The sequence below is a fragment of the Pseudomaricurvus sp. ABR4_320 genome, assembly GCF_056159445.1.
In genome coordinates, this window is record NZ_JBSWVF010000002.1 from 634,188 (window position 1) to 691,858 (window position 57,671).

At 52.6% G+C, this 57,671-nt stretch carries 46 protein-coding genes (2 of these 46 cut by a window edge); 23 read left to right on the plus strand and 23 right to left on the minus strand.

Annotated features, from left to right (window positions below; genetic code table 11):
* From ACXAFR_RS05940 to ACXAFR_RS05965, 6 genes are all read left to right on the plus strand, one after another.
* On the plus strand, nt 1–84 hold the end of the coding sequence (locus ACXAFR_RS05940) for a PepSY-associated TM helix domain-containing protein (protein ID WP_475173657.1). The gene continues 1,701 nt to the left of window position 1, outside the view; only the last 84 of its 1,785 coding nucleotides appear in the window; its start codon lies off the left edge, out of view; its stop codon occupies nt 82–84.
* The gene (locus tag ACXAFR_RS05945) at nt 81–410 is read left to right on the plus strand and encodes a DUF3325 domain-containing protein (RefSeq protein ID WP_475173659.1); all 330 of its coding nucleotides are present in this window, start codon (nt 81–83) and stop codon (nt 408–410) included. Before ACXAFR_RS05940 ends, ACXAFR_RS05945 begins: the two co-directional genes overlap by 4 nt.
* 431 nt (nt 411–841) lie before the next feature.
* Nucleotides 842–2,038 (plus strand): efflux RND transporter periplasmic adaptor subunit, encoded by a 1,197-nt coding sequence (locus ACXAFR_RS05950; RefSeq protein ID WP_475173664.1) that lies wholly within the window; start codon nt 842–844, stop codon nt 2,036–2,038.
* A gap of 13 nt (nt 2,039–2,051) precedes the next feature.
* Nucleotides 2,052–4,028: a MacB family efflux pump subunit gene (locus ACXAFR_RS05955; RefSeq protein ID WP_475173666.1), complete on the plus strand. Its 1,977-nt coding sequence runs from the start codon at nt 2,052–2,054 to the stop codon at nt 4,026–4,028.
* Between the two features lie 2 nt (nt 4,029–4,030).
* Entirely contained in the window at nt 4,031–5,425 is a 1,395-nt protein-coding gene (locus ACXAFR_RS05960) for an efflux transporter outer membrane subunit (protein WP_475173672.1), read from the plus strand.
* A gap of 74 nt (nt 5,426–5,499) precedes the next feature.
* Nucleotides 5,500–7,296: a hypothetical protein gene (locus ACXAFR_RS05965; RefSeq protein ID WP_475173676.1), complete on the plus strand. Its 1,797-nt coding sequence runs from the start codon at nt 5,500–5,502 to the stop codon at nt 7,294–7,296.
* A 91-nt stretch (nt 7,297–7,387) separates the two neighbouring features.
* On the opposite strand, the gene ACXAFR_RS05970 is transcribed toward ACXAFR_RS05965, so the two are convergent.
* Nucleotides 7,388–7,561 carry a hypothetical protein gene (locus ACXAFR_RS05970; RefSeq protein ID WP_475173679.1) on the minus strand — a complete coding sequence of 58 codons (174 nt, stop codon included), beginning with the start codon at nt 7,559–7,561 and terminating at the stop codon, nt 7,388–7,390.
* A 36-nt stretch (nt 7,562–7,597) separates the two neighbouring features.
* On the opposite strand from ACXAFR_RS05970, the gene ACXAFR_RS05975 reads away from it, so the two are divergent.
* Complete coding sequence (locus ACXAFR_RS05975; RefSeq protein WP_475173683.1) at nt 7,598–10,387, plus strand: TonB-dependent receptor; 2,790 nt, start codon at nt 7,598–7,600, stop codon at nt 10,385–10,387.
* A 17-nt stretch (nt 10,388–10,404) separates the two neighbouring features.
* Here ACXAFR_RS05975 and ACXAFR_RS05980 read toward each other — a convergent pair whose 3' ends face one another.
* From ACXAFR_RS05980 to ACXAFR_RS05995, 4 genes are read right to left on the minus strand one after another with little or no spacing between them, the layout of a single operon-like run.
* A complete protein-coding gene (locus ACXAFR_RS05980) occupies nt 10,405–11,127 on the minus strand; it encodes a DUF2894 domain-containing protein (RefSeq protein WP_475173688.1) in 723 nt (240 codons plus the stop codon).
* Nucleotides 11,124–11,810: an OmpA family protein gene (locus ACXAFR_RS05985; protein WP_475173694.1), complete on the minus strand. Its 687-nt coding sequence runs from the start codon at nt 11,808–11,810 to the stop codon at nt 11,124–11,126. The genes ACXAFR_RS05980 and ACXAFR_RS05985 overlap by 4 nt, the downstream gene beginning before the upstream one ends.
* Before the next feature lie 11 nt (nt 11,811–11,821).
* Complete coding sequence (locus tag ACXAFR_RS05990) at nt 11,822–14,284, minus strand: hypothetical protein (RefSeq protein ID WP_475173699.1); 2,463 nt, start codon at nt 14,282–14,284, stop codon at nt 11,822–11,824.
* A 3-nt stretch (nt 14,285–14,287) separates the two neighbouring features.
* Complete coding sequence (locus ACXAFR_RS05995; protein ID WP_475173704.1) at nt 14,288–15,091, minus strand: DUF3348 family protein; 804 nt, start codon at nt 15,089–15,091, stop codon at nt 14,288–14,290.
* A gap of 411 nt (nt 15,092–15,502) precedes the next feature.
* Here ACXAFR_RS05995 and ACXAFR_RS06000 point away from each other — a divergent pair, with 411 nt between their 5' ends.
* Entirely contained in the window at nt 15,503–16,174 is a 672-nt protein-coding gene (locus ACXAFR_RS06000; RefSeq protein WP_475173708.1) for a 2OG-Fe(II) oxygenase, read from the plus strand.
* A gap of 3 nt (nt 16,175–16,177) precedes the next feature.
* Here the strand turns inward: ACXAFR_RS06000 and ACXAFR_RS06005 are convergent, their stop codons facing one another.
* The 3 genes from ACXAFR_RS06005 to ACXAFR_RS06015 all read right to left on the minus strand — a co-directional run bounded on the left by ACXAFR_RS06005 (nt 16,178) and on the right by ACXAFR_RS06015 (nt 20,490).
* Complete coding sequence (locus ACXAFR_RS06005; RefSeq protein ID WP_475173710.1) at nt 16,178–17,905, minus strand: SulP family inorganic anion transporter; 1,728 nt, start codon at nt 17,903–17,905, stop codon at nt 16,178–16,180.
* A gap of 13 nt (nt 17,906–17,918) precedes the next feature.
* Nucleotides 17,919–19,532, minus strand: a complete 1,614-nt coding sequence (locus ACXAFR_RS06010; RefSeq protein WP_475173712.1) for a bifunctional protein tyrosine phosphatase family protein/NAD(P)/FAD-dependent oxidoreductase — start codon at nt 19,530–19,532, stop codon at nt 17,919–17,921.
* 76 nt (nt 19,533–19,608) lie between these two features.
* The gene (locus tag ACXAFR_RS06015; protein ID WP_475173717.1) at nt 19,609–20,490 is read right to left on the minus strand and encodes an MBL fold metallo-hydrolase; all 882 of its coding nucleotides are present in this window, start codon (nt 20,488–20,490) and stop codon (nt 19,609–19,611) included.
* Between the two features lie 247 nt (nt 20,491–20,737).
* On the opposite strand from ACXAFR_RS06015, the gene ACXAFR_RS06020 reads away from it, so the two are divergent.
* From ACXAFR_RS06020 to ACXAFR_RS06040, 5 genes are all read left to right on the plus strand, one after another.
* Entirely contained in the window at nt 20,738–22,120 is a 1,383-nt protein-coding gene (locus ACXAFR_RS06020) for a sigma-54 interaction domain-containing protein (protein ID WP_475173720.1), read from the plus strand.
* Between the two features lie 201 nt (nt 22,121–22,321).
* Nucleotides 22,322–23,785: a catalase gene (locus ACXAFR_RS06025; RefSeq protein WP_475173722.1), complete on the plus strand. Its 1,464-nt coding sequence runs from the start codon at nt 22,322–22,324 to the stop codon at nt 23,783–23,785.
* A 317-nt stretch (nt 23,786–24,102) separates the two neighbouring features.
* Entirely contained in the window at nt 24,103–24,582 is a 480-nt protein-coding gene (locus ACXAFR_RS06030) for a TspO/MBR family protein (RefSeq protein ID WP_475173725.1), read from the plus strand.
* A 69-nt stretch (nt 24,583–24,651) separates the two neighbouring features.
* On the plus strand, nt 24,652–24,924 hold the full coding sequence (locus tag ACXAFR_RS06035) for a hypothetical protein (protein ID WP_475173727.1): 273 nt from the start codon (nt 24,652–24,654) through the stop codon (nt 24,922–24,924).
* A 384-nt stretch (nt 24,925–25,308) separates the two neighbouring features.
* Nucleotides 25,309–26,475 (plus strand): AI-2E family transporter, encoded by a 1,167-nt coding sequence (locus ACXAFR_RS06040; RefSeq protein WP_475173729.1) that lies wholly within the window; start codon nt 25,309–25,311, stop codon nt 26,473–26,475.
* A gap of 26 nt (nt 26,476–26,501) precedes the next feature.
* Here the strand turns inward: ACXAFR_RS06040 and ACXAFR_RS06045 are convergent, their stop codons facing one another.
* Together ACXAFR_RS06045 and ACXAFR_RS06050 are read right to left on the minus strand one after the other, a co-directional pair.
* Complete coding sequence (locus tag ACXAFR_RS06045) at nt 26,502–28,184, minus strand: FMN-binding glutamate synthase family protein (protein WP_475173731.1); 1,683 nt, start codon at nt 28,182–28,184, stop codon at nt 26,502–26,504.
* Nucleotides 28,185–28,481: 297 nt separating this feature from the next.
* Nucleotides 28,482–29,045 (minus strand): superoxide dismutase family protein, encoded by a 564-nt coding sequence (locus ACXAFR_RS06050; protein WP_475173733.1) that lies wholly within the window; start codon nt 29,043–29,045, stop codon nt 28,482–28,484.
* A gap of 360 nt (nt 29,046–29,405) precedes the next feature.
* Between ACXAFR_RS06050 and ACXAFR_RS06055 the strand changes: the two genes are divergently transcribed.
* The gene (locus ACXAFR_RS06055) at nt 29,406–29,825 is read left to right on the plus strand and encodes a DUF6210 family protein (protein ID WP_475173736.1); all 420 of its coding nucleotides are present in this window, start codon (nt 29,406–29,408) and stop codon (nt 29,823–29,825) included.
* Between the two features lie 63 nt (nt 29,826–29,888).
* Here the strand turns inward: ACXAFR_RS06055 and ACXAFR_RS06060 are convergent, their stop codons facing one another.
* From ACXAFR_RS06060 to ACXAFR_RS06070, 3 genes are all read right to left on the minus strand, one after another.
* Nucleotides 29,889–30,926 (minus strand): lipid A deacylase LpxR family protein, encoded by a 1,038-nt coding sequence (locus ACXAFR_RS06060; RefSeq protein ID WP_475173738.1) that lies wholly within the window; start codon nt 30,924–30,926, stop codon nt 29,889–29,891.
* 70 nt (nt 30,927–30,996) lie between these two features.
* The gene (locus ACXAFR_RS06065; RefSeq protein WP_475173740.1) at nt 30,997–32,058 is read right to left on the minus strand and encodes a zinc-binding metallopeptidase family protein; all 1,062 of its coding nucleotides are present in this window, start codon (nt 32,056–32,058) and stop codon (nt 30,997–30,999) included.
* Nucleotides 32,059–32,106: 48 nt separating this feature from the next.
* A complete protein-coding gene (locus tag ACXAFR_RS06070; protein WP_475173741.1) occupies nt 32,107–33,615 on the minus strand; it encodes a succinylglutamate desuccinylase/aspartoacylase family protein in 1,509 nt (502 codons plus the stop codon).
* Between the two features lie 261 nt (nt 33,616–33,876).
* Between ACXAFR_RS06070 and ACXAFR_RS06075 the strand changes: the two genes are divergently transcribed.
* The 3 genes from ACXAFR_RS06075 (at nt 33,877) to ACXAFR_RS06085 (ending at nt 36,629) form a co-directional block, all read left to right on the plus strand.
* Nucleotides 33,877–34,434 (plus strand): ATP-dependent zinc protease family protein, encoded by a 558-nt coding sequence (locus tag ACXAFR_RS06075; RefSeq protein WP_475173743.1) that lies wholly within the window; start codon nt 33,877–33,879, stop codon nt 34,432–34,434.
* A gap of 69 nt (nt 34,435–34,503) precedes the next feature.
* Nucleotides 34,504–35,262 (plus strand): SDR family NAD(P)-dependent oxidoreductase, encoded by a 759-nt coding sequence (locus tag ACXAFR_RS06080; protein WP_475173745.1) that lies wholly within the window; start codon nt 34,504–34,506, stop codon nt 35,260–35,262.
* Nucleotides 35,263–35,294: 32 nt separating this feature from the next.
* Nucleotides 35,295–36,629, plus strand: coding sequence for a DASH family cryptochrome (locus tag ACXAFR_RS06085; protein WP_475173748.1), 1,335 nt, complete (start codon nt 35,295–35,297; stop codon nt 36,627–36,629).
* A 1-nt stretch (nt 36,630) separates the two neighbouring features.
* On the opposite strand, the gene ACXAFR_RS06090 is transcribed toward ACXAFR_RS06085, so the two are convergent.
* A complete protein-coding gene (locus ACXAFR_RS06090) occupies nt 36,631–38,991 on the minus strand; it encodes a bifunctional diguanylate cyclase/phosphodiesterase (RefSeq protein ID WP_475173751.1) in 2,361 nt (786 codons plus the stop codon).
* Nucleotides 38,992–39,467: 476 nt separating this feature from the next.
* Between ACXAFR_RS06090 and ACXAFR_RS06095 the strand changes: the two genes are divergently transcribed.
* The 4 genes from ACXAFR_RS06095 (at nt 39,468) to ACXAFR_RS06110 (ending at nt 44,457) form a co-directional block, all read left to right on the plus strand.
* Entirely contained in the window at nt 39,468–39,869 is a 402-nt protein-coding gene (locus ACXAFR_RS06095) for an MAPEG family protein (RefSeq protein WP_475173754.1), read from the plus strand.
* A gap of 78 nt (nt 39,870–39,947) precedes the next feature.
* Complete coding sequence (locus ACXAFR_RS06100) at nt 39,948–42,746, plus strand: AAA family ATPase (protein ID WP_475173757.1); 2,799 nt, start codon at nt 39,948–39,950, stop codon at nt 42,744–42,746.
* A complete protein-coding gene (locus ACXAFR_RS06105; protein ID WP_475173762.1) occupies nt 42,739–43,542 on the plus strand; it encodes a mechanosensitive ion channel family protein in 804 nt (267 codons plus the stop codon). Before ACXAFR_RS06100 ends, ACXAFR_RS06105 begins: the two co-directional genes overlap by 8 nt.
* A 408-nt stretch (nt 43,543–43,950) precedes the next feature.
* Complete coding sequence (locus tag ACXAFR_RS06110) at nt 43,951–44,457, plus strand: hypothetical protein (RefSeq protein WP_475173765.1); 507 nt, start codon at nt 43,951–43,953, stop codon at nt 44,455–44,457.
* Between the two features lie 7 nt (nt 44,458–44,464).
* On the opposite strand, the gene ACXAFR_RS06115 is transcribed toward ACXAFR_RS06110, so the two are convergent.
* Genes ACXAFR_RS06115 through ACXAFR_RS06125 form a run of 3 tightly spaced genes read right to left on the minus strand, consistent with a single transcriptional unit; the run spans nt 44,465 to nt 48,289 of the window.
* The gene (locus ACXAFR_RS06115) at nt 44,465–45,088 is read right to left on the minus strand and encodes a chemotaxis protein CheB (protein WP_475173768.1); all 624 of its coding nucleotides are present in this window, start codon (nt 45,086–45,088) and stop codon (nt 44,465–44,467) included.
* A gap of 28 nt (nt 45,089–45,116) precedes the next feature.
* A complete protein-coding gene (pdeM, locus tag ACXAFR_RS06120; protein ID WP_475173770.1) occupies nt 45,117–45,815 on the minus strand; it encodes a ligase-associated DNA damage response endonuclease PdeM in 699 nt (232 codons plus the stop codon).
* A complete protein-coding gene (locus ACXAFR_RS06125) occupies nt 45,815–48,289 on the minus strand; it encodes a ligase-associated DNA damage response DEXH box helicase (protein ID WP_475173773.1) in 2,475 nt (824 codons plus the stop codon). Before ACXAFR_RS06125 ends, pdeM begins: the two co-directional genes overlap by 1 nt.
* Nucleotides 48,290–48,599: 310 nt before the next feature.
* Between ACXAFR_RS06125 and ACXAFR_RS06130 the strand changes: the two genes are divergently transcribed.
* The gene (locus ACXAFR_RS06130) at nt 48,600–49,655 is read left to right on the plus strand and encodes a hypothetical protein (RefSeq protein ID WP_475173775.1); all 1,056 of its coding nucleotides are present in this window, start codon (nt 48,600–48,602) and stop codon (nt 49,653–49,655) included.
* A gap of 19 nt (nt 49,656–49,674) precedes the next feature.
* On the opposite strand, the gene ACXAFR_RS06135 is transcribed toward ACXAFR_RS06130, so the two are convergent.
* The 6 genes from ACXAFR_RS06135 to ACXAFR_RS06160 all read right to left on the minus strand — a co-directional run bounded on the left by ACXAFR_RS06135 (nt 49,675) and on the right by ACXAFR_RS06160 (nt 57,384).
* Nucleotides 49,675–51,300 (minus strand): ATP-dependent DNA ligase, encoded by a 1,626-nt coding sequence (locus tag ACXAFR_RS06135; protein ID WP_475173778.1) that lies wholly within the window; start codon nt 51,298–51,300, stop codon nt 49,675–49,677.
* Nucleotides 51,297–52,346, minus strand: coding sequence for a ligase-associated DNA damage response exonuclease (locus tag ACXAFR_RS06140; RefSeq protein ID WP_475173780.1), 1,050 nt, complete (start codon nt 52,344–52,346; stop codon nt 51,297–51,299). The genes ACXAFR_RS06135 and ACXAFR_RS06140 overlap by 4 nt, the downstream gene beginning before the upstream one ends.
* Nucleotides 52,347–52,415: 69 nt before the next feature.
* Complete coding sequence (locus ACXAFR_RS06145) at nt 52,416–53,450, minus strand: methyltransferase domain-containing protein (RefSeq protein WP_475173782.1); 1,035 nt, start codon at nt 53,448–53,450, stop codon at nt 52,416–52,418.
* A gap of 39 nt (nt 53,451–53,489) precedes the next feature.
* Entirely contained in the window at nt 53,490–54,467 is a 978-nt protein-coding gene (arsS, locus tag ACXAFR_RS06150; protein WP_475173784.1) for an arsenosugar biosynthesis radical SAM (seleno)protein ArsS, read from the minus strand.
* A gap of 277 nt (nt 54,468–54,744) precedes the next feature.
* A complete protein-coding gene (pfkA, locus tag ACXAFR_RS06155; RefSeq protein WP_475173787.1) occupies nt 54,745–55,731 on the minus strand; it encodes a 6-phosphofructokinase in 987 nt (328 codons plus the stop codon).
* A 138-nt stretch (nt 55,732–55,869) separates the two neighbouring features.
* Nucleotides 55,870–57,384: a DUF3612 domain-containing protein gene (locus ACXAFR_RS06160; protein ID WP_475173790.1), complete on the minus strand. Its 1,515-nt coding sequence runs from the start codon at nt 57,382–57,384 to the stop codon at nt 55,870–55,872.
* A 146-nt stretch (nt 57,385–57,530) separates the two neighbouring features.
* On the opposite strand from ACXAFR_RS06160, the gene ACXAFR_RS06165 reads away from it, so the two are divergent.
* Nucleotides 57,531–57,671 carry the 5' end (the start) of an aldolase/citrate lyase/malate synthase family protein gene (locus ACXAFR_RS06165; RefSeq protein ID WP_475173792.1) on the plus strand. The gene runs 450 nt beyond the window's last position, so the window shows 141 of its 591 coding nt (coding positions 1–141); its start codon is at nt 57,531–57,533; its stop codon lies off the right edge, out of view.

A 57,671-nucleotide genomic window follows, 5' to 3' on the forward strand; every position in this document is an offset into this window, starting at 1 on the left:
TACTTGCAGCGTCGCATGCCCGTCAACCGCAAAGCGCCGGTAAAAGCGGCGTCGGGTTCAGCTGGATTGGCGAGGGAAGCATGATTCTATTGTCTTTTGTACTCAGTTTTTTCGCATTTGCACACTTGGCGATGGTGACAAAAAGGCACTCTTCGGATTGTTTGGGGCGGGCATCATCAATCGCTCAAAGGCGTCTTTTGCATGCTATCGCTTGGCCTTTAATGTGGTTATCAACCTTGCCATGCACTCAGTTATGGGGCATGGAGATCGGACTAACCGTTTGGTTTGGCGTCATTACCATTAGCAGCCTTTTTGTCGCCGCCTGGGTCAGTCTTTCGGTCGCCAGTTTTCGTCGGTTTTGGCAGGCCGTCTGTCCTGGAGGTTGGCTCTTGCGATTCGTCTCAGCGTAATTCTTTTACGTTAGCTATCTATAAAATGCGGCATTTATGCCGCATTTTTTATGGGTGTCATTCTTGAAAATCAATCAATATTATCGTGAATAACTCTGGCCAAAAGATGTCGTTGCCGAAAACTGTCGACAAAAAAATACACTTTACGTCGCGTGGATACGAACTGTTACAAATTGGTAGATTTTCTACGGAACTCTTTGCGCGCAACTCTGGTTCAATAGCATCTTACTCATCAGTTGGAATCAATGAATACTTTGTGTGGCAAACCGTATTCAGCAGTAGTGCTGCATAGAACCTACAGGCATGGTTTTACGGCATGTGTGCTAAACAGAGTTTTCATCAGAACTGACTCGATAGTCATTAAGTGTCAGCCGTGATCGCTTCGTCGAACGCCGCTGATAAGAGTTTATGTTAGAGAGCGGGATAGCCTCATGGAGACGCGAAGTTTTTTCCTACGCAGACGGTCTTGGGTCATTGGCTTCGGTTGCGTCATTGTTTTATTTTTACTTGTTGGCTTCTATCGTTTTGATCTTGGTCAGAAAACGCCAGAGCGCTTGTTGGAGCCCGTTGTTCGTGGCGACATTGAAAATTACATCAGCGCTACGGGAACCTTAGAGCCAAAACGTTATGTGGAAGTTGGCGCTCAAATTTCCGGGCAGATTAAAAAGATCCATGTCGAAGAGGGGCAGCAAGTAAGCGCTGGGGACTTGTTGGTTGAAATTGACGCAACGGTATTTGAAACCCAGGTACAAAACTCCGAGGCGAGTCTCGAGGGTAAGCGGGCTGATCTGGAACAACTGGAAGCGGAATTAGAACTTGCCGAATTGCGCGCAAAGCGTAACGTCAATTTGCACGCGCGCAATGCCGTCAGCGCGGATACGCTGTTAGAAAGTCAGGCAAACGTTAAAATTCTCAAGGCTCAGATCAACGGTATGGAAGCGCAGATTCGGGCAGATTCTGCTTCTCTCGCCGGCGATAAGGCCACCTTGGGGTACGCAAAAATCTATGCACCCATTGGCGGCACTGTCGTCAGCTTATCCGTTCGCGAAGGGCAAACACTTAACGATAAGCAATCGGCGCCGCTGTTGATGGAGATTGCCGATCTCAATACGCTCACTCTGCGCGCCAACGTCTCTGAAGCCGATGTGACGCGTCTGCACAAATCGATGGAGGTTTATTTTAAAACCTTTGGCGGTGGTGAGCGACGCTGGTATTCCACCGTTCGTCAGGTACTGCCAACGCCATCAGTGGTCAATGATGTTGTTCTCTATCAGGCGTTGATCGATGTTGAGAATACCGATGGTCAATTGATGGATGCCATGACAACCCAGGTTTATTTCGTGCTTGGAAGTGCTCACGATGCTCTGACCATTCCCCTGGGAGCGGTACAAGGCCGCGGGCGGCGTTCGCAAGTCGCACGAGAAACTGTCTCTGGTATTGAGATGGTGCCTGTGCAACTGGGGGTTCGCAACAGAACCCATGTTGAAGTGGTGTCTGGCCTCAGTGAGGGTGATGAAGTAGTGGTTGGTGAGCGAATTGCGGCAGCCTCTGGTGATCGACAGGAAGCCGCTAAAACGCTTGGGGGGCCACCGGGACCGCCGGGTGGTGGCCCAGGTCGCCGTTTTTGACGGGGGCTAAATCATGAGTGGAAGACTGGATGTAAAGGATATTCCGCTGTTGCAGCTGGAAAACGTCTGCCGTTATTTTTACAACGGCTACAACGAAGTTCGTGCGCTGCACGAGGTTTCTTTAACCATTCGTCAAGGCGAGTTTGTCGCCATCATGGGGCAGTCTGGGTCTGGCAAATCAACCCTGATGAACATTCTCGGATGTCTGGATAAGCCGACAGCGGGTCACTATCGAGTGGCGGGGCACGATGTCAGTGGATTGAATAAAGATCAGCTTTCGGCATTGCGGCTGCAGACGTTTGGTTTTGTTTTTCAGCGCTATCAATTGCTGGCGAATCATACCGCGCGTGAAAACGTACTGATGCCGGCGATCTATCGCGGCTTAACCGTGGCACAGCGCGAGCAGCGAGCGGATGATTTGTTGGATCAACTGGGTATGGCTGATCGTGCGCATCATCGGCCAGCAGAGTTATCCGGTGGTCAGCAACAGAGGGTTTCCATTGCGCGGGCGTTGATCAACGGCGCTGAAGTGATTCTTGCGGATGAGCCGACGGGTGCGCTCGACTCGGCCAGCGGTGAGCAGGTGTTGACGTTGCTTCAGGAGTTACACCGCAACAATGGTGCGACCATTATCCTGATTACCCACGACGCCAAAGTCGCAGCTCACGCTGACAGGGTGGTGACCATGCGTGACGGCGAAATTACCGACGACAGTGCGCAAGCGCGTCAGCCCGTCGATGCCGCTGTTGCTGATGTAAAGGGGAGTCCCTCGTCTGTTTCGCCTTTGGCCACCTTTCCCCGAATTGGGCTCGCGGTGTCATTGATGTTGGCGCTCGCAGCCCTGCGAGCGAATTTGTTTCGAACCCTATTAACATTGCTCGGTATTATTATTGGGGTTGCCTCCGTCGTGACCATGATGGCTATCGGCGATGGCGGTAAACAACAGGTGTTGGATCGTATTTCCTCCATGGGAACAAACCTGCTACAGGTGCAAACCGGGGGGCGTAATATTCGATCGTCCGGTGATATTGCGACTTTAAACATGGAGGATGCCGAAGAGATCGAAACCTTGCCAGGTATTACGGGAGTGGCACCCGAGCGAGAGTCGCGGTCAACCTTACGCAGTGGCGCCTATGACTACAGTGGCCGGGTTCGCGGGGTAACGCCAGCCTACTTCCCGATTAAGAATTGGACTCTGGCGCTGGGTGTACTCATTAACGAGGAAGACATCGACACCTATGCATCGGTGATGGTATTGGGATCAACGGTCGCTCAGGAGCTTTTTCCCCATACGCCCAATCCGATTGGTCGAGAAGTATTGATGAACAGCACGCCTTATCAGGTCATCGGTGTGCTGAAAGCTAAAGGTGCGGACGCCGGTGGTCGGGATATGGACGATGAAGTTTTCGTTCCCATGAGTACGGCGCAACTGAAATTCTTCGGCAGTCGCTATTTGTCGAGCATAACCATCCAGGTCGGCGACACAGGACAGTTGGATACGGTGGAGGCTGCTGTAACAGAGCTGCTGAACGAACGGCATGGCCAGGTGGATTTCCGTGTCCGCAATACCGCCTCTCTGGTTGAGGCGGTTACCGAAACCCAGGATACGTTGACGTGGTTGTTGGCCGCGGTGGCTGCCATTTCCCTACTGGTGGGCGGTATCGGTGTGATGAACATCATGTTGGTGAATGTCTCGGAGCGGCGGAGAGAGATTGGATTGCGTATTGCGACCGGTGCCAAGCCCGGCGATATTTTGCGGCAGTTTAATATCGAGGCGCTCTTGGTCTGTCTGTTAGGCGGCGTTATTGGTGTTGGATTGGGGGTGGTTGTGTCGCTCATTCTTGGCGCCTTTAATATCGCTGTTTCGTTAACGCTATTCCCATCGTTGCTGGCGTTCGGAACGTCACTTGTCGTGGGTTGGATCTTCGGATATACCCCGGCGCGCAAAGCGTCCCAATTGAACCCGATTACGGCGCTGGCGGAGGAATAGACGTGCCAATTTTGAAAAATGTAGACAAGGATTTAGGGCGGTTAGGTCTCTGTATGTGGCCGTTGCTCGCCGCACTGTCAGGCTGTGCCTATCAACCGAGTATTGAAAACCCAGAGGTCACCTTGGCAGGCTATCCGGCAACGGGTGACGCGGCTGTTGAACAGGTGGATGCGCCTACCGAGGAGTGGTGGCGACGTTACGAATCCGATGAATTAAACCGGTTATTCGATGAATTAAACGCGCGCAGTCTGGATCTCGCAGCGGCCAGGGAGCAGGTTCGCCAAGCAAAGGCTCTGTTGGGGCAGCAGCGGGCGGACAACTGGCCAACACTTGATGGTTCCCTGTCCCAGCGTAGCAGCCATGATTTCGACACCTCAGATACAGATGATGGCAGCTCGCTGTCATTCAGTGCAGGCTATGAAGTTGATCTTTGGGGGAGTCGCAGTGCCGCCAATTACAATGCGCAAATGCAAGTGGTGGCCGCGCAACAGGAGCTGCAAAGTCTGCGTTTGCAACTCCAGGCGGGATTGGCTCAAGGCTATTTTACCGTGCTGGCGCTGCAGGAAAGAATGGATATCGCTGAGCAGAATTTAAAGGCGAGTAAAGACCTGCTGGATTTGATTCAATTGCAGTTTGAACAGGGCAGTGCCTCGGGCATTGAGTTGTTTCAACAAAAGAACACTTATCTGTCCAATCAGACATCGCTCTTGGCGATTCAGCGCTCTCTCGTAACAGCAAAGCGAGCGCTGGCCGTTATTCTGGGACGCGATAGCCTTCAATTAGCGGATGTATCCATGGGCTTTTCCGATCTGACTCTCCCGCACGTGAGTCTTGTACAGCCGGCGGCATTATTGGAGTTTCGGCCGGACATCCTGCTGGCAGAAACCACTCTGAGAGTCACAGAAGCCTCTCTCTATCAAGAAAAAAAGAAACGTTGGCCAACGCTCAATCTCAGTGCTGGTTTGAGCGTGGACGATGTTCTTAACGGTGGCAGTGACTGGGTCGGCAGTCTGGTTGGATCCCTGGCAGCGCCCATTTTTGATGGGGGGCGAATACGTAATGAAATTGCCGCCGCCGACAGTGATCTGTCGATTGCTCAATTAAATTATCGTCAGGTGGTAATGATTGCCATGCAGGATACCTTAGAAACGCTCTCTGAGCTTTCTTATCAGGTTGATCTTTTGGGTGCCAGAGAGCGGGAACTGGATAACAGCTACCAACTTTACGAGCTGGCGCGATTGCGTTACGAATCTGGCGATACGGACTTTATCAATCTTCTGGATGCTCAGCGCAGCTGGTTTAGTGCGCGCGATAATATGCTGCAGGCCAGAACCTCGCAATTATCTTCAACAGTCGATGTCTTTCGAGCCATGGGTGTGGCGCCGGATGTGGAGTAGCTGGCGACCTTAAATCAGAAACCCGCTGACATTTTCCGTTAAAATAACCCCCTATTTGTCTGTCTGGGGGTGGCATGATCTTTATCGGGTCAAATTTTCTGCGGGTATCGTGTTTTATTTTTCTGACCCTATCTGCAGCGACGCAGGCTGTTGAGGCGTCTTGGGAAGAGGATTTCGGCGAATTACCCACGGACGAGCAGGGCTGGACGCTGTTGGCGCCGGAGGAGAATTCACGGATTATCTACGTCTCAGAATCCACGGGCAACGACCGTCATGGCAAAGCCTATGCGAGAAGTGACGATGACATTGGCGAGAATGTCTTTCAGCCAGTAGGGGAGATTCACGCGTTTAAAACCATTGCTGCCGCCTTGGCGCAGGCTCGTGATGGTTATCCAGATTGGATTCTTCTACGCAAGGGCGATGTCTGGCGTCATCCTGGCGTCATTAAGCCACGCCGGGGGCAATCGGCTCAAGCGAGGTCGATCATCGCCAGCTATGGGCATGGACAACAGCGACCTCAGATCTTTTCCGATCTCAACAGCAGTGGACTGTCGTTCAATAAAGGTTCCGGCAATTTTTCAGTGGTGAGTGGTATCTCATTTTATGCTTATAAAAGAGATCCAAACAGCAAAGCGTTTATTGGTTTTGGTAAGACAAAGGGTAAGCCTGGGTTATCTGGATGGGCCGAAGCGGGCGACTCAGAAAATCACGATATACTGATCGAAGATTGCCAGTTTTTGTTTTACAACTCCGGTGCGGTTATTCAAGGCAAACAGCGGGGAACCACCTACGACGTTGTTCTGCGGCGTAATCAGTTTCGCAACGCCTATAGTGAAGATAACCATTCACAGGGGCTATTTTCTCGTTATGCTTCTTTGAAACTGGAAGAAAACTGGTTTGATCACAATGGCTGGTATCAGCAGAGTCGCGGTCATGGTCAGTCTAAAGAGGCGGGGCAGGCGACCATATTTAATCACAACACCTACATGGCTGATGTCAATCATGTGGTCCTGCGCGGAAATCTTTTTACGCGGGCGTCGAGCATCGGCAGTAAATTTACGGCGAACCCCCGCACGGGAACCAACACCATAGAAACCTCTCATCTGTTGCTCGAAGATAATCTTTATTTTCAAGGTGAAGTTGGTGTGTCCATTGGGGGGAACAAAGATTTCAATGATGGTCCTCGCTTTGAGAATATTCGTGTTCTCAATAATGTCTTTTTACAGTTGGGAGAGGCTCGTCCAACAAATCGGGATCTTGCCATCGGTATGGATATTATCGACTGGCGCGGTGGCCGTTTCAGCGGTAACTTGATGGAGGCGCTGGGTGATCAATCACAAGTGAAGAATGTCTACGCCCTTAAAGTGTCGGGATATGTGTCACAGACGAGTGTTTTAAACAATCATTTCAGATCCATAGGTGGTGGACGAAGCGGGAAGTACTTGGTTCGTGTCGAGTTGGAGGGCGACCAAAGTCAGGTGAATTTTTCATCGAACTGGTTGGAATTTGATGAATCCGAATCAGGGGTGTTATCGACCCCTCGTCTGAACGGGCTGACCATGAAAGGCAATTATGCCGCCAGCGGTGCCCGGACTTCTCGTTGGTTTCAGCTGGGAGAAGACGCCATTTCCCTGTCACAGTGGCAGGATAAGTTGGCCGGTTCGGTACAGCAAATTCCGTCACGAAAGGCCCCTCACGCAAGGTCACTGGAAGGTTACTTTGACGGGGAAGGCTTCACTAAGTCCTCTGTAAGTTGGTTGGCGTTATTGTCTCAGCAGTCCAAAGGCCGTTGGGATTCCCGCCTGACCGCCAGTGAAATCAATGCATATATACGCCAGGACGCTTGCGTCGAACACGGTTCTTGCCCGTAAGGGGCTGCGCCCTCAGACCCTATCTCTTTTTAAATGGCAGGCTGCTGTTTCAATAGCAGCCTGCTGATATGTTATTAAAGCGTTCGTTAGGTCACGGGTTGCCACCGGTGGCAGATTGGCGTAGAGTGATTTCGCCTGTAATGAGGTCGGCTAAAATAATAAAGCTGTTTACATCTGCACCGCGCAGAATGTACAGACGGGATTGTACCAGCGGTGTGGGAGGCGTTCGCTTATTGCGCGCGCTTGCGGTGATATCGTAAGTCACGCAATAAACTTCACTGTCCAGATGGATCCGGAATCGATGTATATCCTACCTTTCAAACCGACGCCCTTCGGCGCGACCCTATTCAGGGCGACACCACTCGTTTTTGCTATTGCCGCCATTAATGCGGGCACCATATCGCCAGCGTTTGCTCAGTCTGACGGCGAAGCGCCCGAGCAACCGCCTGAGCAACCACCCTACATGGAAGAGATTGAGGTTCGCGCTTCTGGCTATGTCGATAGCCTCACCAAGTCTCTTATGCTCAAACAATCGTCGGCTGGCTCCGTTGATACCATTCTCGCGGAAGACATTGCTGATTTTCCAGATCAGAACCTTGCAGAAGCTTTGCAGCGACTCCCCGGTGTGACGATTACTCGAGAGGCTGGAGAGGGGCGGGAAATTACCGTCCGCGGGTTGAATTCGACGTTTACACGCGTGCAGCTTAATGGCATGCAGGCACAGTCTCTGTCGGCTGGTACTGGGGGCGTCCGTACCAGTCGCGGCTTTGATTTTAATGTCTTCGCATCTGAATTGTTCAATCAACTGAGCGTGTATAAAACCACGTCTGCTGAGCTGGAGGAGGGATCGCTGGGCGCCACGGTGGAGTTACGTACGGCGAAACCCTTCGATTACAGTGAGAATGTCGTCGCCCTGAATGTGCAGGAAACCTACAACGACGCTTCTGAGGAATACAAACCGCGCCTGTCCGGATTGGCCAGTTGGCAAAATGATTCCGGCACGCTTGGGGCGCTGTTTTCCGCAAGCTTATCCCAGCGTGTCATCAATAATACTGGCGGTGAATCCGGCCGTTGGAGTAACGATGGTGACTGGGGGGAATGCTCGGCCTGCTCAACTGACGATGAGTTTAGTCGCGTTAACGATGCCTGGTATCCACGTTTTCCTCGTTACTCAGATAAGACTCACGAACAGGATCGCATGGGGTATACCGCCTCGCTGCAGTGGATGCCGGCGGATTCAACCGAGATCAGCGTCGACGCTCTGTACGCCAATATCGATGCCACACGTTATGAACCCTATATGGAAGCAATCTCCCTGGCGTTTACTGGGCCTACAGGTTTGCCAGAGCAAAATATTGCCGCATATGAGCTCGATAACTACGGTACGATGACGGCGGCAACGGTTGAAGATGTCGACGTGCGTTCTGAATATTTCGTCGCCGATTGGGAGTCCGACTTTATGCAGATAAGTCTGGATGTGACCCATGATTTCACAGATAAGCTGACGGGAAAATTACTCGTGGGTCGATCTGAATCGGAGTTGGATAATCGCGAAGTAACGATTATTTATGAGCACTTTGGTGCGAACGATACGCGCAAGCTGGCCAATTATCCGGATGCTGACTCAACGCTCTATTACGATTTTGGCAACAAGTATCATCCATCCCTCGCGTACAGTTTTGATACGACCAATCCGGCGAATTGGGAGATGTCTGAATACCGGGATAGGATTTGGGATGCATCTTCGACCAGTGACAACGCCCGCGTTGATTTGGAATATCGCTGGACGGAAGACCTGGTGTTGAAAGGCGGCGCAAGTTACAAAGAATACGGTTATGAAATTTTCGGAGCGCGTGCTGATGCCAGCTTTGAAGCGGTCGACGGTAACGATGGTGCGGTGGACGGTAATGCCTGTGGCATCAGCTATGCGGTAACCGCAGCGGATGGCTCGGTGACCAGTAACGGCGGGCAGGAGTTTTTTCTACCAAGTGGCGATCGTATCAGTGATTTTGTTAACAGCGGCTGTTGGCCCTATGCGCCCCGAGCCAGCGATAACCGTGAAGTCACTGAGGAAAGCACCGGGTATTTCGTGCAGTTGGATTTTGCCACACCCATCGCCGGTAGAATTTTGCGCGGTAATCTCGGTGTACGCTATGTCGAAACCGATCTCACTTCTACCGGTATTGTGAATGATGAAGATGAAGTGACGGTCACCAATAATTATGACGATACCTTACCTTCCATCAATCTCGCCTATGAAATTACCGATGAATTGGTGTTGCGCAGCAGCTGGGCGAAAGTCATGTCGAGACCGGATTTAACCACACTCAGCCCCGGTGGTGCTGTGGCGATTTACGGTGTGCCATATATCAATTATGGGAATCCATTTATAGAGCCTTTTCGCGCCGATGCGCTGGATCTCTCGTTGGAATGGTATTTCGATGAAGGTGCACTGGTTTCCATTGCATACTTTGAAAAGGATATTAAATCCTTCCCGACATCTGACACGATCACGATAAATTGGCAGGATACCGGACTGCCGGATTCTCTTTTGGGCGCCCAGCGAGACGACCTGATGAATCAGGATTTTGAAGTTCGTACGACCGTCAATGGTGAAGGAGGAACGCTCGATGGTGTGGAGTTTCAGTACCAGCAACCGCTAACGTTTTTGCCGGGACCGGATTGGGTCAGGAATTTCGGTGTCTTGGCGAACATGACCTGGGTGGATTCCGAGGTGACTTATGGGGAAGGGCGCACGGGGCCGTTGACCGGTCAGTCAGATGAGTCTGGAAATTTGACCTTGTATTGGGAGAATGACCTGTTCAGTGCTCGGGTTTCGGCGGCTTATCGCGGTGAGTTCTACACCAGTCTCAGCGATTCCTCTTCGGAATTGTGGCGTTTAACCGACGCGACAACGTTTTGGGATTTTTCGGCGTCTTACCAAATCAACGACAGGTTTAAGGTATCGCTGGAAGGCATCAATATTACCGACGAACCGATTCAGGAGTATATGGATCCCGTGTCGCAACGTATGATTCTGGAGCAGAATACTGGGCGTCAGTTCTTCTTGGGATTGAGCTATCGTATGTAGTGAATAAAACGCGTCGATTAGGTTTTCTTACGGCCTTTTTTCCCGGCATCTTTCGCGTCGGTCTTTGGCACAATGTGTTCCTCAAGCCAGAGAACGGTTTCGATGTAACTGACAAATCGGTTGAGGTAGGCCGGGGATAAATCACGCATGTTGGTCAGGGAGCGGATAGCCAGCATGTGTGGATTGAGAGGGCCAGGATTTTCCGGGCGGGTGAGTATCGCCCGGTTGACCATGGATGCGGTTTTCTGCTGTGCGGCAAGCTGCCGATAGCGACGAATGGATTTAAGTCGTGGCAGAGGGCTGTCGCTAACATTTTCCTCGGGCGCAGCCAGCTGTTGTTTTTCGCGCGCCGCCTCTTCCAGTGCCAGTAGCTCGTCGTCTAAGGCCTGCGCATTGTCTGCGGGCAACTCATGTAAGTGCGGCGCGGTGAGATCCTGGGTTAGCTGCCGTAGCAATTGTGCCGCCATGTGTTGAATGCTATCGCGGTCTTTAGACTCAGTCGGAGGTGATGCTGGCGTTTCCAGTTGCGTCAGAATCTGCTCGATTTTCGGAATTAAATGCCGACAAATGCCATCGTTGCTTTCCGTGGCGCGTTCCAATAACCGTCGCGCATGATGCAGCTTGGTTGTGACTAGGGCTGACGAAGGTGGTGTGGATTCCAAGGATTCCAGGCGCCGATTCAAGACAGTCAGCTGCTGATCTCGCGCATTGTCTTCGAACTCGGAAGAGGGCTGACTCACTCTGTCGCTCCGTTTTCTTCGGCGCTGGTGGCTTGTTTGACGCTTTCCTGATCTGTGGCGGCCGCACGTGGCACAGGAGCAATTTCCACTCGTCGGTTGCGAGCGCGCCCCGCTTCAATGTGATTGCTGGCGACCGGTTGCTGATCGCCGAAAGCTGCGGCAAAGACGATATCTGCGGGCATGCCATCTTCGATCATCACGCGGGTCACGGTCAGTGCACGCTCGGCAGAGAGCTCCCAGTTATCTCGAAAGCGCCAGCTGCCTTCGTGAATGGGCTGGTCGTCGGTAAACCCGCTGACCATCAACAATTGATTTTCCTGGTCCAGATAAACCTTTAACGGCTCGACCAAAGACTGTAACAGCTTGCGACCATCCTCCTGCAATTCTGCGGAGTTGGTATCGAACAGCAGGCTGCCACTGATGCCGATGCGGCCGTCTTCAAAGGTAATACGGCCGCTCGCCAGCGGGCCTTCAAGGGCCTGTTCCAGGGTAACTCGACGGGCGTGCTCCTGTTCGCGTTTGGTGGTTTCCAGCTGCAAGGACTGAGCGAGCTCTAATTGAAAGCCAAGCACCCAAACCAGCAGGATAACAAAAACCCCCACCAGGCCAGACATAAGGTCGCCAAACACCGGCCATATGGGCAGGCTTTGTACCTGTTCGTCATCAAACGGATTGGTCGACATGAGGGTTCCTCCTAGCTCGCGCTGACCGATTCACTACCGAGCTTGCGCAACTGGGCAATCATTTCCTGTTGTGACGACAAGCTGTGGTCGATGATCTCGCGCGCCTGGGCAACATAATAGGCCATTTGTTCATCGCTGCGAGTATTCATACCCTGAATCTGAGCTTCTAACCCGGCAAAGTGTTCGAACAGGTGTGTGTTGGCTTCCTGGTAGGTCTGCACGGATTCGCGGAAGGTTTCTGCCAGTGACGCCATTTCGATGCTGCTGGCTGCGGCAGACTCCATTCCGGCCGCCAAGCGATCGATGTCGGCATCGACGCTGGCCTGGAATTTCTCAGTCACTTCTGCCAGCACTCTGCCGGAATCGGTTGCCATTGCCGCGATGGCGTCTCGCTGAGATTGGGTTGATTCTGCGAGAGAGGTGGCCAGTGTATCCAGTTGTGACATGATTTTCTGACGCTCTTGCAGCATCTGGTTGTCTTTTTCCAGTGAGGCGCTCATTTCTTCCCGCAATTGCGACAGGACCTCAGCGGCAGCTTTGGGCGATTCCGACGCGGTGGCCAGCAATTCCGACAGCGGTGTTTGCAGGGCTTGAGTAAGCTCGACCAGCTGAGTTTTCATGGCTTCTTGAAGGTCGGTCATGGCATTGACGGTGGCATCGCCGCGACGGATTTCCGCCTCTCGCAGCTGTACCAACTCTTCTCGAGCGGTGGCGATAAACGTTTGCACGGCTTCTTGCTGAGTTTCCAGGCTGCGGGCTTCCAGGGCTTTGCGTGCCTCCAGAAGGGTCTCTCCACCGGTAACGATGCGTTCGATGGCTTGCAGTTGCTGATCTTGGCGTTCATTGAGACTCGCACTGAAGCCTTCCAGAGCGTGCAGCGATTGTTTGAGATTCTGTTCGCCCAGCGTGTTGATTTGGCTCAGTCGTTCCTCGTCGACGGTGGCTTGTTTGCCGAGCCATTCATCCAGGCGTTCGTCAATTCCGTGATGCAGTTGGTTGAGGTGGTCACTCAGTTCAGACTGCAGAGACACCAGCCAGCTGTCTTGATGGCTCGCCAAGGCATTTTGCATTTCTCGGTAGCCCTGACCCGCTTCCTGCCATTCATATTGCAGTGCGTTGCTGGCCGATTGTAACGCTTCCAGTTGACGTTCCATTTGCAGGTGACTGCTGTCCTGCCACTGTTGATGAGCCTCTGTTAGCTGTTCGTTCAGCGAGGCGAGGCTGGCTTCCGTATTTTGAGCGATGCTGTCCTGCAGCTCACGATAGCTTGTGCCAGCCTGCTGCCAGGCATCCTGCAGGGCTTTCGTGGTGGTATTCAGTACCTCCAGCTGGCGCTCTTGCTGCTCGTTGCTAGACGTTTGCCAGGCTTGATGGGCGCTGGTTAAGCGCTCCTGCAAAGCTTGCAGGGTGGCGCCTTGGGTGTCCGCCTGTTGGCTCTGCCAGTCGCGGAAATGTTGTCCGGATTCCTGCCATTCCTTTTGTATGGCAGAGGTTGTCGCCTGCATGCTTGCCAGCTGCTGTTCCAGCTGAGCGCTGCTGCTTGCCTGCCATTCTCGGTGAGCGGCCGCCAGTTGTTGCTGTCCTTCGTTGAGCAGCCTGCTGACGACGGGTTCGACGGCCTCCGTCATTTGGCGCGCGGTATCGCCGAGTTCTCCGGTCAGGCGTGTCTGGACGGCGGCAACCATATCGGTCACGACGGTTGCGGTTGCCTGCAGAGATTGGTTCTGTTGGTCTTCCAGCGATTTGCCGACTTGCGTGCCCATGGTTTCCAGTCGCTCCGCCAGACGATCCATGCGTTCGACCAGCTGTGGCCAGTGCTGACCCTGTTGATTTAACAGGTCGAATGTCTGCTGGCGCTTTTCGGCGGGGGAATAATTGGCAAAGTTATAGGGGATTGAGGCTTCGAGTTGGCGCCAGACACCGAGTCGTTCGCGCCGACTAAGCGTGGCAATTAAACCCAGTGCGGCAGAGGCACTGACGCCGGCAACTGAGGTGCCAAACGCCATGCTCAACCCCTGCATTGGCGCGGCTAAACCTGACCGTATGGCTTCCAGTTCGGTGTTACTTTCAAGGGCGATAACCGCGCCTTTCAGTGTGCTGACCATTCCGATAAACGTACCGATCAGCCCCAGCATAACGAGCAGACCAATCAGATAGGGTGACAGAACCGGTGTTGGAATGACTGCCTGCCCCTGGCGGATGCGCTGGTTGACGGGCAGCTGCAGACTGGCGGGTACTTTCAAAAGCCAGGTATTCAGGTCGGGCACCGGGGCGTGGGTGTTACTGAGAATATCCTGCAGTTGGCGGCTGCCCCCCTGGTAACGCATAAGTTCGGAGAATCCCAGACTGTAGACACCAGCTATAGCGGCAGTCACCAACAGTGCCAGCAGGCTGTTCGTGGCAAATGAGTACCCCATCCACAGCACGATGCAGGCGCCCAGGCCAAAGCTCATCCAGGAAAGTTTTTTAGTCATTGGTCAATATCCTATGTCCGCTTCACAGGCCTCGATCAGGCCGATGACGGGTTGTAGTCGAATGTCGAGTTCCGCCAGCAGTATTTCCTGCAAGTCCCGCAGCAGGGCGCGAAACCAGCGTGGTACGTCGGGATCATCGTCGGTAGATGTCGGTTGCTGCTGGTAATGCCAGAGCAGGTGACGACCGATCAAAGGCGGTAGAGTCGCGAAGGCTTTTCGCGTCTGTTGAGCGAGTATGCTGAACAGGGCTTTATCGAGTGTGGCAAGTTGTGCCATGGCCGGTGACGCATCGGTAAGCACCTGGCGAACTCGCCGCTGGAAGCCCATGATGCGGTAGTCCATTTCGCTCTGCTGTAACGAGTAGAAGCGCGCATAGGTCTGGGCGATTTCGTCCATCCGGGAGGCGTGATCCGGCGCCAGTCGCGGTAAGGTAGCCGAAATGCTGTCGTTCGCCGGGTCGCAAGCGCGCACCATCTGTTGCAGCCACTTGCCGCGCTCTTCCAAAAGTTGCTGGCGTAAAAGTCGCGCCTCGTCAGGAGAGTCTCCACCGGGGATGCGCTCCAGGCTGCGCAAGGTATCCGCGAGACTCACCGAGAGAGAAAGGTCGATCAGTCCGCCCAGCTTTTCCGCCACATTGTGCGTGGCCACGGGTTTGTCCGACAGGTGTAGCTGTTGCAGGAGTTGTATCAGTCGTGAAACATGCAGGGGACCCTGCGCTGCTCTGGCGGGTGCCGTTGTCAGAGTATCTGGCGCGACATCGGTTGTCGCTGCTGCCGGGTTGTCCTTTGGAGGTTTCGGTGATGTCACAAAATTGGTTTCAAGGCGAACAGAGGGGGAGCATTATGGCGATTTGGTAACAGGTTGCAATAAAGGAAGCGGTCGCGAGTAAACCATGGTTTGTGATGTGGTCTGTGTCCTATCGTGGTGCCAGATGGAGAGCGGTTTTAATATAGATTCTAGAAAAAATAGCACAAATATTTCGGCTTTCACGGAAATCAAGTGAGTGCGTCTCGTTGTTGCATGATGTTGTTGGTTGAATTTTGATCGTTTTGGGGCGAGGAGGGAGATAATTCATTTTTCGTCCTTGTGCTGACAAATACCATTGGTTTTTTCACTCCTTTGTCATTAAGATTCGCGTCCGCTTCAGGTCGGTAGCGTTCCGTGCGGTCAGGATTTTACCGCGTTTCCTCTGCGCCTTGCGGCCTGGCCTTCTTCCCTATGAATCAATCCTCTCTTGTTGCTCCTCTTTCGAGCGGCGATGACCGCTCCTGCCTGTTTGATAACATCGCAGCAGATATTCGCCAGCAGGGTTTCTCAATTCGACCGGATGCCTTGCCGATCGAATTGGCGACAGATCTCTATTGGTATCAACGTCACCTGCATGGGCAGCAGTATCAGCCAGCGGGCATTGGTCGTGGTCAGGATTTTCAGCGAGCAGAGCGGGTGCGTTCGGATGAAATTTGTTGGATCAACGGATCGTCCGATGTCGGTCAACGCTGGCTGGAATGGACCTCTGAATTAAAGACCCATTTAAATCGCCAATTGTTCCTGGGATTGTTCTCCTTTGAGAGTCATTTTGCACACTATGGTCCCGGAGATTTCTATCGTCGCCATGTTGATGCCTTTCGAGGCTCAACCAATCGAGTGCTGTCGCTGGTAACTTATCTCAATCCTGTATGGCAGGATGCTGATGGCGGTGAGTTGGTGCTTTACCAAAATGATGCGGATCAAGATGGCGTTCGAGTGGCGCCGAGAATGGGGACAATTGCGATTTTTTTAAGTGAAGAGTTTCCCCATGAGGTTCTTCCGGCCCGCGAGGACCGATACTCGATCGCAGGCTGGTTTCGGGTCAATAGCTCCATTGGCGGAGCTATTGACCCGCCCCGATAGCGATTACGGCGAGTCGCGGTAGAGCTGACGCAGCTTGTTGTAAGCGTCGTAGTGGGACACATAGACATCCCCAGACAATTTCAGTAGCAGTCCCGTGTGGCGAAGCCTATCCATAACCGGCCCTTTGACCTCGGACAGGTGTAACTTAATGCCCTGACCCTGAAGCTGTTCGTTAAGTGTTTCGAGCATTTCCAGGGCGCTGTAGTCCACTTCATTGACGGCGCTGCATTGCAGAATCACATGGGCGATTTCGCCGCGGTCATAAACGGTATTGGTGACCGTTTCCTCCAGGCATTGGGCATTGGCGAAGAACAGGCTTTCGTCAGGACGCAAGCTCAATATCTGAGGAATGGTTTGCACATGAAAGCGGTGCACATTGCGGAAATGTTCCGTGCCTTCGATCAATCCCACTTCGGCAATGTGAGGGCGCGACGTACGTTGCAGATGCAGCGCGATAGATACTCCGACGCCACAGGCGACTCCAATTTCGACTCCGTAACAGAGGGTCACCAAAATGGTGACCAACACCGCATAACAGTCGCCGCGGGCAAAGGTCCACGTTTTGCGGATGATGCTGAAATCAACCAGACTGATCACCGCGACAATAATGGTCGCTGCCAGAGTTGCCTTTGGCAGATAGTAGAGCATCGGTGTCAGATAGACAGAGGCGATAGCGATGCCAGCCGCCGTCATGATGCTGGCCAATTGCGTGACCGCGCCCGCTTCAAAATTGACAATAGTTCGGGAAAACCCGCCGGTAACCGGGTAGCCGCCAGAGACACTGGAGGCCAAATTGGCGGCTCCCAGACCGATGAGTTCCTGGTTGGCATCCACCTTTTGCCGCCGACGATGAGCGAGTGTCTTGCCGACAGAGATAGACTCCACATAGCCGATGAGTGAAATCAATAAGGCGGGCAGCGCGAGTTGGTGGACCAGTTCTGGCGTCGGAAGCTGCAGTGACAGTGTCGGTAAGCCGGCGGGAATATCGCCGGTTATGGCGACACCATAATCCTGCAGTGAAAGTCCGTACACCAACCCAATGCTGATAAAAACACCGATTATCGGCGCCGTCTTTGACAGAGAGCTGGCCACTTGGCGGGACAGGCCTGCGTTCATCAATAGGCGACTGGCGTGTTTGCGGGTGCCCAACAAAAACGCCAGCATGGAAAAGCCAATGGCGGCGGTGATCAGATTCGTGTCTGTTATCTGGCGCAGTAACGGCGGCAACAATTCAAACAGGGTGTCGCCTTGAGCACTGATGCCAAATATGTGTTTCATCTGGCTGAGAGCGATAATAATGCCTGAGGCCGTGATAAATCCGGAGATCACCGAATGGGATAGAAAATTGGTGATCATGCCGAGTTTAAAAAAGCCCATCAGCAACAGAAAAATCCCCGACAGCAGGGCCAGCGTCACCGCTGCTGTGAGGTAATCGGCGGTTCCCGCCTGGGCGATACTGCCCAGAGAGGTCGCTGTCATCAGTGATACAACCGCAACCGGACCTACTGATAAGGTGCGGCTGGTTCCCAGAAAAGCATAGACAACCAGAGGCAGTATGCTGCTATAAAGCCCGACTTCTGGTGGGACCCGTGCCAGCATGGCATAGGCCAGTGACTGGGGAATCAGCAGAATCGTGACAATGACGGCCGCTGTGAGATCGGCAATAAACTGCGGGCGGTCGTAATGCCTTAGCCAGGTCGCTGCGGGCAACCGAGAGAGTACTTTCATCATTCGGAGCTCGCTGTCAGGATGCTAACGGATCAGCGAGCCATTCCCGGCCTTTTAACATGCCATGCCAATAGAACCAGGGCAGAAAATCCGATTTCAAATGCCACGCGGCTGACGTCGCTTTGGTGCCATCGTTGACCCAGTTTGGGAAGGTGGGCATTAATTTGCCTTGGTAACCGAATTCTGCCAGTACGATTTTGCCGTGTTCGACCGTAAGAGGGCAGGAGCCATAACCGTCGTAGTGACAGCGAGGCGTTTTTTTCTCGATCAGGTCACACAGGTTTTGAGCCACAAGCGGCGCCTGCTTGCGAATTGCCGCCATGGTTTTTGCGTTGGGCGTGTTGGTGACATCTCCCAATCCCCAGACGTTGGCGAAGTGTTTATGTTGCAAGGTTTGTGGATCGACATCGACCCAGCCGCCAGCATCCACCAGCGGGCTGTCGCGAATAAACGCCGGTGCCCGTTGCGGGGGGCAGACATGAAGCATGTCGAAGTCGACGGTGATTTCTACAGCGTCGCCTTCGGCGGGTTTATGAGCAAAGGTTGCTGTTTTGGTCGAACCATCGACACGCACCAGGTTGTGCAAGAAATTCAGGTTGATGCCATAGCGTTCGACATAACCTTCTAATGCCGGCACATAGGCCGGTACACCGAACAACACGCCACCGGCGTTGTAAAAGCCAATATCTATATTGTCCAAAACAGAATGACGACGCCAATGACTGGCCGCCAGGTACATGGCTTTTTGGGGGGCTCCCGCACATTTGATTGGCATGGGTGGCTGCGTAAAAATCGCTTTGCCCCCTTTCAGGCTGGACACCAGCTCCCAGGTATAGGGCGCGGTTTCAAAAGAGTAATTGGACGTGACGCCATTTTTGCCGAGTGTCTCGGTTAGGCCTGCGATCGCTCCCCAGTTCAGCTCAATGCCTGCGGCGACGATAAGTTGGCCGTAGTAGACTTCCGAGCCATCATCCAGCATTAACCGATTGTTGGGCGGATCGAAACTGGCGACGGCTTTTTGCAGCCAGGTCGCGCGATCGGGAATCAGCGATGCCATTGGGCGACGAGTGGTAGCAATGTCAAACACGCCGCCGCCAACCATGGTCCATCCCGGCTGATAGGCGTGGTGTTCGGCAGGATCAATCAGGCAGATGCGCAAATCGGATTTGCGCTTCAGCAAGCTGGTTGCCACAGCGATACCTGCGGTGCCGGCGCCGACAATCACCACTGGGTAGTGGGGTTTTGCAGTTTGCGGAGCCGCTTGTTTTTCCGACGCAGGAATTGGTGTTGCAGGAGGCTGGAGTTGCTCTTGCGCGGCTTCCCAGATTTTGGTTGATCGATTTCCCGTGCGGCAGTATGCGTGTGTACGGTCGCCTGTCGCGATGGTTTCGCGAAAGGCCGCGACGTGGGCTGCAGTCATTTCGCCACCCGTAAACGGAATGGCAACGGCATTCATACCCAGCTGTTTGGCTTTAGCAGCGATGCTGGCAAACGCAGGTTGTTCTGCGGCTTCGCCATCAGGGCGGTTACAGATAATGGTCTTGACGCCTCGGGCAGCGAGTTCATCCAGGTCTTGTGGCTGAAGTTGTTCGGAGACACTGTACTGATCGGTAAGCTGAGTCAGTTTCATAAACGTATCCTGTGGGATTATTGTTGTGATCGTGAGTTGGTGCGAGTGGCAACAGAGGTGTTTCTTTGGTGGTTCCCTAGGAAAACAGATTTAATGGAATCTTAAGGTAAGGGACTCCGTTGTCTTCGGGTTCCGGTAGATGTCCCGCTTTCATGTTGATCTGCAGAGACGGAAGAATCAATCGTGGCATCGACAGTGTGTTGTCTCTCTCTTCGCGCATTTTCACAAAGTTTTCTCTGGCGGTCCCGGTTTTAACATGGATGTTATTGCGACTTTGCTCGGCAACCGACGTTTGAAATTCCAGCGCTCGATCATTGGGTTGATAGTCGTGGCACATATAAACGCGAGTCTCAGGTGGCAGCGCGAGTATTTTCTGAATCGAATCGAATAACGTACCGGCGTCACCGCCGGGAAAGTCCGCGCGGGCAGTGCCAGCGTCGGGCATAAACAGGGTATCGCCGACAAACGCTGCGTCGCCAATAACGTGCACCATACACGCAGGGGTATGACCTGGTGTGTGCAGCGCTACGCACTCGATTTGTCCAACCTTGTAGGCTTCGCCATCCGTGAACAGATGGTCAAACTGTGAACCGTCGCGAGCAAACGTGGTTCCCTCATTAAAAATTTTTCCGAAGGTTTCTTGCACGGTGAGGATATGTTCGCCAATTCCTAGCTTGCCGCCTACCGCCTGCTGAATATAGGGTGCCGCTGAAATATGATCCGCGTGGACGTGAGTCTCAATTAACCATTGCACAAGCAGTTGATGGGATTTCACATAATCGATAATCGCATCGGCACCGGTGGTGGTGGTTGCCCCCGAGGCGTAGTCAAAATCGAGTACAGAATCGACGATAGCACACTGGCGTGTGGCGGGATCGATTACGATGTACGAGAAGGTATTGGAATCCTTGTCAAAAAATGGTGCCACTTCCGGCAAACCTTTGTGCAGATCAGTCATCTTGCAGTACCTGGCAGTGTGTTATTGATGTTATGACGCGTTGGCACGTTCGGCTCAACTCCGTCAGGTGTGGCGATTGTTAGGGGTAGAGATTGGCAGTTTGTGTGCCAATATTTTTATGCTTTGGTAACTCATTGAAAATTAAAAATAAATTATTGTTTTGGGGCTGGCTATAGGCGCTTGTGGTTGACTTGATTGCCGTGACTTGCCATTTTTGACTCAGTTTTTTGCCAAATATGACTGTGTTATGACGTTGATTGCATCGGATATTCGACCCCACCGGCATGTTGCCAATATGTTGGAAGGCTACGATTGCCCCGCCATTCTTGTGGCGACGGATTATCGAATTTTGGCGACCAATCATCGATATCGGGAGGAGTTTGGCGACGCGTCGGCTGAGGGGCAGTTTTGCTACCGGGTCTCGCACGGCTACACCCTTCCCTGTGATCAAGCCGGGGAGGAATGCCCTCTGGGAGAAGCACTTGAATCAGGCCACAAGGAAAGGGTGCTTCACATTCATCAGACACCCCGTGGTCCGGAGCATGTGGATGTGGAGCTTATCCCCATTCCCGGCGACGACGGCGAACCAGTCTTTTTTGTTGAGTTGATGCGAAGCATTCCTGTCGCGAGTGCCGATGCACCACAGGCGAAGAGCCTGGTGGGTAAAACACCCTCATTCAATCAGATGCTGGCTAAAGTGATGCGTGTGTCCGCCTCTGATGCGGCGGTTTTGCTGTTGGGGGAATCCGGCACCGGCAAGGAGCTCGTCGCTAGCGCCATTCATCAGGGCAGTTACCGCAAAAACAAGCCGCTGGTCACATTGGAATGTGCCGGACTCACCGATACGCTGTTTGAGAGTGAACTGTTCGGGCATGTTCGCGGTGCGTTCACCGGCGCCAGTAGCCAACGAAAAGGGCTGGTGGAGTTAGCCGATGGCGGCACACTGTTTCTCGATGAGATTGGCGATGTGCCTCTGTCCATGCAGGTAAAATTGTTACGTCTGATCGAAACTGGAACCTATCGCGCCGTTGGTTCTTCGCAAGTGCGGCACGCGGACTTTCGATTGATCTGTGCCACCCATAAGAATTTGCGAGCCATGACGCAAACCGGCGAGTTCAGGCGCGATCTCTATTATCGTATCAATGTCTTTCCGGTTCGCCTGCCGCCGTTGCGAGACCGTTTTGATGATTTACCTCTGCTGGGGCAAGTCCTATTACAACGTATCAGTCCCGGTAAAGAAATTCACCTCACCCATTCCGCAGTCAGTGAGCTGGCGCAACACCCATTTCCCGGTAACATTCGCGAGTTGCGCAATGTGTTGAATCGCGCCGTGATTCTGTCTGACACTAACGTCATAGAAGGAGAGGATATTCGCGAGGCGCTGGACATTGACGATAGAGTCGAGGCCTGGTCGGAATTTCACGGTAGCAGAGGGACGCCTTCGGATTCCTCTCGTCTTCTGGACGATCATCAAGCGGATGCAACGGAATGGGTCGATCTAAAAACCGCAGAGTATCGTTACCTATCTGACCTAATGACGGCACATCATAATGATAAAGATACCGTCGCGAAGATTGCCGGAATCAGTGTGCGTTCTTTGTATCGCAAACTTAATTCAATGGATGAGTAATACGCTGGCGAAATAAAACTGCTGGTCAGATTCTCTCTGGAACACCTCTTGCCCTTACTTGGCTCGATGCCTGATGCATCCTATGCAAACCCCGACGATAAGGGGGTGTCAGGTTTATAAACCTACCTTAGACAAGGTCAATGCTACACAGGTTTGTAAACATTACCGAGCCTGTTTTCAAAATGACGAGAGAGGATTCCCATGAGCGAGCACGAACAAAAAAACACCACTACGGATGCGGGCATTCCTGTCGCCAGTGATGAACATTCTCTGACGATTGGTAACGATGGGCCTATCGTATTGCACGATCATTATCTGATTGAACAAATGGCGAATTTCAATCGGGAGCGCATTGCAGAGCGACAGCCTCATGCCAAGGGCAGTGGCGCATTCGGCTATTTTGAAGTGACGGAAGACGTCAGCCAGTACACGAAGGCGGCAGTTTTTCAGCCGGGTACTAAAACGGATGTTCTGATGCGCTTTTCTACCGTTGCCGGTGAACGGGGCAGTCCGGATACTTGGCGGGACCCTCGCGGTTTTGCCGTGAAGTTTTACACCAGCGAAGGCAACTACGACATGGTGGGGAACAATACCCCTGTGTTTTTCATTCGCGATCCTTTGAAATTTCAGCATTTTATCCGCTCGCAAAAACGCCGTGCCGACAACAACCTCCGTGATCATGATATGCAATGGGATTTCTGGACCCTGTCTCCAGAATCTGCTCATCAGGTCACTTGGCTGATGGGTGATAGGGGTATCCCTCGGACTTGGCGGGAGATGAATGGATATTCCAGTCATACCTACATGTGGGTTAACGCCAGTGGCGAGCGCTTTTGGGTGAAATACCATTTCAAGAGTGATCAGGGGGTCGAGTGTATGACCCAGGAAGATGCGGACAAGATGGCGGGAATGGATGCGGACTACCACCAACGGGATCTATTCAACAGCATTCAGGAAGGCAATCACCCGAGTTGGACTCTGCATATGCAGATCATGCCTTATGAAGATGCTAAGACCTATCGGATTAACCCGTTTGATCTGACGAAAGTTTGGCCTCACTCGGATTATCCTTTAATCAAAGTGGGTAAGTTGGTGTTGGATCGCAATCCGACAGACCACCACACGGAAATCGAGCAGGCGGCGTTTGAGCCGAATAATTTTCCCCCAGGTATCGGTCCCAGCCCCGACAAAATGCTGTTGGGACGGATCTTTGCCTATGCGGATGCGCATCGGGCGAGGCTCGGTGTGAACTATAAACAGATTCCGGTCAACGCGCCCAAATGTCCATTTCACAGCTACAGCAAAGACGGCGCAATGCGTGTGAATAAGGTTTCTGATCCCGTGTATGCGCCCAACAGTAAAGGTGGCCCCGCTGCGAATCCGGAACGCTACCCGGAAACAGCCGTCTGGGCGGCAGATGGCAATATGGTGCGTGAGGCCTACACCCTGCGTGCGGAAGACGACGACTACAAGCAGGCGAATGATCTCGTGAACAAGGTGATGGATGACGCGGCCCGTGAGCGGTTGGTCAATAACGTGGTTGGTCACCTGATGGATGGTGTGAGCGACGATGTTCTGCAACGAGTGTTCGTCTACTGGAAGAATATCGATGCCCACATTGGCGAGATGATTGAGGCGGGGGTCAGAGAAGCCAAACAATCCTAAGGGCAAGGCTAAAGATGTACCGTTTGGATTATGGCGGGTTAGGGGGAGCAGCCCTCCCTCGGCGTAAGTCCAAAATCACCAGGACGTGTGTTCAAACGAAAAGCATCCTTTGCCGGTTATCGATGGTGAAATAAATCCGCCAACCAATAAGTTGGTCGATAGAAGATTAGAATGCCACCTGTAGCAACGGTAAAGATCTTGCGTATATTGCGGATAATGAGTGCTTTTCGACACTTTGGCTGAGTGGTTCTGATAGACTCTAAAACACTTGTTCGATGTTTTAGGCTTTTATCATAAAAGTCATGGGAGTTGTTTTTTTGTATCAGGCTATTGGATTGCTGGCCTGGCTTGCGGTCAGTTTTCTTATTGCGGCATTGGGGGCGATGGCATCCGTCAGCGCGCCGGAGTTCTATGGTGAGCTGATTCAGCCATCCTGGGCTCCGGCTGCGTCAGTATTCGCCCCTGTATGGACTTTTCTTTTTGTGCTCATGGCAATCGCCGCATGGCGAGTTTGGCGTAAGTCCGGGTTTGCGGCGAATAAAGTCGCCTTAGCCCTCTATTTTGTTCAATTATTGTTCAATGCGCTCTGGAGCTGGTTGTTTTTTGAGTGGCACCGAGGCGACTTTGCCTTTCTCGATCTTATCGTCTTGTGGGGACTGATTTTACTGACAACTTATATTTTCGCCCGAGTTGATCGAATCGCGGCCTGGTTACTTTTACCGTATTTACTGTGGGTCACCTACGCCGGTTGTCTGAATTTTGCCTTGCTACAACTGAATTTTGCCACTTTGAGCTGACCTGGGGTGTTCTGCCTCCAGAAGCGTCGGTATTCTGACGCTTTCACGGTCATAACATTGGGGGTAGTCATGCAGTTGAGCGCTGCGGAAATTCGTCGGCACCGCCGTGCAATACGCTTGTTGCGTACTGTTGAAGTCTGCCTCGTGATCGTTATGGGCTGTCTGATTCTGCCGCTTTTCGGTGTCTCAGTCGATAGAATTTGGGTGCAGGCCCTGATATTCGCAGCTGGCGCCTGTTGGACCTTGTTGCTCTATTTGCCCCGGTCCGATTATGAAGCGCTGCTTGAAAAAGCCATTAGCAGTGAGCGAGTCAATATCGAGCGTTGCTCGCAAGCAGAATAACGGGCATTCGCATCGGTAGAGCTGCGGCTAAAAATCTATCAATCGACCTACCTGCCATCAACAAGTTAACGTCGTTCTTTCTTATCGTTGTTTCGGTTGTTACTTCTAACCTGCAGCGCATTCATGTCGCTCTTACTGGGATCGAGTTAGCCTGTTTTCCGGTGGAGAAAACACGATCCTGACGCCAAATTCCCTGGCTGCATCTGCCCAAGTGTCTTTTCCAGACATTTATCTGGCATAGTGCATGCGTAGCATTTAAAGACCTTTTCTGCGTTGATCCATTTTCTTGGAGATTTTAGTCGCGGTTGTTAATCCTGAATTCGTATTGTTAGCGTAAATTCTGCGTTCATTTTTCTGGCGGTGCCAGAGTTATAGGAGATTTTCGTGAAAGGAACCCAGCAAAACGGGATTGATGAAAAAAAGATTTTTCTTTGGGTTTTAATAGCGACCTCCGCTGCGTTTCTTTGGGTGCTTTTACCCTTTGCGGCACCGCTGCTCTGGGCGTGTATTCTCGCCGTACTGTTTCAACCGTTAAATGCCCGTTTATTGCGCCGATTTCCAGATCGCCGCAGCCTGGTGGCGCTCGGAACTCTGATGATCGCCATTGTGATGGTGGTGTTACCGGTGATATTGATTTTAACCTCAGTGGTTAATCAAGCAGCAGATCTGTTCAAAGCCTATGAAGCTGGCGATACCAATATTGATCGTTACGTCGACAAGGTCACTACCTCTATTCCTCTCATTCAACATCGTCTGGAATCCTGGAACGTCGATGTCGCGTCGCTGAAAGAACAGCTGCGTGATTTCGCGTCTACTGTTGCCAATTTTGCCACCAAGCAATCTCTGGCTATCGGGCAAAATACGCTGGCGTTTTTTCTCAACACGGGATTGATGCTCTACGTGTCTTACTTTCTACTGCGTGACGGTCCGCACATTGTGCATTGGATAAAAATTGCTTTCCCTCTGGAGGATGAGCGGGAAACCAAGTTGTTCCGCAAGTTTTCCGAGGTAATTCGTGCGACGGTCAAAGGCAATATGCTGGTGGGGGCCGCCCAGGGGACTCTTGGGGGCATCATGTTCTGGTTTTTGGATGTACAGCCGGCGGTTCTTTGGGCTGTGATGATGGCTCTGGCATCGCTGATTCCCGCCATCGGAGCGGCGATCATCTGGGGGCCAGTCGTGATTTATTTCTTCGCAGCCGGGGATTATACCAGTGCGATCATACTTGCGCTTTTTGGCGGACTGGTCATCAGCATGGTGGATAATCTGCTGCGCCCGATTTTGGTTGGCAGGGATACCAAGCTCCCCGATTACGTCGTTTTGTTGTCGACCTTAGGGGGTATTTCTCTCGCGGGCATCCACGGATTTGTGGTGGGGCCTCTGATCGCAGCGCTCTTTTTCACCCTCTGGACCATGTTTGTGCTTGAGTTCAATTCAGAAGCGGCACAGGAAATGTGCCTTGATAACGACAACCAGTGGCAGTTGCCTGAAGCAACCCGGGCGGATGTCTCAGAAGAGGCCCGTCAGCCTGCTGGCGCCGACGGGCGTTAACGATAATTCAGTCGTGGGGCGCTGAATTAATGGGTGTGTCTGGCAACGCCGCGACTGGTGGCGCGGGCAGTGACCAGATCAATTCGCGGTTTAAAGGTTTCTGGATCCGCTGCACGCCACCACTCGGCATAATGGGTTGAATCCGGGTCTTCCAGTAACGCGCCCTCGGGTAAGAATGGATAAACGCGATCGATCTCTTCGGCGTCCGTCGCTCCGAGACGGTGCATCAGATGGTGTGGCTGCAGGTCGTCTGGATGACAAATGCCCGCTGCAGCAACGATATCGACGAGAGCAGATATTGTTTTATCGTGAAATCTGGCAGCCCGTTCCGCTTGTACGTCTACCACCAGACCCCGTTGGCGGCCAGGGTCCTGTGTGGTGATACCGGTAGGGCAGTTGCCTATGTGGCAGCGCTGAGCCTGTATACAGCCGATGGAAAACATAAAAGCGCGTGCCGCGTTGCACCAATCAGCACCGATGGCGAGATTGCGGGCAAGGCTGGCGCCGGAAAAGACTTTACCGGCGGCGGCAATTTTAACTTTGTCTCTTAGTCCGCTGCCCACGAGGGCATTGCGAACCACAATGAGCCCGTCGGTGAGCGGCATGCCAACATGATCGGACAGCTCCAGGGGGGCCGCGCCAGTGCCGCCTTCTCCGCCGTCGACAACAATAAAATCCAGATAGATACCCGTTTTGCGCATGGCCTTCATCAGCGCAAGCACTTCGTGAATATGGCCGACGCACAGTTTGATACCGACGGGTTTGCCGCCGGACAGTTCACGCATTTTCGCGGCAAATTTCAACAGCTCTATCGGGGTTGAAAATGCCGAATGGGCGCGTGGAGAGACGCAGTCCTGGTAGGCTGGGACTTTGCGAACTCCAGCGATTTCTTCGGTAACCTTGGCTCCGGGAAGGACGCCTCCGTGACCAGGCTTGGCGCCCTGGCTGAGTTTAATTTCGGTCATTTTCACCTGAGGGCGGCTGGCTTCCTCGGCAAAAAGTGCCGGGTCAAATCGGCCTTGGCTGTCGCGGCAGCCAAAATATCCGGAACCGATTTCCCATACCAAGTCGCCACCATGCTTCAGGTGGTAGGGGCTGATGCCGCCTTCGCCCGTATCGTGGTAAAAATTACCTAACGCCGCGCCTTTGTTCAGCGCTTCTATGGCGGGTGCTGAAAGTGAACCAAAGCTCATTGCAGATACATTGAGTATCGAGCTGCTGTAAGGCTGCTGGCATTGGGGGCCACCAATATGAATACGTGGCGTTTCATCAACCTCGGCGGAGGGAACGATAGAATGTCTCAGCCATTCGTATTCGCCAGAATAGGTGTCCAATTCGGTCCCGAAAGGTACGGTATCTGTTTGTCCGCGAGCGCGTGCCTGTACCAGTTTGCGAGCTTCAAAACTAAAGGGCTTTCCCTCGAGGTCCCCTTCGACAATATAGGCTCGCAAATAGGGCCGCAGTTTGTAGGCGATCCAACGCGTGCGTGCCAGCAGCGGAAAGTTTCGGGTTATTGTATAGCGCTCTTGTCGTAGGTCGTATACAGCGATGGCGAAAAGAATGCTTGCCGGAACAAAGAGCAGTAGCCACCAGTTGCTTTGAAAGACAAGGAAAAAACTCAAAATTGCCAGTAGTCCAACGATAGCCAGTACGGCATTTCGCTTGGCAATGTCCAACAGTACTGCCGGCGGCAGCTTACCCAATTCCATTCTGTTCAGTCTCCATATTTATCACAGGCTATAGTGTGGCCGACGTCGAGTGGCCTTTTTTATCGGAGTAGTATTGTAAGGTGTTATGACCGCTGTGCGAGAAGTCTTCGTCAACAGCCGCCTATCGACGGGACATATTGTTCAAGCGATAGGGCGACTTTTTAATCGGGTTGGCAATACTGTAAGCGCCGGGTGAAAACGAGGTGAAATGCAGATTTAACGGGAGGAAAAATGCGCATTTCGACGTCACTTGTGCGCAGCGATTACAACATGGTTATAGTTTAGCTGGCCTAGGTCTCAGCGAGTGGGAAATACGCCACAGGCGATTATAGGACCACTACCACCCAAGGGGAGCGGCTGATCTGAATAGTTATCACCATAGGCGTGGATCACTAATGCTTTGCCGTAGAGGTCATCCATGCTTAAGCGCATCGCGGAAACCTCAATGTTCGCCGTTCCATCAACCTCGACATACAGCGTCGGCAAGCTGCCGAGATAGCCATTGCCAACGGGACCCTCGTGTTTACCGGTTCTATGAGGGTCATAGGGCCCCCCGGCAGCACCCGCGGCCACGATCTTACCGTCTTTTTCTGCGGGTTCACAGTTACCATTGCTGTAAAGGTGAAACCCATGAGATCCGGTTTCTAAGTCAGCTAATGTGGGATTAAAGGCAACGCCTCCGGTGATTGACGGTGTCGCTATAACCTCGCCGATTTTTTCCTCGATACCTTCTGGGCTGACCTTGTAGACAGGAGCGGTAAGAGATTCTTCCGCCATCAATGGAAGGCTGCTGACCATGCCGAGGGTTGCCAGTGTCCCGGCCATCAGTGTTCGGGTTATTGAAAGATGAAAAGGTGCCATTAACTTCTCCTGATGGGCAATTCCATAAAAGACACCCGCAAAGACCACGGGTTCCTATCTTCAGTTTCAGGTGGCGTGGTTTGTTCCGCGAGTTTTGCAATCTTAATACGACAGACGTATTCGGTGTGGATTGGTCTCCCATCTTATACGCCCAATAATTACGGATTATGTTTGATGCATCACCAATTAATGTCTTGAATTGATTGGCTTGGGCGTAAGGTATCGTGTTACCTTCAATGGGACTTCTTCATGATCTATCGCAGAGCACGGCATGTGACATAAATGATGCCCTGTGCTGTTTCTTTATATTTGGCTTTTAATCTATGGGTGGCTTTGGGTGTCACTGTCCTGGAGGTGACGATGAAGTCCGTATGTTTGTTAAATCTTGAGCAAGTTGCTGTTCTTGTGCCTATGGCAACCGGCGTGTCATTTTGGAATCAGACGGATGCTCCGGGGATGTCGCGTCAGGATATGGAAGGAATTCTGGTCCCCGTTACAAACGACGCGGTTGAGCAGAGTCAATTGCTGTCACCTCGATTGCGTGCGTTATTTACTGAGGCTGGTCAGGTGTCTTCGCGTAATGCAGATGAGATTGACCGACTGCTTCTTGAAATATCGAGCACCGATAATCTTCGTATTGATCGTCAACGACTCTCCGACAGTCGCATTTGCTGGGTTTGGATACATGTTCAGCCTCAAGGTGATTTCAGTCAATTTGAAGGGTTTGAGCCTTTTTATGGCGTGCTCACCTGGCCGTACAAATTCACCGGTTTTTCATGATAAACCGGTGAATGCCCGCGTCTCTGAAAATTGACAGTCTGCTGTTGTTTGGCTGTCTGTTGCTCAGTACAAATAGGTCACTGAAAGAGAGCCAAAACGCGTAGGTTGCTGTTGATTTTCAAATTGATCCGATCCCTGCTGGTATGAAAATGACCAGCCGAGATGGCCGTGATTAAAGGCAACGCCCGCGGCCAGCATCGCTTGCTCGTGGATCAGATCTACGGACGGGCTGTTGCGAAAGGTGTTGCCGTTGAGTGTAATGTCATTCGCAACCCAAGAGCCGCTGACCGCAATATAGCACTGCCAGCTATCCTCAAACTGAGGCGCCAGCTTATTTACCGAACGAGTGGGCACTGTCGACAAAGCTGCCCAGGTTGCGTCCAAATGGGTGCCGACTCGCACGGCTAACAGAGAGGTTGCTGCACTGAGCAAATTGCCTGCGGTTACACCCGCGCCGACACTGGAATCAATATCGAGATTGCCAATATGTCCATCAGCGAGGTGCAATAGGCGCTCGGCACTGAGCGCGAAGACGGGCTCATTGTGCAATTGATGATCCCACCCTTGAGGATCTTCCGAACCGGTCACGCGGTGAATCAACTCCTGAGACTCTTCCGCGAAGGACGCTGGCCCTACCATTCCCGCCGTGACTCGTAACCGATCTGAAGTTGTTTCATCATAGCTGGCGAAAACACCTGACCAAAGCAGCAAGCCCGCGTAGGGGCGATCTGTGGCATCGGGCTCATCGAGGCTGATATCGGCGGGTGTGTAGATGGTTTGTCCGAGAAAATAGCCAGCTGCCTTCGCGTGTTGCGGTTTATTGAGAAACGTTTTGTCCAGCAGTCGGGCGCTCCAGTCTGGCAGCGAACTGTCGAAGTTGTCGATATTCCTGTGTCCCCAGCTCACGCCGATACCGTTTGTGTAGCCGGCGTCTTCATTGGCAAAAATATCGTTTTCCCAGGCCATTTCGATCCAGCCATTGGTATTGTCGTCGCGATCAGGCGCGTAAGCTACGCAGGGAAGGCTGATGGATGTCATGACAAGCATAGCGGCTAATGCGGTGCTGGGACGTAAAATAGAATTTGATCGTTTTTCGTTCATGGGTACATCTTGTTCAAGTGGTAAAACGGCGACATCCTTGGTTATGTCGCCGCTCTCAGAGGTGTGTCTACTAACGGGGGTGACGCAGCAGATTGTGAATAAAGCGCAGTTTGGTTCTGACCGGGTCTGGTAAGACGAAGGGATAAAGATCTGGCTGACCCATGCTGCGATTGAGACTGTTTACCGCAAAGGTTAATGGCAGATATCGGTTGACGATGTCATCAAACTCGCTATGAGTGTAGGGATCAATATCCGCATTCATTGACAGTGTACTGCTATCCCCTGAGCTGGGCTGCAGGCTCATGCCAAAGGCGTAGGCGGTTTCCAGTGTGTCCACCATGTGAAAGTAGTGGGCCCAGGTTTCCGCCCAATCTTCCCATGGGTGAGAGGAGGCATAAGTACTGATGAAGTGTTGATTCCAGTCCGCGGGCGGCCCCTGCTCATAGTGGCGTTGCAAAGCATCCTGATAACTTTCTCGCTCATCGCCAAAAAGAGCGCGGTAATCGTTGGTCAGGTCGCTGTGGGGGGCGACCAGCCTATCCCAGTAGTAATGTCCGACTTCGTGGCGGAAGTGACCAATAAGCGTGCGGTAGGGTTCACCCATATTTTCGCGCATTTGCTCTCGCTCAACGGGATCCGCCTCAGCAGCATTGATCGTTATTTGCCCTTCCGCGTGGCCTGTCATGACTTCGGCATCTTCAGGGACGGGAGCGTCTTCCGATACAAAGTCAAAGGCCAGCCCTTCGTCAGGCGCGTCCGTTTTACTTTGAATGGGCAAGCCTAACCTCAGCAGGCTGTAAACCAGACGGTGTTTTGCAAATTCCAGTTCGCGCCAGGATTCCTGTTGAGTGCCGCTGGATAAATCCGGGATATATCGATTCAGTTCGCAGGCGCTGCAGAGGTCGCCTGGGTTCTGCACCAACCAGTTACAAACCCCGTGTTCGTGGTTTGCGCAGTAGTAGTGGTGTTTATCTTCAGGATCGCCTAGTGCCAGCCAGGCGTCACCTGAGGGTTGGAGTGCGGAGAGCTGGTTGGTGTCGGGCAAATAGCCCAGTGCAGAGCCGCATTGTTCGCAGTGGGTATTTTCGAAAAACAACGTGTTGTTGCAGTTTTGGCAAGTAAACGTTTGCATGTGCGTTCGCATTCCCTAATGGTTGTGGGCAGGGTGCGGGCGCGCAGGTCACTCTTCGGCTTCAGACTCTTTGTCCTGCTCGTCAGCACGTTCCTGATCATTGGGAAGAGACGCATTGGCGATGGGGGCTTCACGAGATGTTGCCGTTGAAGCCGTGTCGACGATGGGTGCAGCTGGCGTCGATTCTTGTAAATTTGACGAAGACTGACTGCCATTTTGTAAATCCTGGACGGTTTTGTTGTCCGAGTCTGGCGCTGTATTGTCGTCTTTTGCCGGCGTCTTGTTATCGCGGTTTTGATTGAGCTTTGCCGCGCCTTCACTGAGGGCTGTTGCGTCGACACCCACGTGATAAATTGCATAGCCAGGCAGTACAACCTGGTTCAAAGCCATGCCAATGATCTTTCCCGAAAACTCGGCTAGCACTATGCGTTCCATGTTCGTGATGGGGTCTGTAATCCTCCCTAACTTGTCGCCTTTTTTAACTTTATCGCCAGGTTTTCGATTGCTGATAAACATGCCGCCAGTTTCCGCTCGCAGCCAACGGGATTCCATATAAACCGGTTGTGGATGACTCCAGAAAAAGGGTTTTTCAACCATTTTCATGTTGGTCAATAGTGTGTTGACGTGTTTGACGCCAGCATCGATAACATCTTCCTGGATGCGTAAAGCTTCACCCGCTTCCAACGTAACGGCGGGAATTCCTGCGCGCGCGGCTTCCCGGCGCAGGGTGCCGTTAGCGCCGCTCCCGTGGAGAACGACAATTTCTCCGAATTGGCCGGCGAAGGCTTTGATTGCCGGGTTTTTCAAGTCGGCTCTAAGCTGCGGAACATTGGTCCGATGAAAAGAGCCTGTGTGCAGGTCGACCAACGCGTCGCAGGAGCCAATTATTTCGTGAAACAGGGAGTAAGCGATTCGCGAGGCAGAGCTGCCTCTGGCCGTTCCTGGAAAGTAGCGATTTAGGTCTCGCCGATCTGGGAGATACCGGGAACTGCGTCGAAAGCCCATTTGATTGACGATAGGAACTCCGACAACAGTGCCGGTGAGTTTACGGGGATCAATGGTGTGAAAAACCCGTCGAATGGTTTCAACACTGTTGATTTCGTCTCCGTGGATGGCGCCGGTTAGACAGAGAACCGGTCCATGATAGATGCCGTTGGCGACCAGGACCGGGGTCGGCATGGGAATCCCTTCGAACATATCCTGCGGGGACCACTGCAACGTTTTCCGAGTTCCGGGGCTGACAATATCCTTGAGCAGTGGAAAGGGTACCTGCGGCTGATGTTTGGCTACCGCTTCAACGCCGAGTTGGGCTGGCGAGCGTGGCTTGGCTGGTGCCGCGGGTGCTTCTTGCGCACGAGCCGGTGTCTCGCTAGCGGGCGCTTCTGCAGCCGTTTCAGAGGTTTCAGAATTCGGGATGCTGCTGTTGTTGTCGGTCGCCAGTTCATCGTCGATGGTTTCATTGGCTTGTGTTGGCGAGACGCTAAATAAGGCAAGCAGGCACAGGCGTAGCAGCGATTTGGATAGCCTGGCGTATCGGGGATACACACAAGCAGGCATACGGAGAGGGCGCTTTGGCAGGCGTAGGATCAAAATTGGTTTCACCCGGTTGTTGCGTTTGACGACGTCAGACGACGAAAAATTGGCGTTATGGCGCTTTAACTATGATAGCAGTTATGAGTTTCGGCAATCCCGACAGACAAGAGGTTCCATAATTATGCAAAGCCAAGTCCATTTTGAAGCTAACCTGTCGACGACGGTTGACCTTATTGCCGACTCCGCCTAGTTTAGCGCCACGATTGCGAAACGGTTGGATGACCTATGGTGTCAAAGATAACGTCATTTAAAGGTGTGTTTGGGGCTCTGTGCCTCGTGTTAGCTGCTGGCGTGAGTGCGGATGACAGCGAAGCAAAACACGCCAAATTGATTTTGGGGTGGTTGCAGAGTGTTGCTCTGGTTCCTCAAGAATCCAAGGAAACCGCACAACGTTTGACGGCGAAGCTGGATTCTGGGGCGAAAAGCAGTGCCATGCATGCTCTGGATATCGAGTTTGTTGGAGAAGGGGACGACGCCCGTGTAACCTTTTCTGTGCCTGTGGAGGATGAGCGTGACGGAAAGACCTCCACCACCATGCTGCACTATGATTTGCCCCTGGTGAGAGAATCCAAAGTGAAGCGACATGATCGCGAAAAGCTGGATGTTCGCCCGGTCGTGAATATGAAGTTCTGTATGGATGGCAAGGTTTACGCCGCGGATTTTAGTCTCGATAACCGTGAAAAATTCAACTATCCGATTCTGCTGGGAAGGCGGTTTCTGGCGGATGTCGCCGTTGTTGATCCCGCGGAAACGTTTGTGGCTGGGTGGGATTGCCCAGAGTAAACCCATTATTCGTTGCCTCAACCTACTATGAGGGCGACCGCTGATACCCGCTGCTGCGTATAGCTCTGCATGAACGATACTCTAACGAAGCATTTTGACGAGCACCCATTAAAGCATCCGCCAGCCCATGCGGTGATTGTCGGTGCCTCGGGGGCTGTTGGTCAGGCGCTGGCCCGTCAGTGTCTGGTTTGGGGGGCGAAGGTCACAGCATTATGCCGTTCAGGGAAGTGTGAGATCGCAGGCGCCAGACAGCTTTCTCTGGATCTCACCGACGAGTCATCTATTCGGGCCGCAGCTTCAGCTGTCGCGGAAGACGACGAGCCTGATCTTGTCATTGTTGCCACTGGATTGTTGCACGATGGTGATCAGCAGCCTGAAAAGAGCTTACAACAGCTCGATGCCGAGAAATTAGCGCGAAGTTTTGCCATCAACAGTATCGGACCGGCGTTGGTAGCGAAGCATTTTTTGCCGCTGTTACCTCGACAAAATCGCGGAGTCTTTGCGGCATTATCTGCACGTGTTGGCAGCATAGGAGATAACCGCCTGGGCGGTTGGTATGGGTATCGCTGCAGTAAAGCTGCGCTGAACATGTTATTAAAAACCACTGCCTTGGAAATGCAACGCTCGCATCGCCAGGCGTTGGTGGTGGGGCTGCATCCCGGAACTGTCGACAGCAACCTGTCGCGCCCCTTTCAGGGCAAGGTGCCGCCAGAAAAACTGTTTACGGCGGACTTTTCTGCCGCGCGTCTGCTGCAGGTTCTCGATGGACTAACGCCCCAGGATTCCGGGCAAGTCTTTGCGTGGGATGGACGGGTCGTCCCCTGGTAATTTGTGCCTGCGACATGTGAGAGGTATCGATATTGGCCAAACGATCGACGCTCTACTGTTTTACCCGTGATCTACGCTTGCGGGATAATCCTGCTTTGCAGGAGGCAATGAAAGGCGCGGGCAATACGCTCTTTTTCTATTGCGTCGATCCCGCCTGGTTCAAGCCCAATCGTTACGGGCTCAAATCCATCGGTGAGCGGCGCTGGGTTTTTTTGCTGCAATCCCTAGCGAGCCTCGATGCCAATCTAAAAGCTCTGGGTCAAAAACTTCACGTTTGGCAGGGACATCCTGCACTGGTCATACGGGAGCTGCTGAGGGTCACTGGGGCCGAGCGGCTGGGGTTCTGTCAGCTCGCAGGTTATTATGAAACGCAGCTGTGGCAGCAATTGCGGGAAGAATTCCCGTCCGTAGAATTTACGGAGGGACATGGGACTCGGTTGTTGCGCAAAGATCAACTGCCCTTCGATTGTGGTTCTTTTCCAGCCACGTTTAGTCAATTCCGCAAACTTGTTGAACCTATGCCCAAACCACCGGCACTTCAGCAACTGGTCGGTTTGCCATCACCGTTACCTCTCTCGCAGTTCTCTTTTTCAGAGTTGACGCTCCCCGGATTTCGATTTGGAGACGCTGAACAGGACATTGTCGGCGGAGAGCAGGCGGGGTATGCCCATTTACATCAATATTTCAATCGCGACGCGGCCAGTCGCTACTTTGAAACGCGTAACAGTCTTGACGATCCACAAGCGTCGACGGGGTTCTCGCCTTGGCTGTCAGCAGGTTGTCTGTCGCCCTGGGATATTCTGCGCCGGTTACACGCTTACGAGGCGGAGCATGGTGCCAATAAGTCAACCTATTGGATTCAGTTTGAGCTTTTGTGGCGGGAGTATTTTCAGTGGTATGCGGATCAATTCGGCAGCAAACTGTTTCAAGTGCAGGGGATTCACGGACAGCCGCCACTGACGAGTTACTATCCGACACGGTTTCGCCAGTGGCAGCAGGGGACGACCCCGTTTCCTCTGGTCAACGCCTGTATGAATCAGCTTCGTGAAACTGGCGGGTTGTCGAACCGTGGTCGTCAAATTGCCGCCTCTTGTCTGGTTAATGAACTGGACATGGATTGGCGTTATGGCGCCGCGTGGTTTGAAGAGTGCTTAATTGACTATGATGTTGCCAGCAATTGGGGCAACTGGCAGTATCTTGCCGGCGTGGGATGTGACCCGCGAGGAAAGCGTCGGTTTAATCTCGAAAAGCAGCGCGAAGATTACGACCCAGGCGGAGATTATGTGCGTCGCTGGTCTGGTAATGAGCAGCTGACGCCTTTGCATTCCGTCGGAATCAATGACTGGCCGTTGGAGCCCGATAAGTAGATTACGCGGGAAGCGAGGTTGAATCGTCTCTCTCGCCATTGAGAAAGGCACGAAAATTATTCGCAGGCATGGGGCGATTGAAAAAGAATCCCTGAACCTGCGCGCAGTTGCTACGGCGTAGGAATTCCAGCTGCTCTTCGGTTTCTACGCCTTCGGCCACCACTGGAATACCGAGACGATTACCCATCACAATAATAGCTTCGGCGAAGGCGCGTCGGCTCGGATTAATGGCCAGATCTTTGATAAACGAGCGATCGATTTTAACCATGTCCACAGGCAGAGATTCCAGTGAACTTAAGGATGAATAGGCGACCCCGACATTATCGATGGTGATGTTTACGCCGAGAGCTTTTAACGGCTCCAAAACAGCTCGAACGCCGTCGATGTCTTGAGCAAAAATTCTTTCGGTAATTTCAAAGGTCAGATAATTGGCTGGAATCTTTGTGGTTTCAAGGGTTTCTTTGACGTCTTTGATAAAGTGATCGTCTCGGAATTGGATGGGCGACAGGTTGATTGCGACAGGAATCATGGGCAGTCCCTCGTCGTGCCATTGCATGACCTGGTGGCAGGCTTCCCGCAAAACCCACTTGCCGATGGGAATGATGAGTCCAGATTCTTCGGCAATACTTATAAATTTGCCGGGTTCGACCAATCCCAACTCTTCATGATTCCAGCGCAGCAATGCTTCAACACCAATGACTTCTTTGCCATCGGAAGCCAGGTTGCCTTGATAATAGAGTTCAAATTCATCGTGTATCAATGCGTGACGGAGGCCTGCTTCTAAGGCGATGCGCTCGAAAGATTGGCGATGGACTTCCTCTGAATACAGTTGGAAATTGTTTTTGCCGGATTCTTTGGCGATATACATGGCGGCGTCGGCGCGTTTGGTGAGTTCGTCTTCATCCGTACCATGGTCGGGAAAAGTACAGATGCCAATACTGGCGGTCACCCAGCCGCGACGCCCGTACATGGTGTAATGTTCCGCGACCTGTTCCAATACGCGTTTGGCGACCGATTCTGCACGTGGGTTGCTGCTTTGGTCATCGGCATCGTGTGTTTCTAACACCAAAATGACAAATTCGTCGCCGCCGAGGCGGGCAACCACATCACTTTCTCGAACGCAGCTCAACAGGCGGCGGGCAACTTCCTTAAGCAGCAAATCTCCGCAGTCGTGGCCGAGGGTATCGTTGACTGTTTTAAACCCGTCGAGATCAATAAACAACAGAGAAAACTTGCGATTGTAACGATTGGATTCCTGAATATGGTGTTGCACCATTTTGCTGAACATGGCCCGGTTGGGCAGCTGTGTCAGCGGGTCGTGTAACGCCAAAAACTCGATTTCACGGGTACGGTCTTGCAGCTGTTGTTCCAGGCCGTCGAAGACTCTTCGAATTGACAGGGTAAACATGGCAACGGCCGAGACTACTGTAAGTAAAATGACAGATACGTTGATAATCAATTTACGCTTGGTGGACGCTGCCATTTCGGTGATGTCTTTGGCCGTGACGAACAGTCCGGAGACTTTACGGCTGGCGTCTTCAAAGTTGCTGTGCCCAAGCGCATACTCACCAAAATCGCCGCCGACAAAATGGGTGTCAGCGTTGTGGTTTTCGGCATCGGCAAGCTGAGGAGCTAGAGCTCGTATTAAATGCTCATCGGTGGCGTAGATCACTTGATGGTCGTCAATAATGAATGCTGGCTGACCCAAAGCGTCCGTGGGCAGTGCGCCGCGCGTCAGCACAAACGCCAGTTCATCGCCGGTAATGTATTTTACTTGTTCGATTAACGGTTGCAGTTCTTTGGCTGCCTCGATATAGCCGATGAGTTTCGTACCTTGAATTACTGGCAAGACACAGCGAAGTGAGTAAAAGTTAACACCCAATTCGACCCCGCAATCGATCTGTCGAGTGGCAGCGGCATTTTTGAAGGTCTGACGGGTGATGGTGTCACCGTATTGTTCCCGGCGGTGGGCGCGATAGATCACCTGGCCGTCGGTATCAATAAAATAGAGGTGGGATATATCGTATTCCGTTTTCAGAACAACAAAGAAATCTCTCACATGTTTGTGCAGGCCTTCGCGGTCGCGCTCGGTCAGCAGAGATAGAATGACTTTATCTTGAGTCAATCCCCAGAGCAGGCGGGTAAGGCTATCCTCTTCCTCATTAATTTCTTGACGTAGCAGGCGAGTATTGACGGTATGGGCGTCATCGGTCTCTATGCGCAATTGCGCCATGGAGTCGCGGTAGAGCACGAGACTGGTAATGACTCCGGTCGCCAATACGATAATGAGCAAAGCGAGCTCGGAGCGCCTGGCCAGCATTTCGCGAATTCTCGCGCCAGTCGTCAGTAAAGGGGCAGACATTCAATCGCCTTGGCGTTCAATATTCCGTCGTTATGAGTGTCAGTGGTTGATGCTCTTATCCCAGGGCGTAAACCGACAATAATTTGTCACTCGATGGTGGTCGTATTCGATTCTTGAGCAGGCTTACCAACTGCGCACTTAGAGTCATTTTTAACGACATTACACTAAGAAAGATTAGTACGCCTTGAGCGTAAAACAAGCGGCAAAATGCGACCAAAAACTCTATTTTTGTCAGCGACTTGAACAACTTCTTGAAAACATTGAGACAGGGGTCACAGGAAGGTTATAGACGACAGTGAAAAAGACAGTACACGGGTGAATGTTGGGCAGCTCAATACCAGTGGCAGGGTAATCCCGCGCCGGCACGAAGCCGTAACTGTTAGAGCCTGTTAACGCGCGTACAACATTGGACATGGTTGCGTGCGAATAAGCCGGTGCAATTTTTTGAGTTCACTGACCAAGATAAGAGGATTTTCATGACAATCGCGGTGATTTGTTTGTTGGTGGCGGGGTTACAACCGCTGTTTTGGGTCTTGTTGGCGAAAATTGGTGGCAGTATGGGCGGCGAATCCTTCGACAATAACAACCCCAGGATCATGTTGGAGCAGTATCGCGGCTGGCCCCAACGAGCCTACTGGGCTCAGAATAATGCGCTAGAGGCATTTCCGCTGTTCTCAGTGGCGGTCTTGGCTTGTATGATAACCGGCGTTTCGGCGGAGTTAGTGAATTTTTACGCACTCGTTTGGATTGCGCTAAGATTTTTGTACGGCGCCCTGTACATTTTTGACCGAGCTACGCTGCGGAGTCTGGTTTGGTCACTTGGCCTTTTGGTTGTGATTCGGTTGTTTGTCGCTGCAGCTCAGTTTGCCGCGGGTTGAAACTGGCTTGTGAATGATTTTCGGCTCCCCTAATCCTCTACACTGAACTCGACACCCTGTCTGGAAAATTTGCTTCCGATGATTGCACGTTCGTTTCTTCGCTGGGTGTCCATGCTTGCGCTGGTCCTCCTGAATTCACCGCTGTTTGCCGCGGAGTCGGTCATCTGTCGCGACGAGCAGACGCTACTGAATTCACTGCAGCGAGACGTTATGCAGTTGCGCACTCGTCAGGAGGCCATGAGCGCCCTGTCGACCGGCACCTTGGGAGCCAGTGTCCAGCTTGAAGACATTTTCGGTCGCAGTGTCAGCGAGGGAGGGGAGTCAGCCACAGCCTGGCCTGCGAAGCTCTCTTGCGGTCAATTGCAGGAAAGTTATGAGGTATTGCTGAACGAGCGCAATTGGTTGCTGCGAAACCTGGATGCACAACAGAAAGCGCTTTGGTCCGGGCAGCCGGCGTCGTTTCGAGTCGCTCTGCGCCAATTGTGGCTATCACGGCAGCGCCTACAGGGACAATACGATCAATTCCAGGCCTCGGTCGATGGTGAGGAAAACAGCGACATAGCAGCCGTCAGCCTTGCCATTACCGATCTGCAAACCCAGATTAAACACCATCGACTGGCACTCTTGCACTTGCTGCCAACCCTGCACAAGGCGGACGAATCATCGATTCGCTCGCTGTTAATCTTGTGGGATCGCCTCTATGCACAGTCCGCCGATGGGGCCGTGCTTTCCGATGACGCCCTTGCTGCCCTGGGCGATTCAGCATCCACCGCAGTGGATTTTTTCAGATTCGCTCAGAATGACTTGTTGCAACAGCGGGTCGTGCTTGGTCACCTCCGCGCCTGGTTGTGGCAGTTCCATCGCGATCAATTACTGTCGCTGACATTGGTAAACAAAGGGTGGGTAGGACTGCTGCAAGATGAGGCCGAGGCCGTTGCCGGCAGTGTGACTCGGGTTCTCGATGACATCTCGTCTGAGTATCGTGATGAAAATGCAGGTCGAGAGCGGACCCACTGGATTCTGTGGCAAAGCGTGAAGTATGTCTTCGGTCTCGCTCTGTTTGTGCTTCTGGCATTGCTGTCCCGGTCCCTTGCCAAACCTTTGGCACTTGTGCAGAGGTTGTTATCAAAACGCTTCGGCCGCAATTCCTGGGGCAATCAGCTGTTGCGGTTACTTGCAGGCTTGCTGCATCTGTTGCCCTGGATTCTCGGCTGGATCGGGCTGTCAGTACTGCACGATGTTTTCGTCTATCTGGAGTTGCCGCTGCTGGTGCCCCTGTTGCCTTTGGCAAGGTTGTATATTCTCTACGGACTACTGGTGGTCGCCGGTCAGTGGTTGCTGTTGAGAGTTTCCCAGCAAGCTGGCGTTTACATCAATCAGGAGCAGACACGACAGGTAGAAACCACAGCCAGGCGTTCGGCTCGCTGGTTAATGTGGCCCTGGTTTGTCCACGATCTTCTTAAAATGAGCCTTGGCGCTTCGTTTGCGGTCGACGTGGTTTACTGGTTGAGTCTTGCGGCATCTTACCTTGCGTTGAGCGTGCTATTGAGTGTTCGGCGGCAAGATGTGCGTGCGGCGCTACTGTCGATACTGCCACCGCTGTTGGATCCTTGGGTAGATCGAATTCTAGGTGGCAGGCGCCATCCCTGGTTAGTGCCGCTCTGCACGCCAATTTTATTAGTGGCCTTTGCGGTTACGTTTGTCGACCGCGCACTGGCAGATTTTGACTGGTACCGTAAGTTGACGGCGCGTGGATTTCGTCTGCGAGCAAATCAGGCTGTGGAAGATACCAGTGAGCCCAGTAGTCCTACCCTTGAGGCGGCCTATACCCGATTCTTTCTGGCACAGAGTGATGATCACGCTCTGCCGTTTATCGATACAGGCCTGTTGGCTGAGCTGGAATTGAGGGTGGGGGCCTGGTTGGGCGATCAATCAGAAGAAAATACTTTGTTGTTGACTGGCGAACGAGGCATGGGGAAATCCACGGCGGTCGGACGTCTTGAGCGAAAGTTTCAAGCGCAGCCAGATGCGCCGAGGATTTTACATATCAAAGTTCCGGCGAAGACTCTTGATGCCGAGAGCCTTTATCACTTACTGAGTGACCCCCTGGGAATTGATGTCAGTCAGGGGCCGGCTCAATTGGTAAAAATGGACGCTGAGCTGCCGCCCACCATCATTCTACTGGACAATGCTCACAACCTCTTTCTGCGCAGAGTCGGTGGTCTAGTTGCCTGGCAAGCTTTGTTATCCCTGACCAACGCACGCCTGGAAAACATTTTCTGGTTGATCAGTTTAAATAGCCAAAGCTGGGCATATCTGAACAATGTTTATCGACGCGAATTTCGCTTCCGGCAGATTCTGCGGGCGCGTCCCTGGACGCAGCAGGAAGTTCGCAGCCTGATCATGTCGCGCAATCAGCAGGCGGGTTTTAAAATTCGATACGACGATGTGCTGCTCGCCACCCGAGGGCCTGAGGCTGGCAGTATTCGTAATGCGGAACAACGCTATTTCAGTCTGCTGTGGGATGCCTGTGGTGGCAACCCATCGCTGGCGCTACGACTTTGGATTTCTTCGTTGCGTCCGGGACGGGGGCAACTGATGGTGGGTTTACCGCAAGAGACCAGTTCAGTAGTGTTGGAACAGCTTGGAACAGAGGCGCATTTCGTGTACGCGGCTATCGCCATGCATGACAATATGACCAGCGACGAACTGGAAGAAACCACGGCACTGTCTGACAGCGTGGTTCGCTCCGCCCTAAAGATTGGTTTTGACACAGGTTTTATGGAGCGGGTTGAAGATGGTCGTTATCAGATCACGCCGCTGTGGTTCCATACCATAATTCGATTGCTGGCCCGGAAGAATCTTCTCAATGAATGACGATACGCTAATGAACGAGCTGTCCGTATTTGCGGAGATGCTGAACACCAGCGCCATTCTCCTGTTACTGCTAGGGATCGTCGCAATTTGGGCTGCGAATTGGGGAATTCGTCAGATGGGGGAGAGCTTGATGCGGCGCTTTCCATCGCGTCGATTTCAGGTGCTTCAGTTCACCACGTTGATGAACTTTATTCTGTATATTTTCGGCACAGCAATTTTAATTATCGGGGTTTTGCGTCCGCCCAAAGAATTTATGATCGCCATTGGCGGGTCATTGGCAGTGGCCGTTGGCTTTGCGTTAAAAGACGTGGCTGCATCGATTTTGTCGGGCATGTTACTGTTGTTTGATCGGCCGTTTCAGGTTGGCGACAGAGTCAGCTTCAACGGCATTTATGGCGAAATTATTTCAATCAGTTTGCGGTCTGTGCGCCTGCAGACGTTAGATGACAATCTTGTCACAATTCCCAATGCTCGATTTATGACCGATGTCGTGGCATCTGGCAACACTGGCGCCATGGACATGATGGTGGTGACAGATTTTCATTTGGCGCTGGATGCAGATATTGCAACGGCGCAAGATTTAATACGCCAAGTTATTGTCACCAGCCGTTTTGCCTATTTGAAAAAGCCGGTGACCTTTGCTGTTGAGGAGGTTGCAATTGCGGAACGGTTGGCAATTCGCCTGCGCGCGAAGGCCTATGTTTTTGATGTTTATTATGAGAAAGCCTTCCAGAGTGATATCACCTTGCGCGGAAATACCCTGTTACGGGAACGAAGTATTGCGCGCCCTCAGTAGTGATCCTCGTTATAAGTATTGGTTATCGAGCAAATTACTTATAAGTATTCGATTATGAGCCACTGACATAAATTTACAGAAAATCACCACTCGATGGGGTATGTTGGCGCTAGTGATCGCGACTGCCACATACGTCTCCTCGAATTGATATTTATCAATTCTATGGGACTGGAAGTAAAAGTTTGTTCGGCAGCCGGAACTTTTTTTACATCATTGAATCCTAATCGTCATACAGTAACTTCGTGATAGCTGCGAATAACGATGACTATTGATGACTGTATAAATTATTTTTTGAGTTCACCGAGTTGGTGATGCCCGAGCCATTGGCCCGGATCTGGACTGACGTTTGTCAGGTTCGCGCAGAGTCAAGGGAACTGTCTTCAGGATTAAAGTGAATTAGTAGGTATCGTGAGCGACCAGAAAAACAACCGCACAACCCGTAAATTCTACGGTATTTCCCGCATTGATGACGTCATTCACCGCACCCACGCCTGGCGGGTGTGTCTACGGCGGCAGGGGCGTACGTTCGTTAAGAACTTTCCCGACAAAAGCTGCGGAGGTAAGCGAAAGGCGTTGACCCAAGCGACAAAATACCGGGATGACCTGATTCGTCAGTACCCCCCGACGACGCGACAGCAGATGGCTGCGAAATTGCGCTCCCACAATCGTACAGGTATCAATGGCGTCTATCGATATAAGAAGTCTTTCTATTTGAAAGACGGAACGCGTGTCGACAATTGGTATTGGGAAGCCAGCTGGCCGACGATCCCCGGCAAAAATGAAAAAATTGCGTTTTCCGTCAAGAAATATGGGGAAAGAGCCGCAAAAGCCATGGCGATCGAAGCCCGCAAGATTGGGATCAAAGATCTCGATGGCGTTTTTTGGGCGTCTGAAAGGGGTAAGCTTGAGGCGTAAGCTTAGCCTATCCCCCGGCGCTGCGTAACAAGGGGTGCTTGTCGTAAATGGCGTCGAGCACCTCTGCGAGACTGGAAACCCGGTAGATGCCATCGGGGTGGTCCCGATCAATTGCTGCCTGAGGCATTGAACTAAAGCGAGCGTCTGCTGGATCCTGAACGATCACCAACCCACCTTGATCATGCACTTCTTCCAGAGCCCTAACACCATCATCAAGCATTCCAGACAGGATCACGACGGTAAGCCCATCGCGATAGCTGGTTGCCGCTGAATCAAAAGCGACATTGATGTCGGGTAGAAAGCGCTGGGGCTCACTCGGCTTATGTAAGTGTAAGCGTCCTCTCTCCACAATCACATGATGCCCCGGACGACAGACATAAATCTTGCCCGGCTCAATGGCCATGCCGTCTTCTATTGGAATGACAGGAAGATGGGAATGGGGGGACAGGACTCTCGCCAACAACGACTCTCGATTGCGTTCAAGATGCATCACAAAGACGATTGGTGTTGTGAAGTCTGGCGCCAGTTGTTGGAGCAGTTGGATAAAGGCTTCAATACCCCCGGCGGACGCGCCGATCAAAATAAGATCTTCAGAAACATTAAGCAGTCTGTCAGATACACTTTCCGACATGTTAAATCCTCTTTTTTTCACGCCAGATTTACCGACGACTTTGTCGATTTGGGAGAACGATGCTCTCGCCCTGATGTGTCAAGATGGGAAAAAGCTGGCGCCCAGGAGTAGAGGTTACGGGGAAACCGCCGGTAAATTGACCAAATGCTGGCAGAATACCTTGTTGGCGCTCAACAACAAAGGCGGGTAGTCGCTGAGAGTAACCATATTGTCTAATGTTTACGACCGGATGTAAGTGTCCAGACCAAATAAAAAACGGTGATGATTCCGTTTCTGCGAGAGGTTCGTGCTGAAACTTGAACGGTTCTATCGTGAGGTTTGGGCCACAGAATTCCGCAGGTAGCGATCTCAGAAAGGGCAGAGAACGTTGGTCATGATTGCCTTCGATGAGTCGAATGTTGATCGCTAGCTGTTGCAACTGGTGTTGTATTCGGGCTCGAACCTCTGACGAGAGGCCACTTGCGTGATGCACCAGATCACCCAGTAACAGTAATTCTTGAGCGTTTGTTTTCTCAGCGATATCGGCCAGTCGCTGGAGATCCAGGTCGAGAGTGCCATTGGGTACCGGTATTCCAGCGGCTTGAAAACTGTGCTCTTTACCGAGATGAATGTCGGCAACGATCAGCAATTGTTGCTCATGCCAGAAGATTGCACGTTCGGGAAGCAACGATAGCGTTTGACCTCGTAGGGTTAGTTGCTGTTCTCGGCTGGGGAGCTGGTCAGTCATCAGGGGGTTGTCCATTGGTTCAGCAACTTCTGCAGCCGCTCTGTTAGAGATTCGCCACTGAGTTGTCCGCTGGCTCGTTCCACTAAGATTGGCAGGCTGAAAGGCGTGGGGTGGGGAGGCTGGTGAATGGCTAGACGGCTGCTGAAGAGACGCTCCATGGTTGTCAGCAAGCGTCTCGTTTCAAAATGTTGTTCCAGAGTTTCGCGCCGGGCCTGATAGATGAGTAGGTTGTCGGGATCGTGGTTTTTAAACACATCGTAGAGCAGTCCGGCACTGGCTTGCAGTTGTCGTGCTGCGTGACGTTTTCCTGGATAATTTTGGTAGACGAGCCCTGCGACGCGGGCGATATCTCGAAACTGGCGCCTGGCCAGTTGGCTTAAATCTAAGCTGGCGTTTATGTCGGCGTTTAAATCTTCCGGTGTAAATACCGTGTTGTCGAGCAACCGTTCATAGGGGTAGTCGCGATCGGTCAGTAGCTCCAGTCCGTAGTCATTAGCCGCCAAGGTAAACGTGGCTGCATGCTGTCGTGACAGTCGCAGCGCCAGGACTGCCGCCAGCCCCTCATGCACAAGGAGCCCGGCAAACGGGTAGAGAAATAAATGGCGGCCTTCACGGGTATGGCATATTTCCGCCAGTAGGTGTCCCTGTTGAGGCTGCGCTGACAGGTGTTTTTGTTCTTCCAAGACCGGCGCTAGAGCATCAATTTCAGCATCATGAATGTCGGAATTTTTGGTCAGTTGTGTCAATGTGCGAATCATCGAGTCGCCCAAAGACTCCGAGATCGGCAGCCGACTGCCTGCCCAGCGGGCGTGGATGCGGCTCTTGCGCCGGGACAATCGCACCAGGGCGGTATCCTCTTTCACCATGACCAGTTCTAGGTTGCGGCCAGCGAACACGAAGCGGTCGCCTTTCTTTAATCGCGCGACAAACGCCTCTTCGATCTGCCCGAGTCGGGCGCCTTTGAGAAACTGAACCCGCAACATGGCGTCTGAGCTGATCGTACCAATATTCATCCGATGCAGTTGGAGTGGCCGCCCCTTTGGCATTTCGATACGCCCGTCTGGCGTTCTCTGTAACTTTTGATAGTGATCGTAGGCTTTCAAGGTGGCGCCGCCGGTGATCAATAGATCCAAACACCAATCGAACATGCCGCGCTTCAAATTCTGGTAACAATCGGTGCTAACAATCTCGCTGAACAGGTCATCGGGCTGGAATCCTCCCGCTGCCGCACAGGTAACCAGGTGCTGAAATAAGACATCGAGAGGACTGTCCAGTCGCGGTGGTTGTTCGAGTTGGCCCCCGTTGATGGCGGTGCGGGTGGCTGAGTATTCCAACAGTTCCAGCGCATGGGTTGGTACGCAGGTTATGGTGCAATCGGCGCCAAGGCGATGGTTGGCGCGACCGGCTCTTTGTATGAGGCGGGCGATGCCTTTGGGCGATCCGATTTGATAAACCCTCGCCACGGGCGGGAAGTCCACGCCAAGATCCAAAGATGACGTGCAGACGACCAATTTCAACTGGCCTGATTTGACGGCGTCTTCCACATAGCGACGAGCGTCTTGATCCAGAGAGCCATGGTGCATGGCGATGAGTCCAGCCCATTCCGGGCGCAGTTGCAGCAGCTCCTGATACCAGCGTTCTGCCTGGGACCGGGTGTTGGTAAAAATCAGGGTGGATTCGTTGATATCCAGGTCATCAGCCAGGATTGGTAGCATTGGCAGCCCGAGAAAACCGGCTTTGGGAAAGTTTGCAGTATCTTGTGGAAGTAAAGTCCGTAGAGTGATCTGACGTTTTATATCTCCTTTGATGATCGTTGCGGGCTGGTTCAAGCCTACGATTTGTCGTGCCGCAGCATCTGGGTTTGCCAGCGTTGCGGACAACGCCCAGGTTCTAACCCTGGGAGAATGGTGCCGTAAGCGAGCCAACGCCAATTCCATCTGAACGCCACGTTTGCTGGCCTGCAGTTCATGCCATTCGTCGACAACGACGCAGCGAAGGTTCTTGAACTGCTCGAAGGCTTCGGAATAGCTGAGCAGTAAACACAGGGATTCGGGGGTTGTCACGAGAACCTGGGGCAAACGCTTGCGTTGCCTTTGGCGAGCGCTCGAGCCAGTGTCACCGGTTCTGCTTTCCAGGCGAATCTTGCTGCCAAGCTCGGTCAGTGGTGCTTGCAGCGCTTTTTCCACATCTCGACTAAGCGCACGCAAGGGCGTCACATACAGCAGATAAAGGTGGTCGCTCAGACGCTGATCGGCTTCCAGAGTCAGTAGCTCTGCGAGTGGTCCACCGCAGGCGGCATAGGTTTTTCCCGAACCCGTCGCTACCTGAAGCAACCCGCTTTCACCACGGGCGTAGGCGTCCCAGGTCTTCTGTTGAAAATCCAGAGGTTCCCAGCCTCGCAGAGCAAACCATTGATCGAATCCATGGTCAGAAATTCGGTTACTTGCGGTGCTGATGCCGCGTTTAGCTCTCATCTTGGCGGTTTTGGGGGTGTCAGACCGGTGTGAGGCTGATAAGCTCTGCGTCAACTTAGTCTTCTCTGCGTGTTGATGGGTGTGCTCGTTTACGAGATGTCCTATCAATACGTTAATACGTTGCGAGCGTCCCAGGGGATGAAATGGGCGTGTTGGGGCCTAGCGAAGATAAAAGTAGTACGGAGGCGCACGAAACAATCGTCTACTATAGAAAAACCAGGTATAGAGTTTTATATGTTGGGGAGTGTGTTTGGCTAATTCTTTAGAGCTCTCTGAAAAGAGGAGTGTAAAGCGTCTTTGGAGATCGCCGGTGGCCTGTGGAGTTTGCTCGGTGGTCATCAGCAGTGTCAGTTGGGCAGCCCCAGAATCTGGCGCCTGGACCTATCTGGCTTTGGAAGAGGAGCCGGTGGTTGCTCCTGGTGCTTCGCCGGCGTCAAACACTAGCGCAGGGGACGCCCCCAGTAACGTTGATGCCAACGGTGAACTGGTCGAAGGCGACGAGGGTTGGGTCGATGAAACCCACGAGTATGTTTCCGAATCTGCGGATAATCTGGCCAACTGGATCGATCACTTTTTCGGCACCGAAAGAGACGATATTGAATCCGCTGACTCAAATTTGCGCCTGACGTTCGACAATGAATGGGAGGAGAGTGAAGGGCACGATACCGCCATTCGTTTGCGGGGCAAGGTGCATTTGCCGAGAGTCAACGAGCGTCTAAGCTTGATTTTCACCGATGAGGACGGTCGTACCGAGGATGAAGAGCAGGCTGATGATCTGGTAGAAAACAATCGTCAAACAACCCGCGTTTCACTGCAATACAAAGCGAAAGAATCCGATCGTCACCGGCTCGATTACCGCATCGGTGTTAAACGCTCTCTCAAATTCAAGACCAGTGCCCGCTATCGCTACATGTATCCTACCAGCGATAAACTGACCCACCGCATCACCGAGACCGCGTATTTTGTCGATGGCGAGGGGTTCGGATTGCGCAATGAATACGATCTCGACTATCTAATCAGTGATAACCGTTTGTTCCGCTGGTCGAATGATGCCACTTTCGCCGAAGATACCGACGGGGTTGAGTGGTCATCCCGATTGATCTTAGGCACTCGCAGTGACGAAAAAAGCGCGGTCAGTAGTTTCGCCTGGACTCGCGGTCAGACGCGCCCTATTGACTGGGTAACCTCTTATGGCGTCGGCATTCGCTATCGTCAGAATTTTCTGCGTCCTTGGTTGTTTTATGAACTGGAACCTGCGTATGCCTGGGTTCGGGACGAGCCGGAAGATCCCCGGGATGGCCGCCTGATTTTCAGTATCAAGCTGGAAATTATGCTGGAGCGCAAAGCGGAAATGGCCGAGGACTGATCACTCTAGCATGCGGTGACTATTCACTTGCAGTTATTGGTGAATGTTTGGCGTGCTGTTCGATGAATTCATGCATGAGTGCGAGGGTGTCGGCTTCGCTCACCGGTTTGTCGTCGCGCCAGCGTTTTATGCGCGGAAAACGCACCGCAATACCCGATTTGTGGCGACTGGATGCCGCGATATTTTCGAAGGCGATTTCAAACACCAATTCTGGGGTGACGGATCTCACCGGTCCAAATCGCTCTATCGTGTGTTGACGAATCCAACGATCCACGCGCCGGATTTCTTCGTCGGTTAATCCGGAATACGCCTTGGCAATAGGGACGAGTTTGTCGTCATCCCAGACGGCGAAGGTGTAATCTGTGTAGAGGTTTGCCCGTCGTCCCGACCCAGGTTGAGCGTACAACAACACGGCATCCACGGTGTAGGGCTCGATTTTCCACTTCCACCAATCACCTTTGCGACGTCCGACGCCGTAAGAGGAATCCAATCGTTTCAGCATCAAGCCTTCGACGCCACGCTCTCGAGATTTCTCCCTGAGATGAGTTAGATCTTCCCAACTGCCGTCGGCTATTGCTGGTGAAAGTCTCACCCGCTCCACAGGTGTTTGCTGCAGGAGTGTTTCAAGCTGTTGGCGTCGATGTTGAAGGGGGTAGCCACGCCAGTCCTCTCCCTGATATTCCAGGAGATCGTAGGCGAGAAAATACACGGGAGCATCCTGTAGAATTTTTTTGCCTGGTTTTTTGCGTCCCAGTCGCTGTTGCAGTGTGGCAAAATCTAATGGCGCATTCTCTGACCACGCAAGGATTTCACCGTCCAGCGTCGTTCCCTCCGGTAGCTGCTCAGCGGCGGTCACAAGTTCGGGAAATTGCTTAGTGATGAGTTCTTCGCCTCGAGACCAGATAAACGCGGTGTGTTGGCGATGCATAAGTTGGCCACGAATCCCATCCCACTTCCATTCTGCAAGCCAATCTTCGCGCGGCCCTAAGAGGCCTTCGCCGGTATTGTCCAGTGGGTGGGCAAGGTAAAAGGGAAAGGGAGAGGCGATGTCTGCTTGCATGGGGCTGTCGCTCAAAACCTGCCGGAATAAATCCCCGGATGGCAGCCAGGGACCCGACAGGCGTTGAGTGATGGTTGCGGCTTCCAGCCCTGCTATTTGCGCGAGCGCCCGGAAAACCAGGGTTTTGGAGACGCCAACCCGAAAAGCACCGGTCATCAGTTTATTGAGTACCAGTATGCTGTTGGTGTCCAAGTTCTGCCACCACCCTTGTACAATGACCGACTGCTCCGCTTTGCTCAGGGATCCTAAAGGTTGAATGCGTTTTTCCATCCAGACATGCAGCGGCAGATCTGCTTCTGTCTGTACACCGCCACCGAGTAACAGAGCGATGGTCTCCGCCGTATCACCGACAGCATGGTAACTTTCCTGATACAACCATTCCGGCAGTTCGGTTAATGCCAGAGACCAATGCTGTAAATCTCTGGCACTGACCAGGCGCTTGAGACGCTGGCCGGAAAGGCAGTAGGCTGCCCAGGCGGCATCTTCTGGAGAGGCTTTTTGAAAGTATTCGACCATCGCCGCTACCTTAGCGTTGGTTGATGTGGTTGCATCCAACTGTTGAAAAAGACCGCAGAAAGCTCTCATGGGCGGGACTCTGGCGCGGTAGATGTATCGGTCTTAGGTAAAGGTTCTCCTAAGATCGACAGTGGATAGGCGGCCTGTCCCTGTTCGTTGAGATAGCGAATCAACGCGTCACCACTCCCGTGGGTAACCAGAACGCGACTTGCTCCGGTGTCGCGACAGGTGTTTACCAGTCCAGGCCAGTCCGCATGATCGGACAGTACAAAGCCGCGTTGATATCCCTGGCGCCGTCGCTGACCTCGAACTTGCATCCAACCGGAGGCAAATCCTGTGGCGACCGACCGAAAGCGTTTCATCCAGGTTGATCGATGAGCTGAGGGTGGGGCGATCACTAAATGGCCTCGATAGTCAAAGTCGTCAGCCTGGTCCCTAACCGGTTCGAATTTGCCCAGGTTAATGCCCTGTTTTTGGTAGAGTTCAGCCAAAGGCAGCACTGCGCCATGCAGATAGACAGTGTCACAGGTCAGCTGTGCCAGCTCTGCGAGCACTCGCTGAGCTTTTCCCAGGGAATAGCAGAACAGCAAGCTGGTGACCTTTTCAGAACGATTCTGTTGCCACCATTCATAAATCGCTTTAGCGGTATCCTGGCCGGACTGCCATTGGTAGATGGGCAGTGCAAAGGTCGATTCCGTTATGAACGTATCACAGGGTACAACCTCGAACGGTTCTGCGGTGGGATCCGGGCAGCGCTTGTAGTCACCAGCGACCACCCAGACTTCTCCGTCGACTTGGATGCGGACCTGAGCAGAGCCGCGTATGTGTCCCGCGGGATGGAGAGACACCGAAGCCCCACCCAGAGTGATCTTGCTGCCATAGTCCACACCTTTTACGCTCGCGTCTTCGGGCAGTCGCCAGCGTAAGACGTCAACGCTGCTGTGACTGCACAGATAGTGCTTTGAGCCGGGGCGGGCGTGGTCTGCGTGCCCGTGAGTGATGACGGCCTGATCGACCTTACCCCAGGGATCAATATAGAAATCCCCTGCCCGGCAGTAGAGCCCTGCAGGGGTAAGTTGCAAAAGATTTCCGTCAAACTGGGGAGAGGTTGCCAAAGTCAGTTCGTCCTGCCATTTATGTTTGCAGGGTACGAAAGGTCGGGCAGGCCTGGATCTGATTTATCCTCAACAGCAGGGAATGTTACCGTTTTCCTCGGTGGTGAATGGCATCGCCGTTCCGCATCCTTCAAAAATGCCAAAGTGTCGAGAAAAGTCACCAATAAAATCGAAATGATCGCGGAAGCGGGTGTCATGCAGCATTGCCCAGGTGTTGCCGCATACCGGGAAAACTTTTCCAGTTTCAATTAGGTGATGTCCATCCAAGGCAAAGGCATCGGGGTGATTGGGCAGGGTTCCTCGGTAGATGACGGCTTGTCCGTAGTCCTCACAAGCGTCTTCCAGTCGATCGAGGTTAAATAATCGCCAAGTCGCAGAATGAAACTGAATGTGTCCTAATCGAGCTTGTAGCTCCGGATTTTCCAGTGTGAGCTGGCGAGAGGTCACCAGACGCGGATCAATAAATCCGCTTGCTTTCGCGATACGCAGAAAATCATTCCAATAGAGGGCGCCGCCGAGGCATTCGCCGTAGACAACCGGATCCTTCTGTAGGCTTTCAGGGACACGTCGGTCAGCATAGACATCGGCGAAATACATTTCGCCGCCGGGTTTTAACAAGCGTTTGACGCCAGCGAGGACGGCGCCTTTGTCTTCCGCGAGATTGATGACACAGTTTGATACGACAATGTCAAAGCTGGCTGGCTCCAGATCCAACTGCTCCAAATTTTCGATGTATCCTTCGAGAAAGTGAACGTTGCTGTAGCCGAACAGATCGCTGTGGTAATTCTGGTAAGACTCTGCAACAGCGAGCTGTTCTTTGGTCATATCGACCCCGACGACTTCACCGGTGGCACCGACCACCTGGGCCAGAGCGTAAACATCGCGCCCTGAGCCGCTGCCGAGATCGAGGATTCGACAACCGGTTAAGGCTTCCGGGCAGACCAATCCGCATCCGTAGTACTTGGACAAAACCTCAGGATGAATGCGCGACAAGAGTGGTTTTAGCCACTCGGGCATAGCGGCGGGATCACAGCAGGCGTTGGTTTGTAAATCGGCGCTGCTTTGCAATTGTTGGCCGTAATAGTCTTGTACAGATTCTCGCATGGGAAAGGTCCTGGACAATGGAAATAAACGCGGGGTGAATTACAAGGCGCCGCCGCAGCTGCTGCCTTGACCTGCAGTACAGCCATAACAATGATCGGCGACTTGTACAGACAGCCCTTCGACATGGTCGCGTAGGAGATCTCTTAAATGTCGACTTTTGCTGGAGGCTAACGCATTTCCTGAGCTTTCCCCCAGCGGAAGACCGAGCTGCTGATTAAAGTCACAGTCGTATAAGTAGCCGCGCCAGTCGACACTGATAAGACTGCGGCACATAACCTTGTCGAGATTCGCCGTGCTGAAGTTGTTTCTTAGCAGAGACATGTAGCTGTCGAACTCGCCTTTGGAAACCAGAGTTGACCCAAAGCGATTAATTGGCATGTTGGCGAGAGCGAACAATTGGGTAAATTGAATACCAAAATCGTCATTAAGTCGCTGACGATAGTCGGCTTCTAATTGCTGTTGGTTGGGCGGTAGAAAGGCGCCGTTTGGGTTGTAGACAAGGATCAGCTCAAGCTCGGAATTCGGCTGCCCATAGCCTAGAGCATTGAGAGCTTTCAGCCCGTCGATACTGCGAGCAAAGACACCTTTGCCACGTTGTTGATCAACGTTTTTTTCACTGTAGCAGGGCATTGATGCGACGATTTGTACCTTGTGGTCTGCCAGAAAGTCTGCCAGATCAAGGTATCCGGGTTCGTTCAAAATGGTCAGGTTACAGCGGTCAATGACATGGATGCCGTGGTTGCGTGCGGAGGCGACTAAATGACGAAACTGAGGGTGCATTTCGGGTGCCCCGCCAGTGAGGTCAAGTTGACGGATCCTGTTCTTTTCCAATACCTCAAGGACCAGATTAACATCGTCTGCGGCCATCATTTCCGTGCGGTTAGGTCCTGCATTGACATGGCAATGCAGGCAGCGCTGATTACAGCGGTACCCCAGATTCACTTGTAGTGTTTGAGTGGCCTGTCGGGTGATGGGTGGAAAATCAGTCACTTCCAGCAATGGCAGGGTATTGTGCATCGTTAACGGTTTCCTCCCCGGAATATCTTGGCGGTGGCTGTCTGATTTTTCGTGTGTAGCGCGATCTTAGCCTTCAAGAATGTAAGACCGGGATAGGGCACGCATTCTTACAGATCTGTTTACGTTGCAAGTCACATCAAGTTCAGAGCATATCTAAAACGGCAACTTATGAATTCTGGCGACGGCAGGATTGTACTCGCACTGCCTTTCCTTACCAGAACACGAAAATCACCGTTGCTAGGACCGCTTTTCAGTTGATACCGGCAATGGGCGAAGCTTAAATCGACAGTGTGCGAGCGAGATCTACGTGACGAGGCGCGGATTCAACACGCTTTTTCAAGCATTGCTCCATCGGTACGATATGAGTATGACCATCGACAAATACGGTCACCCCCGGTGTATTCCCTTCGATCAGGCAGAGTACCGCTTCATAGCCCATGCGCGCCGCGAGAAAGCGATCGTGCGCCGATGGGTGCCCGCCGCGCTGAGTGTGTCCGAGTACGCAGACATGAGCTGGCAGTTGGTATTCCTGCTCTAGGCGATCTTTGATGGCATAGGAGACCATGCCGGGCTTTTCGCCTTCAGCAACAATAATAATGCTGGAATTTTTGCCCCGGGCGACCCCCCGTTGAATATCGGCAGCGATTTGGGAATAGTCGATATCTTGAGTTGGCAGCACGATATTTTCGGCGCCGGTGCAGATTCCGGTATGCAGGGCAATGGCGGGTGAGCGGCGCCCCATGACCTCGACAATAAACGTGCGAGCGTGGGAAAACGCAGTGTCGCGGATTTTATCGACGGCCTCTACGGCGGTCTGTACGGCAGTATCAAAACCAATCGTGTATTCCGTACCGGCAATATCATTGTCGATGGTGCCGGGAATGCCGACCACGGGAATGTCCTGTTCGGTACTGAGCGAGTAGGCGCCATTGAAAGAACCATCGCCACCAATGACGACCAGTCCATCCACACCTTTGCGCCGCAGTAGGTTGGCGGCTTCCCGGCGGACCTCTGGTTCGTGAAATTCGATACACCGTGAGGTCTGTAAAATGGTACCGCCACTCTGCAGGATATTGCCTACCGACGCGGCATCCATGTCATGAAACGCGCCTTCGAGCAGCCCTGCGTAGCCACGTTGAATGCCACATACAGAAAGGTCTTTTGATATAGCCGTCCGCACGACAGCGCGAATAGCTGCATTCATTCCTGGGCTGTCACCTCCGCTTGTCATCACGGCTATTTTTTTCACGGGATTGTCACTCATTCTTCCATTCCTTGCAGTGCCAATGGGCCTGGGCTTGCGTTGAGTTTTATGCCCCGACGAAGAATGTCGTCGGAAAAAGATGGGATATAAATGTGGGCTAATGATCCCCGGTTATGGTCCGACTTACAAGATACTGTCTCATCCATGAGAGCAGCTGGGTACACGAGGACAAACGCGCCCGCGAGCGCAGATCAGCTGGGCGGGATTATCAATGCCTTCTTCGATCCAGCCGATGTTCAAAATGCGGGCGACACTCAATAATTCGCGCCGTATGTTTTCTGGAAGCGGCGCAGAACCGCCATTGGCCACGCATGCTTCTTTTACACGGAGAGCGACCTCGGCAGCGTTGCGATCCTGTGCCTTTAAGGCCGGCATTAAATCAACACCCGCGCAGAGTACGTGACCATTGTCAGCCATATCCTGATCGAGAATGGTTTCACAGGCATAGAGGTGCCAATCATCTTTCACCTGCATCACAGAAATTTGCGCGTGAGAGCTGCGAATGGCGCCGTGAATACCGCGAAATACCGCCCAGTGTTCACAGGGATCTTCCACCATTTTCATGTTGCCCCAAGGCAGTGGAATACCATTGGCACGATAGACCGCCTTCAAAATGCCAGGTTCGTAAGCATCAAAATAATGCCAGTGAGGGTAGGGGGACACAGCCGTCATTCGGCGCATCACCACGGAAGGAGAAACGCCAACGATATTGGCTGTTGCGACATCGTAACTCTGCCGATCCAACAGTTGCCGGAAAGGCACTTTTGGACAGAGCAGGGCTCCAGCAAAAAAGCTGCACTCGAAATCTCGCCAGGCGTGGAGAATGTCCTGAGAGTCCACCACCGAAGACCTTAACGGGTCTGCAGGACTTTGCATGCTGATGTTCAGATCGCGTCCCGCGTAGAGCACGCTCGGCATCCCCTGGCGATCGTGCAGAGTGCAGTGCCCAATATGAAACGCCAGGTCATATTTTAACCGTGCCGTCTGGTTGCGCAGGGATTCGCTTAAATAAAGTGTTCCTGGTGGATCAAAATAAGACCGCAAGATATTGCCGACGCGGCCTTCCGTGCGTCCGGTGATTTCCGGTGGCGTTTTCTTAAACCAGCGCACCTTAATGTCCATATCCGCCAGCAATTGCATAAGGTCATCAACACTGATGGGCAGTTTTTTCCCTCCGACTTCCTCTGCCGCTCTTTCCAGGTCGGGAAAGTGATTCTGGTGAAGCTCCTGATAGGCGCGAATCAGCAAGTGGGCGAACTGGCGACCCGTGGTCCCGGTTTGGGCAAGCATTTCTGGAATGGCAATTTGCAGAATATCGCTGGAGAACAGAAAGCTGGGTTCCAGGGACATACCATCGAGTCCACCCTTGCCCTGTTTGGTAGGGGTGATGTGGTCCTGATCCGGAGAATCGTCCAAAAACCAGCCGATATCTTTCTGAAAAACCTGGGCAATAATTTCCAAGACTTCAACGCTGGGTATCCGCTTGCCCCGTTCGATCATTGATAGATAGGACACCGAGGGTGCTGCTTCTGCATCAATTTTGACACAGCGAGCAGACATATCGTCCATGGTTAACCCGTTACGTTTCCGTAGGTTACGGATTTTGGTCCCCAGAAAATGGGATTTGCGCAGTAAGTTTTTAATATCTCTCATTTTGTAAAATTAACAGTGTGAAATTTCTATTGTGAAAATTTAACAGTTTATTTTGTACACTGACAGCATGTCCTGAGGGGATAACCCCAACGGCAGCGAAATCCCAGGTAAATAACCCTAAACGCACAGAAACGGGAAACGACAAGATGAACCAGGATACTGCACAACTCAATACTGAAATCACCAACGCAACTGCTGCTATCGATGCGGCCACAATGACCAGCCGTCGCTGGGTTGATATGAATCGTCTGTTGACCGAAGCCAAACAGCCCGGTTGCGCGACGTGT

Excerpts from the sequence above, each read along its gene's own strand:
- ACXAFR_RS06015 (WP_475173717.1), bottom strand. The coding sequence starts at position 20,490 with ATGACTGATCTGCACAAAGGTTTGCCGGAAGTGGCACCATTTTTTGAC.
- arsS (WP_475173784.1), bottom strand. The coding sequence starts at position 54,467 with ATGCACAATACCCTGCCATTGCTGGAAGTGACTGATTTTCCACCCATC.
- ACXAFR_RS06160 (WP_475173790.1), bottom strand. The coding sequence starts at position 57,384 with ATGAGAGATATTAAAAACTTACTGCGCAAATCCCATTTTCTGGGGACC.
- ACXAFR_RS06005 (WP_475173710.1), bottom strand. The coding sequence starts at position 17,905 with ATGATGAAAGTACTCTCTCGGTTGCCCGCAGCGACCTGGCTAAGGCAT.
- ACXAFR_RS05985 (WP_475173694.1), bottom strand. The coding sequence starts at position 11,810 with ATGTCGACCAATCCGTTTGATGACGAACAGGTACAAAGCCTGCCCATA.
- ACXAFR_RS05945 (WP_475173659.1), top strand. The coding sequence starts at position 81 with ATGATTCTATTGTCTTTTGTACTCAGTTTTTTCGCATTTGCACACTTG.
- ACXAFR_RS06075 (WP_475173743.1), top strand. The coding sequence starts at position 33,877 with ATGGTGTCAAAGATAACGTCATTTAAAGGTGTGTTTGGGGCTCTGTGC.
- ACXAFR_RS06115 (WP_475173768.1), bottom strand. The coding sequence starts at position 45,088 with ATGTCGGAAAGTGTATCTGACAGACTGCTTAATGTTTCTGAAGATCTT.
- ACXAFR_RS06135 (WP_475173778.1), bottom strand. The coding sequence starts at position 51,300 with ATGAGAGCTTTCTGCGGTCTTTTTCAACAGTTGGATGCAACCACATCA.
- ACXAFR_RS06050 (WP_475173733.1), bottom strand. The coding sequence starts at position 29,045 with ATGGCACCTTTTCATCTTTCAATAACCCGAACACTGATGGCCGGGACA.
- ACXAFR_RS06025 (WP_475173722.1), top strand. The coding sequence starts at position 22,322 with ATGAGCGAGCACGAACAAAAAAACACCACTACGGATGCGGGCATTCCT.
- ACXAFR_RS06035 (WP_475173727.1), top strand. The coding sequence starts at position 24,652 with ATGCAGTTGAGCGCTGCGGAAATTCGTCGGCACCGCCGTGCAATACGC.
- ACXAFR_RS06100 (WP_475173757.1), top strand. The coding sequence starts at position 39,948 with ATGATTGCACGTTCGTTTCTTCGCTGGGTGTCCATGCTTGCGCTGGTC.
- ACXAFR_RS06095 (WP_475173754.1), top strand. The coding sequence starts at position 39,468 with ATGACAATCGCGGTGATTTGTTTGTTGGTGGCGGGGTTACAACCGCTG.
- ACXAFR_RS06145 (WP_475173782.1), bottom strand. The coding sequence starts at position 53,450 with ATGCGAGAATCTGTACAAGACTATTACGGCCAACAATTGCAAAGCAGC.
- ACXAFR_RS05965 (WP_475173676.1), top strand. The coding sequence starts at position 5,500 with ATGATCTTTATCGGGTCAAATTTTCTGCGGGTATCGTGTTTTATTTTT.
- ACXAFR_RS05990 (WP_475173699.1), bottom strand. The coding sequence starts at position 14,284 with ATGACTAAAAAACTTTCCTGGATGAGCTTTGGCCTGGGCGCCTGCATC.
- ACXAFR_RS06065 (WP_475173740.1), bottom strand. The coding sequence starts at position 32,058 with ATGCAAACGTTTACTTGCCAAAACTGCAACAACACGTTGTTTTTCGAA.
- ACXAFR_RS05955 (WP_475173666.1), top strand. The coding sequence starts at position 2,052 with ATGAGTGGAAGACTGGATGTAAAGGATATTCCGCTGTTGCAGCTGGAA.
- pfkA (WP_475173787.1), bottom strand. The coding sequence starts at position 55,731 with ATGAGTGACAATCCCGTGAAAAAAATAGCCGTGATGACAAGCGGAGGT.
- ACXAFR_RS06045 (WP_475173731.1), bottom strand. The coding sequence starts at position 28,184 with ATGGAATTGGGTAAGCTGCCGCCGGCAGTACTGTTGGACATTGCCAAG.
- ACXAFR_RS05950 (WP_475173664.1), top strand. The coding sequence starts at position 842 with ATGGAGACGCGAAGTTTTTTCCTACGCAGACGGTCTTGGGTCATTGGC.
- ACXAFR_RS06090 (WP_475173751.1), bottom strand. The coding sequence starts at position 38,991 with ATGTCTGCCCCTTTACTGACGACTGGCGCGAGAATTCGCGAAATGCTG.
- ACXAFR_RS06080 (WP_475173745.1), top strand. The coding sequence starts at position 34,504 with ATGAACGATACTCTAACGAAGCATTTTGACGAGCACCCATTAAAGCAT.
- ACXAFR_RS06125 (WP_475173773.1), bottom strand. The coding sequence starts at position 48,289 with ATGAGAGCTAAACGCGGCATCAGCACCGCAAGTAACCGAATTTCTGAC.
- pdeM (WP_475173770.1), bottom strand. The coding sequence starts at position 45,815 with ATGACTGACCAGCTCCCCAGCCGAGAACAGCAACTAACCCTACGAGGT.
- ACXAFR_RS06070 (WP_475173741.1), bottom strand. The coding sequence starts at position 33,615 with ATGCCTGCTTGTGTGTATCCCCGATACGCCAGGCTATCCAAATCGCTG.
- ACXAFR_RS06105 (WP_475173762.1), top strand. The coding sequence starts at position 42,739 with ATGAATGACGATACGCTAATGAACGAGCTGTCCGTATTTGCGGAGATG.
- ACXAFR_RS06055 (WP_475173736.1), top strand. The coding sequence starts at position 29,406 with ATGAAGTCCGTATGTTTGTTAAATCTTGAGCAAGTTGCTGTTCTTGTG.
- ACXAFR_RS06010 (WP_475173712.1), bottom strand. The coding sequence starts at position 19,532 with ATGAAACTGACTCAGCTTACCGATCAGTACAGTGTCTCCGAACAACTT.
- ACXAFR_RS06020 (WP_475173720.1), top strand. The coding sequence starts at position 20,738 with ATGACGTTGATTGCATCGGATATTCGACCCCACCGGCATGTTGCCAAT.
- ACXAFR_RS06000 (WP_475173708.1), top strand. The coding sequence starts at position 15,503 with ATGAATCAATCCTCTCTTGTTGCTCCTCTTTCGAGCGGCGATGACCGC.
- ACXAFR_RS05975 (WP_475173683.1), top strand. The coding sequence starts at position 7,598 with ATGTATATCCTACCTTTCAAACCGACGCCCTTCGGCGCGACCCTATTC.
- ACXAFR_RS06060 (WP_475173738.1), bottom strand. The coding sequence starts at position 30,926 with ATGAACGAAAAACGATCAAATTCTATTTTACGTCCCAGCACCGCATTA.